This is a genomic window from Streptomyces sp. CNZ301 (assembly GCF_004217425.1).
Window position 1 is genome coordinate 286,983 of the sequence record NZ_SHLG01000002.1, and the last position, 56,007, is coordinate 342,989.

At 71.4% G+C, this 56,007-nt stretch carries 52 protein-coding genes and 1 pseudogene (2 of these 53 running past the window's edge); 25 read left to right on the forward strand and 28 right to left on the reverse strand.

Going from position 1 to position 56,007, the window contains the following annotated elements; translation table 11 throughout:
* On the reverse strand, positions 1–757 hold the 5' portion of the coding sequence (locus tag EV375_RS25430; RefSeq protein ID WP_130302283.1) for an LLM class F420-dependent oxidoreductase. 68 nt of this gene lie to the left of the window's left edge; only the first 757 of its 825 coding nucleotides appear in the window; its start codon is at positions 755–757; its stop codon lies beyond the left edge, outside the window.
* 310 nt (positions 758–1,067) lie between these two features.
* Between EV375_RS25430 and EV375_RS25435 the strand changes: the two genes are divergently transcribed.
* The 5 genes from EV375_RS25435 (at position 1,068) to EV375_RS25455 (ending at position 4,732) form a co-directional block, all read left to right on the forward strand.
* A complete protein-coding gene (locus EV375_RS25435) occupies positions 1,068–1,673 on the forward strand; it encodes a DNA polymerase ligase N-terminal domain-containing protein (protein WP_486588869.1) in 606 nt (201 codons plus the stop codon).
* Positions 1,674–1,844: 171 nt separating this feature from the next.
* The gene (locus EV375_RS25440) at positions 1,845–2,396 is read left to right on the forward strand and encodes a methylated-DNA--[protein]-cysteine S-methyltransferase (RefSeq protein WP_130302285.1); all 552 of its coding nucleotides are present in this window, start codon (positions 1,845–1,847) and stop codon (positions 2,394–2,396) included.
* A gap of 65 nt (positions 2,397–2,461) precedes the next feature.
* Entirely contained in the window at positions 2,462–2,980 is a 519-nt protein-coding gene (locus tag EV375_RS25445; protein ID WP_130302286.1) for a sigma-70 family RNA polymerase sigma factor, read from the forward strand.
* Positions 2,977–3,672, forward strand: coding sequence for a methylated-DNA--[protein]-cysteine S-methyltransferase (locus EV375_RS25450; protein WP_130302287.1), 696 nt, complete (start codon positions 2,977–2,979; stop codon positions 3,670–3,672). Before EV375_RS25445 ends, EV375_RS25450 begins: the two co-directional genes overlap by 4 nt.
* 223 nt (positions 3,673–3,895) lie before the next feature.
* Positions 3,896–4,732 (forward strand): SDR family oxidoreductase, encoded by an 837-nt coding sequence (locus tag EV375_RS25455; RefSeq protein WP_130302288.1) that lies wholly within the window; start codon positions 3,896–3,898, stop codon positions 4,730–4,732.
* 12 nt (positions 4,733–4,744) lie between these two features.
* Here the strand turns inward: EV375_RS25455 and paaK are convergent, their stop codons facing one another.
* The 3 genes from paaK to EV375_RS25470 all read right to left on the reverse strand — a co-directional run bounded on the left by paaK (position 4,745) and on the right by EV375_RS25470 (position 7,424).
* Entirely contained in the window at positions 4,745–6,097 is a 1,353-nt protein-coding gene (gene paaK, locus EV375_RS25460) for a phenylacetate--CoA ligase PaaK (RefSeq protein ID WP_130302289.1), read from the reverse strand.
* Positions 6,094–6,513 carry a hydroxyphenylacetyl-CoA thioesterase PaaI gene (paaI, locus tag EV375_RS25465; RefSeq protein ID WP_130302873.1) on the reverse strand — a complete coding sequence of 140 codons (420 nt, stop codon included), beginning with the start codon at positions 6,511–6,513 and terminating at the stop codon, positions 6,094–6,096. Before paaI ends, paaK begins: the two co-directional genes overlap by 4 nt.
* 152 nt (positions 6,514–6,665) lie before the next feature.
* Positions 6,666–7,424, reverse strand: a complete 759-nt coding sequence (locus tag EV375_RS25470) for a haloacid dehalogenase type II (RefSeq protein WP_130302290.1) — start codon at positions 7,422–7,424, stop codon at positions 6,666–6,668.
* A 307-nt stretch (positions 7,425–7,731) separates the two neighbouring features.
* On the opposite strand from EV375_RS25470, the gene EV375_RS25475 reads away from it, so the two are divergent.
* The gene (locus EV375_RS25475; protein ID WP_130302291.1) at positions 7,732–8,088 is read left to right on the forward strand and encodes a PRC-barrel domain-containing protein; all 357 of its coding nucleotides are present in this window, start codon (positions 7,732–7,734) and stop codon (positions 8,086–8,088) included.
* Positions 8,089–8,296: 208 nt separating this feature from the next.
* Positions 8,297–8,698, forward strand: coding sequence for an RNA-binding S4 domain-containing protein (locus tag EV375_RS25480; RefSeq protein ID WP_130302292.1), 402 nt, complete (start codon positions 8,297–8,299; stop codon positions 8,696–8,698).
* A 103-nt stretch (positions 8,699–8,801) separates the two neighbouring features.
* On the opposite strand, the gene EV375_RS25485 is transcribed toward EV375_RS25480, so the two are convergent.
* Positions 8,802–9,710, reverse strand: coding sequence for a 2-dehydropantoate 2-reductase (locus tag EV375_RS25485; protein ID WP_130302293.1), 909 nt, complete (start codon positions 9,708–9,710; stop codon positions 8,802–8,804).
* A gap of 145 nt (positions 9,711–9,855) precedes the next feature.
* Between EV375_RS25485 and EV375_RS25490 the strand changes: the two genes are divergently transcribed.
* Positions 9,856–11,379, forward strand: coding sequence for a hypothetical protein (locus EV375_RS25490; RefSeq protein ID WP_130302294.1), 1,524 nt, complete (start codon positions 9,856–9,858; stop codon positions 11,377–11,379).
* A gap of 6 nt (positions 11,380–11,385) precedes the next feature.
* Here EV375_RS25490 and EV375_RS25495 read toward each other — a convergent pair whose 3' ends face one another.
* From EV375_RS25495 to EV375_RS25510, 4 genes are all read right to left on the reverse strand, one after another.
* Positions 11,386–13,425, reverse strand: coding sequence for a CocE/NonD family hydrolase (locus EV375_RS25495; protein ID WP_130302295.1), 2,040 nt, complete (start codon positions 13,423–13,425; stop codon positions 11,386–11,388).
* Between the two features lie 72 nt (positions 13,426–13,497).
* Positions 13,498–14,787 (reverse strand): ATP-grasp domain-containing protein, encoded by a 1,290-nt coding sequence (locus EV375_RS25500; protein ID WP_486588803.1) that lies wholly within the window; start codon positions 14,785–14,787, stop codon positions 13,498–13,500.
* A 318-nt stretch (positions 14,788–15,105) separates the two neighbouring features.
* Positions 15,106–15,309, reverse strand: a complete 204-nt coding sequence (locus EV375_RS25505; protein WP_055487459.1) for a cold-shock protein — start codon at positions 15,307–15,309, stop codon at positions 15,106–15,108.
* A gap of 193 nt (positions 15,310–15,502) precedes the next feature.
* The gene (locus EV375_RS25510) at positions 15,503–16,498 is read right to left on the reverse strand and encodes a multicopper oxidase domain-containing protein (RefSeq protein WP_130302296.1); all 996 of its coding nucleotides are present in this window, start codon (positions 16,496–16,498) and stop codon (positions 15,503–15,505) included.
* Positions 16,499–16,722: 224 nt separating this feature from the next.
* On the opposite strand from EV375_RS25510, the gene EV375_RS25515 reads away from it, so the two are divergent.
* The 3 genes from EV375_RS25515 to EV375_RS25525 all read left to right on the forward strand — a co-directional run bounded on the left by EV375_RS25515 (position 16,723) and on the right by EV375_RS25525 (position 22,176).
* The gene (locus EV375_RS25515; protein ID WP_130302297.1) at positions 16,723–19,254 is read left to right on the forward strand and encodes a ThuA domain-containing protein; all 2,532 of its coding nucleotides are present in this window, start codon (positions 16,723–16,725) and stop codon (positions 19,252–19,254) included.
* 89 nt (positions 19,255–19,343) lie between these two features.
* Entirely contained in the window at positions 19,344–21,500 is a 2,157-nt protein-coding gene (locus EV375_RS25520; RefSeq protein ID WP_486588870.1) for an OmpL47-type beta-barrel domain-containing protein, read from the forward strand.
* A gap of 295 nt (positions 21,501–21,795) precedes the next feature.
* Positions 21,796–22,176, forward strand: coding sequence for a hypothetical protein (locus tag EV375_RS25525; protein WP_130302299.1), 381 nt, complete (start codon positions 21,796–21,798; stop codon positions 22,174–22,176).
* 63 nt (positions 22,177–22,239) lie between these two features.
* On the opposite strand, the gene EV375_RS25530 is transcribed toward EV375_RS25525, so the two are convergent.
* Entirely contained in the window at positions 22,240–22,608 is a 369-nt protein-coding gene (locus EV375_RS25530; RefSeq protein ID WP_130302300.1) for an MmcQ/YjbR family DNA-binding protein, read from the reverse strand.
* A 251-nt stretch (positions 22,609–22,859) separates the two neighbouring features.
* Here EV375_RS25530 and EV375_RS25535 point away from each other — a divergent pair, with 251 nt between their 5' ends.
* Positions 22,860–24,014, forward strand: a complete 1,155-nt coding sequence (locus EV375_RS25535; protein WP_130302301.1) for an AAA family ATPase — start codon at positions 22,860–22,862, stop codon at positions 24,012–24,014.
* Positions 24,015–24,103: 89 nt separating this feature from the next.
* Here the strand turns inward: EV375_RS25535 and EV375_RS25540 are convergent, their stop codons facing one another.
* The gene (locus EV375_RS25540; protein ID WP_207228460.1) at positions 24,104–24,748 is read right to left on the reverse strand and encodes a nitroreductase family protein; all 645 of its coding nucleotides are present in this window, start codon (positions 24,746–24,748) and stop codon (positions 24,104–24,106) included.
* Positions 24,749–24,934: 186 nt separating this feature from the next.
* On the opposite strand from EV375_RS25540, the gene EV375_RS25545 reads away from it, so the two are divergent.
* The 4 genes from EV375_RS25545 to EV375_RS25560 all read left to right on the forward strand — a co-directional run bounded on the left by EV375_RS25545 (position 24,935) and on the right by EV375_RS25560 (position 29,274).
* The gene (locus tag EV375_RS25545) at positions 24,935–25,627 is read left to right on the forward strand and encodes an FCD domain-containing protein (RefSeq protein ID WP_130302302.1); all 693 of its coding nucleotides are present in this window, start codon (positions 24,935–24,937) and stop codon (positions 25,625–25,627) included.
* On the forward strand, positions 25,627–27,027 hold the full coding sequence (locus EV375_RS25550) for a hypothetical protein (RefSeq protein ID WP_130302303.1): 1,401 nt from the start codon (positions 25,627–25,629) through the stop codon (positions 27,025–27,027). Before EV375_RS25545 ends, EV375_RS25550 begins: the two co-directional genes overlap by 1 nt.
* Positions 27,024–28,892: a GMC family oxidoreductase gene (locus tag EV375_RS25555; protein ID WP_130302304.1), complete on the forward strand. Its 1,869-nt coding sequence runs from the start codon at positions 27,024–27,026 to the stop codon at positions 28,890–28,892. The genes EV375_RS25550 and EV375_RS25555 overlap by 4 nt, the downstream gene beginning before the upstream one ends.
* 85 nt (positions 28,893–28,977) lie before the next feature.
* A complete protein-coding gene (locus tag EV375_RS25560; RefSeq protein ID WP_130302305.1) occupies positions 28,978–29,274 on the forward strand; it encodes a hypothetical protein in 297 nt (98 codons plus the stop codon).
* Between the two features lie 301 nt (positions 29,275–29,575).
* Here the strand turns inward: EV375_RS25560 and EV375_RS25565 are convergent, their stop codons facing one another.
* From EV375_RS25565 to EV375_RS25580, 4 genes and pseudogenes are all read right to left on the reverse strand, one after another.
* Positions 29,576–31,219 (reverse strand): FGGY family carbohydrate kinase, encoded by a 1,644-nt coding sequence (locus tag EV375_RS25565; RefSeq protein ID WP_130302306.1) that lies wholly within the window; start codon positions 31,217–31,219, stop codon positions 29,576–29,578.
* 47 nt (positions 31,220–31,266) lie between these two features.
* On the reverse strand, positions 31,267–31,443 hold the full coding sequence (locus EV375_RS29965) for a family 1 glycosylhydrolase (RefSeq protein WP_486588804.1): 177 nt from the start codon (positions 31,441–31,443) through the stop codon (positions 31,267–31,269).
* Between the two features lie 432 nt (positions 31,444–31,875).
* A pseudogene (locus EV375_RS25575) lies at positions 31,876–32,001 on the reverse strand (hypothetical protein); the annotation flags it as partial.
* Between the two features lie 33 nt (positions 32,002–32,034).
* Positions 32,035–32,616: a TIGR03086 family metal-binding protein gene (locus tag EV375_RS25580; RefSeq protein ID WP_130302876.1), complete on the reverse strand. Its 582-nt coding sequence runs from the start codon at positions 32,614–32,616 to the stop codon at positions 32,035–32,037.
* Between the two features lie 215 nt (positions 32,617–32,831).
* Between EV375_RS25580 and EV375_RS25585 the strand changes: the two genes are divergently transcribed.
* Positions 32,832–33,956 carry an MBL fold metallo-hydrolase gene (locus EV375_RS25585; protein ID WP_130302308.1) on the forward strand — a complete coding sequence of 375 codons (1,125 nt, stop codon included), beginning with the start codon at positions 32,832–32,834 and terminating at the stop codon, positions 33,954–33,956.
* A 34-nt stretch (positions 33,957–33,990) separates the two neighbouring features.
* Here the strand turns inward: EV375_RS25585 and EV375_RS25590 are convergent, their stop codons facing one another.
* Positions 33,991–34,893: a Scr1 family TA system antitoxin-like transcriptional regulator gene (locus tag EV375_RS25590; RefSeq protein WP_130302309.1), complete on the reverse strand. Its 903-nt coding sequence runs from the start codon at positions 34,891–34,893 to the stop codon at positions 33,991–33,993.
* A 355-nt stretch (positions 34,894–35,248) separates the two neighbouring features.
* On the opposite strand from EV375_RS25590, the gene EV375_RS25595 reads away from it, so the two are divergent.
* Complete coding sequence (locus EV375_RS25595; protein ID WP_130302310.1) at positions 35,249–36,529, forward strand: FAD-binding protein; 1,281 nt, start codon at positions 35,249–35,251, stop codon at positions 36,527–36,529.
* Between the two features lie 140 nt (positions 36,530–36,669).
* Positions 36,670–37,359, forward strand: coding sequence for a DUF4230 domain-containing protein (locus EV375_RS25600; RefSeq protein ID WP_207228462.1), 690 nt, complete (start codon positions 36,670–36,672; stop codon positions 37,357–37,359).
* Here the strand turns inward: EV375_RS25600 and EV375_RS29970 are convergent.
* Positions 37,328–37,807 carry a VanZ family protein gene (locus EV375_RS29970; RefSeq protein WP_486588805.1) on the reverse strand — a complete coding sequence of 160 codons (480 nt, stop codon included), beginning with the start codon at positions 37,805–37,807 and terminating at the stop codon, positions 37,328–37,330. The genes EV375_RS25600 and EV375_RS29970 overlap by 32 nt on opposite strands.
* A gap of 28 nt (positions 37,808–37,835) precedes the next feature.
* On the opposite strand from EV375_RS29970, the gene EV375_RS29975 reads away from it, so the two are divergent.
* Positions 37,836–38,147 (forward strand): hypothetical protein, encoded by a 312-nt coding sequence (locus EV375_RS29975; RefSeq protein ID WP_486588806.1) that lies wholly within the window; start codon positions 37,836–37,838, stop codon positions 38,145–38,147.
* 75 nt (positions 38,148–38,222) lie between these two features.
* Here EV375_RS29975 and EV375_RS25610 read toward each other — a convergent pair whose 3' ends face one another.
* The 5 genes from EV375_RS25610 to EV375_RS25630 form a co-directional block, all read right to left on the reverse strand.
* Positions 38,223–39,029, reverse strand: coding sequence for an SAM-dependent methyltransferase (locus EV375_RS25610; RefSeq protein ID WP_130302311.1), 807 nt, complete (start codon positions 39,027–39,029; stop codon positions 38,223–38,225).
* An 89-nt stretch (positions 39,030–39,118) separates the two neighbouring features.
* Complete coding sequence (locus EV375_RS25615; RefSeq protein WP_130302312.1) at positions 39,119–40,279, reverse strand: acyl-CoA dehydrogenase family protein; 1,161 nt, start codon at positions 40,277–40,279, stop codon at positions 39,119–39,121.
* Positions 40,276–41,847, reverse strand: coding sequence for a 3-hydroxyacyl-CoA dehydrogenase (locus EV375_RS25620; RefSeq protein ID WP_130302313.1), 1,572 nt, complete (start codon positions 41,845–41,847; stop codon positions 40,276–40,278). The genes EV375_RS25615 and EV375_RS25620 overlap by 4 nt, the downstream gene beginning before the upstream one ends.
* 93 nt (positions 41,848–41,940) lie before the next feature.
* Positions 41,941–42,705, reverse strand: a complete 765-nt coding sequence (locus EV375_RS25625; protein WP_130302314.1) for a CoA-transferase — start codon at positions 42,703–42,705, stop codon at positions 41,941–41,943.
* Between the two features lie 114 nt (positions 42,706–42,819).
* Positions 42,820–43,767, reverse strand: a complete 948-nt coding sequence (locus EV375_RS25630; protein ID WP_055486677.1) for a CoA transferase subunit A — start codon at positions 43,765–43,767, stop codon at positions 42,820–42,822.
* 203 nt (positions 43,768–43,970) lie between these two features.
* On the opposite strand from EV375_RS25630, the gene EV375_RS25635 reads away from it, so the two are divergent.
* Both EV375_RS25635 and EV375_RS25640 read left to right on the forward strand, forming a co-directional pair.
* Positions 43,971–44,867 carry a LysR family transcriptional regulator gene (locus EV375_RS25635; RefSeq protein ID WP_130302879.1) on the forward strand — a complete coding sequence of 299 codons (897 nt, stop codon included), beginning with the start codon at positions 43,971–43,973 and terminating at the stop codon, positions 44,865–44,867.
* A gap of 222 nt (positions 44,868–45,089) precedes the next feature.
* The gene (locus tag EV375_RS25640) at positions 45,090–46,322 is read left to right on the forward strand and encodes an acetyl-CoA C-acetyltransferase (RefSeq protein WP_130302315.1); all 1,233 of its coding nucleotides are present in this window, start codon (positions 45,090–45,092) and stop codon (positions 46,320–46,322) included.
* Between the two features lie 137 nt (positions 46,323–46,459).
* Here EV375_RS25640 and EV375_RS25645 read toward each other — a convergent pair whose 3' ends face one another.
* Positions 46,460–47,053 (reverse strand): LAETG motif-containing sortase-dependent surface protein, encoded by a 594-nt coding sequence (locus EV375_RS25645; RefSeq protein ID WP_130302316.1) that lies wholly within the window; start codon positions 47,051–47,053, stop codon positions 46,460–46,462.
* A gap of 307 nt (positions 47,054–47,360) precedes the next feature.
* On the opposite strand from EV375_RS25645, the gene EV375_RS25650 reads away from it, so the two are divergent.
* Complete coding sequence (locus tag EV375_RS25650) at positions 47,361–48,713, forward strand: S1 family peptidase (RefSeq protein ID WP_486588807.1); 1,353 nt, start codon at positions 47,361–47,363, stop codon at positions 48,711–48,713.
* 46 nt (positions 48,714–48,759) lie between these two features.
* On the opposite strand, the gene EV375_RS25655 is transcribed toward EV375_RS25650, so the two are convergent.
* From EV375_RS25655 to EV375_RS25665, 3 genes are all read right to left on the reverse strand, one after another.
* The gene (locus EV375_RS25655; RefSeq protein WP_486588808.1) at positions 48,760–50,892 is read right to left on the reverse strand and encodes a neutral/alkaline ceramidase; all 2,133 of its coding nucleotides are present in this window, start codon (positions 50,890–50,892) and stop codon (positions 48,760–48,762) included.
* A gap of 112 nt (positions 50,893–51,004) precedes the next feature.
* The gene (locus EV375_RS25660; RefSeq protein WP_130302881.1) at positions 51,005–52,078 is read right to left on the reverse strand and encodes an LLM class flavin-dependent oxidoreductase; all 1,074 of its coding nucleotides are present in this window, start codon (positions 52,076–52,078) and stop codon (positions 51,005–51,007) included.
* 231 nt (positions 52,079–52,309) lie between these two features.
* Complete coding sequence (locus EV375_RS25665; protein WP_130302318.1) at positions 52,310–52,828, reverse strand: lytic polysaccharide monooxygenase; 519 nt, start codon at positions 52,826–52,828, stop codon at positions 52,310–52,312.
* A gap of 390 nt (positions 52,829–53,218) precedes the next feature.
* Here EV375_RS25665 and trxA point away from each other — a divergent pair, with 390 nt between their 5' ends.
* Positions 53,219–53,626, forward strand: a complete 408-nt coding sequence (trxA, locus tag EV375_RS25670; RefSeq protein WP_130302319.1) for a thioredoxin — start codon at positions 53,219–53,221, stop codon at positions 53,624–53,626.
* On the opposite strand, the gene EV375_RS25675 is transcribed toward trxA, so the two are convergent.
* Complete coding sequence (locus EV375_RS25675) at positions 53,614–54,192, reverse strand: DoxX family protein (protein WP_130302882.1); 579 nt, start codon at positions 54,190–54,192, stop codon at positions 53,614–53,616. The two genes, trxA and EV375_RS25675, sit on opposite strands and share 13 nt — an antisense overlap.
* A gap of 34 nt (positions 54,193–54,226) precedes the next feature.
* On the reverse strand, positions 54,227–55,306 hold the full coding sequence (locus EV375_RS25680) for an ATP-dependent DNA ligase (RefSeq protein WP_130302320.1): 1,080 nt from the start codon (positions 55,304–55,306) through the stop codon (positions 54,227–54,229).
* Between the two features lie 328 nt (positions 55,307–55,634).
* Here EV375_RS25680 and EV375_RS25685 point away from each other — a divergent pair, with 328 nt between their 5' ends.
* On the forward strand, positions 55,635–56,007 hold the 5' portion of the coding sequence (locus EV375_RS25685; protein ID WP_130302321.1) for a GNAT family N-acetyltransferase. It continues 146 nt past the right edge of the window; 373 of the gene's 519 nt are visible here — the first part of the coding sequence; its start codon is at positions 55,635–55,637; its stop codon lies off the right edge, out of view.

Sequence of the window (56,007 nt, forward strand, 5' to 3'; positions counted from 1 at the left end):
TCGGCAGATACAGCAGCATCCGCTCCACGCCCGCGTTGGCGTAACCCTCGACCGTCGCCGGATCGTCCGCCGCGCCGTACACCGTCACCGGGACCTCCCGGCCGGCCTTCGCACGCATCCGCTGGATCTGCGGCCCGAGCTCCTCGGGCGAGACGCGGTTGGCGAGCCACGCGTCCCCCAGGGCGGCGATCCGGCCGAAGGCGCCCTCGCCTCCGCCGACGTAGATGGGCGGGTGCGGCTTCTGCACGGGCTTCGGATACGACCATACGGGGTCGAAGTCGACGAACTCCCCGTGGAATTCGGCCTTTTCGGCCGTCCAAAGCTCACGGATCGCGCGCAGCCGCTCGTCGGCGAGGCGGCCCCGGGTCGACGGGTCGGTCCCGTGGTTCTCCATCTCCTCGCGGTTCCAGCCGACGCCGACGCCGAAGACCGCCCGCCCTCCGGAGACCAGGTCCAGGGACGCCACTTCCTTCGCCGTGATGATCGGGTCCCGCTGCGCAACCAGCGCGATGCCGGTGCCCAGCAGCAGCCGGTCCGTGACCGCCGCCGCCGCGCTCAGCGCGACGAAGGGGTCGAGGGTGCGGTAGTAGATCTCCGGCAGGTCGCCGCCCCCGGGATAGGGCGAGCGGCGCTCCACGGGGATGTGGGTGTGTTCGGCGATGAGCAGCGAGTCGAACCCGCGTTCCTCGACGGCGCGGCCCAGGGCGGCGGGGGCGATTCCCTGATCGGTGATGAAGGTCGATACGCCGAATTTCACGGTGGTTGTTCCCTTCCGTTCGCGTCGCTCGTGCTGCGCGCGTGCCGGTGACTCCTCCGGACGGCGGATGTACCCGCAATCGCGCCGTTCACAACAGCGCTTCCGGCGGCGGCGATCTTCCCGAAGACGCGAACGGGGCCTGTTTCCGCCGTGGCGGGCACCCGTGCGCGGTGTTTGTCCGCAGGAAGGAGCCGCTGTGAGCGAGAAGCCCAGGAAGAACACGAAGGACGCCAGGACCAGGACGAAGGGCGCCGGGACCGGGAAGAACGCGCAGGGCGGCAGGAGCGCAGCGGCGGGGAGGGACGGGAAGATCGGCGGGAGCGGAAGGCCGGACGCGCTCAGGCGCTACCGGGAGAAGCGTCACTTCGCCACGACGGCCGAACCCCGCGGCGCCGAAACCGAACCGTCGGAGGGCCGCGGCGGCTTCGTCGTGCAGATCCACGACGCGAGCACCATGCATTTCGACTTCCGCCTGGAGGTGGAGGGAGTGCTCAAGTCCTGGTCGGTCCCGAAGGGCCCCTCGCCCGACCCGCGTGAGAAGCGCCTGGCGATGCCGACGGAGGATCACCCGCTGGAATACCGGGACTTCGAAGGCGTCGTCCCGGCGGGAGAGTACGGGGCGGGCACCGTCATCATCTGGGACGAGGGCGCCTACCGGCCGCTCTCCGAGAACTTCGCGGAGGCCCTCCGGCACGGTCACGCGACCTTCTGGCTGGAGGGCAGGAAGCTGCGCGGGGGTTACGCGCTCACACGCTTCCGCGGTGGCGGCGGGGACGACGGCCGTGAGGCGTGGCTGCTGGTGAAGGAGACCGACGCACGCGCCGCACACGACGGCGGCACCCCCGATCCGCTCCGGGCGCGCTCGGCGCGTACCAGGCGCACGCTGAAGCAGGTGGCGGCGGAGGAAGGGGCCTGAGCGGACCGGCGGCCGGACCGCAGCCCGAACACGAAACGAGCACCAGCCCGAACATGAACACGAACACGAACACGAGGAATTTTTGCCCTCTCCGTCTCACGTCCGGGGCTCCCGCGACGTCTTCCTCATGTGGACCGGAAGAATCGGCCACGCACGGAAGGGAGCGGGGCAATGACAGCAGAGACACACGCCGGGCACACCGGCGGCACGGCCGGCACCGGGAACATCAGGCACACCGTTGCCGGCTCGCCGCTGGGTCCGCTCACACTCGTCGCCGACGGCGGGGCACTGACCGGCGTCTACTTCGAGAACCATCTGCGCGGCCCGTCCCCCGAGCGGCTGGGACCGCGCGACGCGGAGGGCTTCGACGAGGCGCTGCGGCAGATCGAGGAGTACTTCGCGGGCGAGCGGCAGCGCTTCGACCTTCCGCTCGCGCCGCGCGGCGAGCCCTTCCAGCAGCGGGTGTGGAGCCTGCTGAAGGAGATCCCCTACGGCGAGACGCGCTCGTACGGTGTGCTCGCCCGTGAACTGGGCGACCGGAGGCTCGCACAGGCCGTCGGCGCCGCCAACGGCCGCAATCCGCTCTCCGTGATCGTGCCCTGCCACCGCGTCGTCGGTGCCGACGGCGCCCTGACGGGTTACGCGGGCGGCCTGGAGCGCAAACGGCTGCTGCTGGAGCTGGAGGGGGCGGCGTCGGTCACGCGGACGGCGCGGCTCTTCTGAGGTCTGCCCTTCCGGCCTCCCCGGCAGGAGCCGGGGAGGCCGCGCAACGCCTACGGGGTGTGAGAGTGAGCTTGAGACCTTTCGAGCAGATCGTCACCGAGTACGGGCCCATGGTGCTGCGGGTGTGCCGGGCCGTCGTCGGACCGGTGGACGCGGAGGACGCCTGGTCGGAGACTTTCCTGGCCGCGCTGAAGGCGTATCCGCGGCTGCCGGAGGACGCCCGCGTCGAGGCGTGGCTGGTCACGATCGCCCACCGCAAGGCCATCGACGTGGCGCGGGCCGTCTCACGCCGTCCCATCGCCGTCGCCGAGGTCCCCGAGCCCGGGACGGCTTCCGTCACCGGGGGCGCGGACGAGGCACAGGAGTGGGAGCGCGAGGCGGAGTTGTGGGACGCGCTGAGGGCGCTGCCGCAACGCCAGCGCGCCGCGGTCGCGTACCACTATCTGGCCGGTCTCCCCTACCGGGAGATCGCCGCGATCACCGGCGGCAGCACCGACGCGGCACGCAGGGCCGCGGCCGACGGCATCAAGTCCCTGCGCAGAAGCTTTCCACGCCGTACGGAGGAGAGAGGCGAGAAGCGATGACGACTCCCGCGGACCCCGCGCCGGGCACGAGCGGCGCATTCGACGCGTCCACCGCGTCCGTCGCGTCCGGCACCGCCGCCCCCGGAGACGGCGGCCTCGCGCAGCTGCTCGGCGACGCGGTCGACGCCGGCTCGGCGGCCCATGAGCGCCTCCACTCCCGTCTGGTGGACCGTGCGCAGCGCGGCCGGCTCCTGGACGTCGCCTACGGCACCATGGAGACCCCCGTCGGTTCTCTGCTGCTCGCCGCCACGGAGCAGGGCCTGATCCGCGTCGCGTACGAGGTGCAGGACCACGACGCCGTCCTGGCGGACCTCGCCGAGCGCGTGAGTCCGCGTGTGCTGCGGGCGCCCGGCCGCCTGGCGCAGGCCGTGCGGCAGATCGACGAGTACTTCGACGGGCGGCGCACCCGCTTCGAACTCGCCCTGGACCTGCGGCTGACGAAGGGATTCCGGCGTGAGGTGATCACGCATCTTCCAGGCATCGGCTACGGCCGCACCGAGAGCTATGCGCAGGTGGCGGCCGCGGCGGGCAGCCCGCGGGCGGTCCGCGCCGTCGGCACCGCGTGCGCGACCAATCCGCTGCCGGTCGTCATCCCCTGTCACCGGGTGGTCCGTTCGGACGGTTCGGCGGGTGGCTACGCCGGCGGGCCGGAGGCCAAGTCGACGCTGCTGAGTCTGGAGGCGGCGGACTGACGGCGCCTCTGCTCCGCGCGGCACCAGGCCGTTCCACCGCCCGTTCCACCGCCCGTTCCCCGCTTCCGTGGATCCCTTCCCCGGTTCGCTTCCGTACGTGTCTGCCAAGTGCCCTGGGCGGCGTGCCGATGCCTCACCGCCCGGCCAGTGGGCACCCTTGAACCACTGGCCACGGCGCCGGAGTCGTACCCGCGTCCCCGCACACCCCAGGAGCAGCATCACCATGGTTCAGGAGCGCACCGGCGGCCCGCACGGGCAGGGCGGGCCCGCCGCCAAGGTCGCCGTCGTCACCGGGTCGGAGTCCGGCATCGGCAGGGCCACCGCCCTCGCGCTGGCGCGGGACGGCTTCGACATCGGCGTCACCTGGTTCGCGGACGAGGCGGACGCGCAGCGCACGGCCGAGGAGGTGCGCGGCCACGGGCGGCGTGCTCAGGTGCGTCACCTCGACCTGACGCGGCTGCCGGGGCCGGAGGCCGTGATCGACGAATTCGCGGACGCCCTGGGCGGTTTGGACGTGCTCGTCAACGCAGCCGGGGACAATCGGGCCGCTCCCTTCACCGAGATGGCCTTCGAGGACTTCCGCCATGTGATGCAGGTGGACCTGGAGGGTCCGTTCCTGCTGAGCCAGCGGGCCGCGCGCCGCATGATCGGTCAGGGAAGGGGCGGCCGCATCATCAACATCACGTCGGTGCACGAGCACACGCCTCTGCCGTCGTCGGCCGCGTACAACACCGCCAAGCACGGTCTGGGCGGGCTGACGAAGTCGATGGCTCTGGAACTCGCCGAGCACGGCGTCACCGTGAACGCCGTCGCCCCGGGACTCGTCGCCACCCGCATGACCGGCCTGGAGGGCGCCGACGTGCACACCGTGCACCGTGCGGCACTGCCGGTGGCACGTCCGGGCGACCCGCGCGAGATCGCCTCCCTCGTCGCGTGGCTGGCCTCCGACGCGGCCGCCTATGCCACGGGGCAGTCGTATCCCGTCGACGGCGGATTCCTCATCGCCAATCCGCAGTTCACGACCAGCAACCTCGGCGCCGACGAAGGCTCACGGGAGTGAGCCTTCGCCCGCTCAGCCCCGCGAGCGTTCGTCGACGACCCGGCGGATCTTGCCGACCGAGCGCTCCAGTGTCTCCGGCTCGACGGTCTCGACGTCGACGCTCAGCCCGATCCCGTCCTTGACGGCCCTGGCGACGGACCGTGCCGCCTCCTCGCACCGTTCCGGCGCTGTTCCGGGCCGGGACTCGACGCGCACCGTCATGTGGTCGAGGCGCCCGCGGGTGCTCAGCCGCAGCTGGAAGTGCGGTGCGAGCCCCTCGGTGCGCAGCAGGATCTCCTCGACCTGGCTGGGGAAGATGTTGACGCCGCGGAGAATGATCATGTCGTCGCAGCGACGGGTGACCTTCTCCATCCTGCGGAAGGCGGGGCGTGCGGTGCCGGGCAGCAGCCGGGTCAGGTCCCGGGTGCGGTAGCGGATGACCGGCATGGCCTCCTTGTTGAGGGAGGTGAAGACCAACTCCCCTTCCTCGCCGGCTCCTTGGAGCACGTCGGTGACGGGGTCGACGATCTCCGGGAAGAACTGGTCCTCCCAGATGTGCAGTCCGTCCTTGGTCTCCACGCACTCCTGCGCGACGCCGGGGCCGATCACCTCGGACAGCCCGTATATGTCGACGGCGTGGATGCCCAGGCGCTCCTCGATCTCGGCGCGCATCTCCTCCGTCCACGGCTCGGCACCGAAGATGCCCGTCCTGAGCGAGGTGCTGCGCGGATCGACGCCCTGGCGCTCGAACTCGTCCAGCAGCGTGAGCATGTAGGACGGGGTGATCATGATGATCTCGGGTTCGAAGTCCTGGATGAGCTGCACCTGCCGGGCGGTCATGCCACCGGAGACGGGGATGACGGTGCAGCCGGCGCGTTCCGCTCCGTAGTGCGCGCCGAGCCCTCCGGTGAACAGGCCGTATCCGTAGGCGACATGGACCTTGTGGCCGGGACGGCCGCCCGCCGCGCGGATGGACCGGGCGACCATGTCCGCCCACATCGAGATGTCGTTCTCGGTGTAACCCACCACGGTGGGACGGCCGGTGGTGCCGCTGGAGGCGTGAATGCGGCGCACGTCCGCCATGGGCACGGCGAACATGCCGAACGGGTACGTCTCCCGCAGGTCGGCCTTGGTGGTGAACGGGAAGCGGGCGAGGTCCTCCAGGCTGCGGCAGTCCTCGGGGCGCACGCCCGCGGCGTCGAACTTCCTTCTGTACAGCTCGACTTCGTCGTAGGCGGTGTGCAAGGTCCGCTGGAGACGGGCCAGCTGGTACGCGCGCAGCTCGTCCGCGTCCATCCGCTCACCGGGGTCGAGCAGCCGCTCGGGCAGCGCCTCGCCGGGTACGCGCGGCGTGCGGCCGGAAGCCGGGATCTCGCTCGTCGTCATCGGGAGTCCTCCACGCGCCCAACGGTGCGGCTGCGGCCGCGGAATTCGGCTATGACCTCGCCGTCGCGCAGGACGCTCACGTCGTAGATCCCGCTGCGGCCGTATGTGGTGCGCTCCTCGGCGAGCGCCGTGAGCGTATCGCCTTCCCTGGCCGGCCTCACGAAGGAGATGTCGGCGCCGGAGGCCACGGTGACCGGTCCGTGGCTGTTGCAGGCACAGGCGAAGGCCGTGTCGGCGAGGAGGAAGATGTAGCCGCCGTGTGCGATGCCGTGCCCGTTGACCATGGACGCGGTCACCGTCATGCGCAGCTTCGCGGCGCCGTCCGCGGCCTCCATCAGCGTGATGCCAAGGCCCTGTGAGGCCTGGTCCGCGGCGAACATCGTGTGCGCCGCCCCGTCGCTCATGGCTTGCGTCATGCGTTCCACGCTCTCGTACTCGTCCCGCCGACCGACCATTCGGTCACCATCGAGGCGCGGTCCAGTAATCCAGCAACGCCGTCCGGCTGTCAAGGGCCGCGACCTGCACGGCCGTACGCCCAAGGACGCGGTGGGCGGGGCCTGCCGCTGGTCTAACTCTGGCCCTGGCCGCCGGCCCGTTCCGCCAGCGACGCGGCGAGCTCCTCCAGGTCCTCGGCGGCCCACTTGGGCCGCGACATCGTCTCCGGGTAGTGGACGGCGCCGCGCCGCAGCCAGGCACCGGCCAGCCCGGCGCGCTGCGCCCCGTCGACGTCCCACGGATGCACGGCTATGAGCAGCGCCTCGCCAGGCCGCACGCCCGCCCTGCGCACTGCGTACCGGTACGCGTCGGGCGCCGGCTTCCAGCAGCGCGGGCCGCTCACGCTCAGCAGCGCGTCGAACTGGTCGCGCACCCCGGCGCGCTTGAGCAGGCCGTCGGTCATTTCGGGCGAACCGTTGGTCATCGTCACCAGCCGGAAGCCCGCTCGGCGCAACTCGTGGACACCGGCCGGGACATCGGGGTGCACGGGGAGCCGACCCATGCCCTCGAGGATGTGCCGGGCAGCCTCGTCGGCCTCGTCCGGGCCGCGGGCGTCCAACTCGGCGAGGAGCGTGCGCAGTCCGTCCCGGCCGATGTCGGCGAAGTCCGCGTACGCCCCCGCGGCCGTCAGCGCGAAGCCGTCACGCAGCACCCCGGCGAACCACGTCCGCATGAGGTCCGCGGGGGCGCCGACCTCCTCGAAGCGGTCCCGCAGCGGCGTCATGTCGCTGAGCGTCTCGTTGACGTCGAAGATGATCGCCTTGAGCTGATGGCCGGACGGCGGCGGGGGTACCGAGTCCGGCTCGTGGGGCTCGGGTTGTTCCGGGGGCATGTTCCGCAAGATACCCGCAGGCCCGCCAACTGCGGGGCGCCACGGGTGAATCGTGTGTGACGGGCACGCGCCGGTCGGACCTCCCGGTGCGTCTGCGGCGGAGCCGGGCCTTTCAGGACGGGACCAACTCGCCCGGCGTGACGGGTTCGTCGCGAACGCGCACCCCGCACGGCCTCGCGGGCAGCGGCGCGACCTGCGCCTTCCGGACGGAGAGTCATCGTGGCAAACCCGGCCGCATACGGCACGCTTGGTAACGGACCGGTACGCGGACGCGTCGGCCGGCCGATGGCGCGAAGGGATGCGGGAGATGTTCGAGGCAGGAGACATCCGCGAGTGGCGGGACCATGACGTGGTCGACCCCGGCGGCAGCAAGATCGGCAAGCTCGAGGCCGTGTACGTCGACACCCGCACCGATCAGCCCTTCTTCGCCACTCTCACCACGGGCATGCCCACGCGGCGCAGGCTGGTTTTCGTGCCGCTGACCGGGGCGACGGTGGGCCCGGAGTACGTACGGGTCGCCTACGACAAGAACGATGTGCGCTCCGCCCCCTCGATCGAGACGGACGGCGAGCTGCCGGCGGAGGACGAGGCCGCCGTGTTCGAACACTACGAGCTGAAGTACGAGACGGGCGCGTCCGGCGAGCGCCGCCTCGCACGCCGCTGACCCCACTGCCCCTCCCGGCAAGGTTCGCCCCGTCGCGACGCCCGGCACGCGCTCCCCCAGCCCTCGGCCCGGGGGTGCCCCCACGCGGTGTCGGCCGAAAGCCCTGGTAGGTCCGCTGCGAGGACTTCCGGCCGCCTTGCGGTCACACGCACCGACCGCCGCTCCTTGACGGGCATACCTTCCCGGTCGCAGCACTAGAGTCGGGACCATGGCTGAAGACCCAGGGACCGTGCGGGTCGATGTGTGGATCTGGTCGGTACGGCTCACCAAGACCCGCTCGACGGCCGCGTCCGCCTGCCGCGCCGGCCATGTCCGCGTGAACGGCGAACGCGTCAAGCCCGCCCATCCACTGCGCCCGGGCGACCGGGTGCGGGTGCGGAACGCGGGGCGTGAACGGGTCGTGGTGGTCTCCCGCATCATCCGCAAGCGGGTCGGCGCCCCGGTGGCCGTGGAGTGCTACACCGACCACAGCCCGCCCCCGCCGCCGCGTGAGGCGGTCGCGCCGGCCGGGCGCCGGGACCGCGGAGCGGGGCGGCCGACGAAGCGCGACCGCCGCGAGATGGAGCGGCTGCGCGGGATGGACGGCGGTCCGCGCGGCGGCACCTCTTGAGCCGCCGGACTCCCCGGTCCGCCCCGGCACTGCCCTCCGGCCGGCCGGTACGACGCCGGTGACAGCCCGCCGGTGACGACGCGTCCCGGGGCGCGGGCCCCGTTCAGGCCTCGCGCAGCTCGCGGTCCGCGGCACGCAGCATCGTCAGCAGCAGCCGGTTGCGCGGCACGGCGAGCCCGTGGCGGTCGGCGCCGCGCACCACCGCGCCGGTGAGGTGTTCGTGCTCCAGGGGGCGCCCCGCGAGCCGGTCGTAGAAGGTGGAGGTCCCGCCGTCGGGCCCCACCGCGAGGTTCCCTCGCAGCGCCCTGCGTACGTCCTTCTCGTCCACCAGCGCGCCCTCCGCCTGCGCGACCGCGAGCGCTTCGAGGAGGATCTCTTCCGCCTGCCGGAGCATCTCCGGGTCCTCGAGTATGTGCATGCGCTGCTTGAGCAGCGCGGTCAGCGGGTTGGCGGCGACGTTGGTGAACAGCTTGCGCCATGACGCGGTGCGGAAGTCCGCGACGGTGCGGACCGTGAGCCGGCTGCCTGCGAGCAGCGCCTCGAAGCGCTCGCCCGACGGGCCGTCGGGGACGTGCAGTTCGCTGGAGAAGTGGTGCACGATCCGGCCGGGCGCGACGCGCTCGACGGCCATGAAGGCGAGCGTCGGCATGGCCTCGGCGCCGTCCGGCAGCAGCGGCACGACGCGCTCTGCATGGTCGATGCCGTTCTGGATGACGGCGACGACCGTCTCCGGCCCGCACAGGGCGCGCCGCCAGCCGGCGGCGCCCTCGGTGTCCTGGGCCTTGGTGGTCAGGAACACCCAGTCGTGAGGCGCCACTTCCTCCGGCTCGGTGACGAAGCGCAGCGATGGGCGCAGCACTTCACCCTCCGTGCTCACCGTGAGCTCGTCGAGCGGGCTCCGTAGGCAGAGAGTGACGTCGTGACCGGCCTCCCGGGCGAAAGCGGCGGTGAGGCCGCCGACGGCGCCGCCGCCGATCACCGCTATGCGTGCGGACGGTACTGAAGGGCTCATGCGGGCGATCGTATGCGCCCGCCGGTGAGCGACCTGGCCGGGGCCGCCATTACCGCGAAACCGACATAACGGGTGTTACGCATAGATCTCGCCCACAGATCTTCAGCCGGTTTCACAGGTTCCACAAGCGGGACGAGGTTCGGCCATGTACGTGCTGCCTGCAGCTCCGAGCACACCGGTCACCGACCGTCTCAGACGGCTCCCCGATTACGGGTCGGGCCCCTCCGGCCGGCCGCTGCTGCGTCTCGGGGCGGTCGCGGCGCTCTACACCCTGCTGCAGATCCTGCTCGTGCTGCCGGGCACGGGCCTCGGATGGGACGAGTCGGTCTACGTCAGCCAGGTCGACAAGCCGGACCCCGCCGCCTACTTCAGCGCTCCCCGCGCCCGCGGCATCTCCTATCTGGTGGCGCCCATCGTCTCCTTCACCTCGTCCACGACCGTGCTGCGCGTGTGCCTCGCGGTGCTGTCCGGTGCGGCGCTGCTCGTCGCGCTGTGGGTGTGGCGACGGCTGCTGCCGCTGCCGGTGCTCACCTGGGGAGGCGCGCTCTTCGCCGGGCTGTGGGTCTCCCTCTACTACGGACCGCAGGCCATGCCGAACCTGTGGTGCGCCTTCGGTTCGCTCGCGGCCGCGGGATGCTTCCTGCGCTGCGCACGCGGCGAGGCGGACCGCCTCGTTCTCGCCGGGCTCGGAGTCTCCGTCGGCGTGGTCTCGCTGATGCGTCCGCCCGACGCCGCCTGGCTGGTGCTCGCACTCGGCGCAGCCGCCCTGGCGGTTCGCGACTGGCGGCGCCCGGTGATCTTCGCGGCGCTGGCCGCAGGTGCGCTGGCGGGGGCCGCGCCCTGGATCGTCGAGGCGTTCACGTCGTACGGCGGCCTCCTCGCCCGGCTGCACAGGGGAAGCGAGATCCAGGGCGGCATGGGCTGGAACATCGCGATCGGCGATCACGTGCGGGCCCTCCAGGGCCGGATGCTGTGCCGCCCGTGCGACATGGCCTGGGAGGAGCCGCAGACCGCGGTCTGGTGGTTCGCGCTGCCGCTGCTCGCCGGCGCCGGCATCGCAGCGGCTGTGCGGGCGGGCAGGAAGGACGCGGCCGTGCTGGCCACGGTGACGTCCGTGGTTCTCGCCGTTCCCTACCTCTTCCTCATGGGGTACGCCGCGCCCCGTTTCCTGCTGCCGTCCTACGCGCTGCTCGCGCTCCCCGTCGCCGAGTGCGTGCGGCGGGCCTTCTCACAGGGCCCGAACGGACGGCGCCCGCTGCTGCTGATCCTCGTTCCGGCGCTGCTGCTGGGCGGCCATTTCGGAGTGCAGTACCAGGTGCTGGGCTCGGTGCTGGAGCGCAACTTCACGATGACGGGCCGCCTGACGGAGGCCGCGGAGACGATGCACCGGCTCGGCCTGCGGGCCCCGTGCACGGTCACGGGGCCGCTGGCCGTGCCGATGGCCCACTACGCGGGGTGCGCCTCACGCCAGTCCACCGGCCACGACGTGAACATCACCGGCGAGGGCCTGCGGCGGCTGGCCCTGCGGAACGAACCGATGGCCGTGACCACCCGGAACCACCGCCCGCCGCCCAGCTGGGCCCGGGACTGGCCCTCCCGGGAGCTGAAGCGGCTGCCCGGCTACCGCGTCTATGTGACACCGCACGGCGGGCGGGCGGCACAGCGCTAGACGGCTCTAGAGATGATCGCGGAGCACCCGTTCGTTCCAGGTGCGGGAGAAGACCCGCTCGTCGCCCTCGTAGCCGTCGAGCGTGGCGTCCAGCAGGAACTCCGTCTCCGTCGAACGCAGCACCGTGCGGGTCTCCGTGCGGACCCTCCACTCGTCACGCTGGAACGTCATCGTCCACGCGGACTCGCCCCGCACCGAACCGAAGTCGTCGGCCACGGAGGAGTACCGCTCGTACGCCCGGCGGCTGACGTCGAGATCGATGTCCTCGAAGTGCAGCGTCCCGGCGTCCTTGACGATCTCGAGCGCCGACTCGTAGTTCACCAGGTCGCGGTGGACCTCCCAGCGTGAGTCGACGGTGCCGGTCTGGGTGGTCTCCAGCGGCGGAGTGCCCTCCGGCTCCTCGAAGGGCCGGGTGCGCATCTCGCCCTCTTCGGTGGGCGGACGCACCGGCAGCGTGAGGGTGCTGCCGCCCGCGTACACGCTCAGCGTCACCGGCTTCGGCGGTGGCCACGCCAGCGGCCAGTACGACGTGGAGAGGGACAGGCGAATGCGGTGCCCCGGCGGGAACGCCGCCCCGACACCGTTGAGCTCGATCATGGCCCGGTAGCGCCGCCCCGGTTCGAGCAACTCGGGTTCGGAGGCGATGACCTCGCCCTCGCCGCCCCTGCGCGTGAGGTTGAGCAGCCCGTAGGTGACGCGGGTCGCGGGTCCTTCCGGTGCGACGTCCGAGATCCGGGCGGCCACCATCGCCACCGGCTCGCTGACCGAGAACTCGATCTCCACGGACGGCGATCCGAGGATCTCCACGCGTTCGGTGAGGGCCTCGGTGTCGAAGACGAGCGACCCCCCGTCCTCCTCACGCTGGTCGTAGGGCAGGTCCGGAGGCGCGTTGTAGGAGGCCCACTTCCCGGCGAACTGGCCGACGGACAGCGGGGAGCGGACCGTCAGCTCCTCATCCTCGACGCTCTCCCCCGGCTCCCCGATGCGGTGCCTGCTCAGCGGGTACACCACCGGGCTGATCTCCGGGGAGGGCCAGCTCGGCTCACCGACCCAGCGGCCCGGGCGCTCCTCGTAGGAGGTGGAGGGCGGGACGCTCTCCTGCATCCACGTACGGAGCATGGGGCCGTCCATGACGCCGTTGTCGACGCCCTTGAGCCAGTGGTCCCACCAGCGCACGACCTCCTGGAGGTACCCGATGGCCGGGCCGGGCTCCCCCAGGTGCGGGAACTTGTGCGACCACGGCCCGATGAGGCCCTTGCGGGGGACGTCGAGGTTGCCCAGGAGCCGTGTGACCGCGTTCGAGTAGCCGTCGGCCCACCCGCTGGAGGCGAGCACCGGGCACTGCACGTCCTCGTAGTTCTCCGACACCGAAGCGTGCCGCCAGTAGTCGTCCCGGCGCTGGTGGCGCAGCCACTCCAGCGCCCAGGGACGGGTGTTCTCCAGGCGTTCCCGCCACATGCCGCGCCAGCGCTCACCGACCAGCGCCGGGTCCGGCGGGCAGGTGGCGTGGGCGAACATGGTGCCGGCCTCCGCCAGGTTGTCGGAGAGCAGGCAGCCGCCCATGTAGTGCATGTCGTCGGCGTAGCGGTCGTCCGTGAAGGACGCGATGACGAGGGCGCGCAGGCTCGGCGGACGGCGTGCGGCGACCTGGAGGGCGCTGAAGGCCCCCCAGGAGATGCCCATCATGCCGGTGCTCCCGTCGCACCAGGGCTGCGCGGCGATCCATTCCAGGACGTCCTCGGCGTCCGTCTGCTCCAGCTCCAGGTACTCGTCCTCCAGGACGCCCTCGGACTCGCCGGTGCCGCGCACGTCGACGCGTACGCAGGCGTAGCCGTGACCGGCGATGTACGGATGGTGCATGGAGTCGCGGACGGCCGTCAGATCACGCTTGCGGTACGGGATGTACTCCAGGACCGCGGGCACCGGGTCCTCCTCTGCGGTGGCCGGCCGCCAGATGCGGGCGGCCAGGCGCGTGCCGTCGGAGACCGGGATCCACAGGTGCTCCACTTCCTCGGTCTTGTGCGGCAGGTTGCTCACGAAACGCATGGCCACGCTCCTTCCCTGAACGGCGGAGGGCTCACAGGTGCCGGCTTCCAGTCACGTGTGTCCGGCCGCCGGTCACTGGGCGTCCGCCGGTTCCTCGACGCGGAAGGGCAGCGCCGCCAGGCAGCGGTTGTACTTGTCGATCATGTCCTCCTCGCTGTCGGCACCGACGAAGACGTGCGCGAGTTCGTAGCTGTAGCTGTCCTGTTCGGGAGCGTCGGAGAGCAGTTCGTTCTCCTCGGGCACCACGTCGATCTTCACGCCGGGGATCTCGCGCTCGACCTCGGCGATCTCCTCCTGCGTGGGGACGCGCCGCACCACGCCGTCGGTGAACCAGCGGTGGTACCACTTCGCGGCGACGGCGTAAGTGCCGTGCCCGGGCAGGAGGCTGGGCTCCCGGCCGAGGGCCAGGCTGAGCATGCAGTCGTGGTTGGGTACTCCGTCGACGTATTCGAAGAGCTCGGCGTGGGACTGGGAGTGCCGCGGGTTGATCTCCAGCAGATTGATCTCGTCCGTCTGTGCGTCGTAGAAGAACTCGATGCTGAACGTCGCGTTGTTCATGCCTATCTGCCCGATGACACGCTTCGCGACGTCCTTGAGCCTGCGCTGGACGGGCTCGGGCATCTGCGAGGGGTACTGGTGGCGCAGGAAGCTGGAGCTGTCCGGGTAGTCGATCGAGTCCAGGGCGCCGTAGACGGTGATCTCGCCGTCGCGGACGTAGCCTTCGACGGCGCACTGCACACCGGTGAGCGACTCCTCGGCGAGGCAGGCCTGGCCGCCGGCCTCGGCGATCTCCCGCGGCAGCTCGATCTGTTCGAGGATGTACTCGAAGGGCCGCCCGATGCGTGAGATGCCGTTCCGGATCTCCTCCACGGCCTTCGCGAACTCCTCCTCGTTCCTGACACCGAAGGCGAGTTCGGAGGAGTAGGACTTGACGGGCTTGAGCCACACCGGGAAGCGCATGTGCTCCGGCAGGCTCGGGTTCTCGTCGTCGAGGTCGACCAGACCGAAGCGGGGGTGCTCGCTGATGACCTTCTGCTGCTCCAGCCGGCTCCAGTACTTGTGCTCGCACTTGACGATGGACTCCAGGCTGGTTCCGCGGAGTCCGTACTCGCGGTTGAGGAGCGCCACGAGCGTGCTGACGGGGAAGTCCCAGTAGCCGACGATCGCGTCCACGCTGCCGTCGAAGTCCTCGAGCGTCTTGCGGGCCTTCGCCAGCAGGTCCGGGACGGACACCTCGCCCTCCTGGAGCTCGCCGGGCTCCAGCAGGGGGTGGAACGCGTACTCCTCGGCATGCGGCACCTGGCGCAGGACCTCGTGGTTCGCCTCGTCCATCCCCAGGACGAAAATGTTCTTCCGGCTCACGTCTTTCTCCTCCTCGTCCTTCCGTGCGGAGTGGCCGAGGTACCCGTGGCCCGTGCATCCAATCGGCCGCAGACGTGATCCTGATCTCTCTGCCGTTTCCCCGCCCTGCTCACAGCGCCGGTGCCCGGACGCGGGCACGCCCGCGCCGGCCGCGAACCAGTGCGTCTGCCGGCCCCGGACCGGCCGAACCGGCGCTGCGCCGACCGGAGTTGGGAGGCACCCGGGCAGCCGGGCACGGGGAGGGCCGGCGGGGGGTCGCGGACATGCCACGGGGCCCGTACCTGCGAGCAGGTACGGGCCCCGTGGGCGAAGCCGCGATCAGGCCGGGGTGATGTTCTCCGCCTGCGGGCCCTTCTGGCCCTGGGTGACGTCGAAGGTCACCTTCTGGCCCTCGTGGAGCTCACGGTAGCCCTGGCTGTTGATGTTCGAGTAGTGGGCGAAAACGTCGTTGCCGCCGCCCTCCTGCTCGATGAAGCCGAAGCCCTTCTCGGAGTTGAACCACTTCACGGTGCCGGATGCCATGCCGATCTCCTTCTGAGGCAAATCTGGTGCCCCGCACCTCGCGGGGTACCGTCGCCGCCCTGACCCCATCCAGAAACACCGGAAAACAAAAATGCGCCTGAAGGTCACAACCGTCAGGCGCACACGTAATGGGTACCAAAACTGCAACTTCTGCAACCTAGCACACCTCTGGCCCCGGGGGGGCGCCGGGCGGTCAGTGGTGGCCGTCGTGGCCCGGAACCGTGCCGTCCGGCTTGGCCACGAGCAGCAGCCCGGCCATGCCCATGTCCGAATGGCTCTGCACGTGGCAGTGGTACATCCACGCGCCGGCGCCCGCTTCCTCGCCCGCGATGACCTGGAAGCCGAACGAGTCGGCCGGGCCGGTGATCTTGTTGTCGATGATCCTGCTGGGGTCGCCGGGCCCCTCCAGCAGGCCCGTCCGGTTGTCGGCCCAGCGGTGCCCGTGCACGTGGAACGTGTGGTAGTACTCACCGTGCGTGATCATGATGATCTCGACGCGGTCGCCCACGGTCACCTTGAAGTCGGGCCCCTTGGCCTGGTTGTTGATCGTCATGTCGTTGAAGACGATGGTGATCTGCTTCTCGGGCAGGATGTCGCCTTCCCTGCGCACGACGAGCGGGCCGTAGAGGCCGGCGCGGATGCCGCCGGTGCCGTGCTCGGTGCCGACGATGTGGTCGTGGTAGTGCCAGTAGCCCGCGCTGCCGGGGCGATAGGTGCCGTCCTTGCGCTTGCCGGGTGCGTGGGTGCGCCAGGTGTAGGTGCGCGTCCCGCCCGGTTCGACGACGCTGTCGTTCATCTTGGTGCCGTCGTTGGCCCGGTCGTAGTCGACGCCGTGCGGGTGGAGGCTGACCGTGGTGTCGGTGGTGTTCTCGAACTCGATGTGGAGCGTGTCCCCTTCGGTCAGTTCGATGAGCGGGCCGGGGACCGTCGCCTTGCCCTTCTCCAGGCCGTAGCCGATCTGATCGTCCGCCAGCTTCTGCGCGTAGAGCTTCATGTGGCGCACCTCGCCGCCGGGCCCGGCGCGCCGGACGCCCGCCGCGGCCTGCGGGGCGGCGGGTGCGGCGGAGGGCGCCGAGGCCGACGCGGGCGGCGCGAGGACCGCGGGGCCGAGCGCCGCCGCCGCGGAACCGGCGAGAAGGCGTCTGCTGAAGCTGCGACGGGCGAGGCTGCTGCCGGACGTCTCGGACATCGGTCTCCCTTCGGCGGCCGGAGGGGCCGCCACTGCCTGCGTGCCTGAACTGCCCCTGCGCGCCTGGACATTGGAGTGAAGCCGACAAGGACCGTAGCGCCGTCGGCCTCGTTTATCCATATCCAGGACAAAGTTCGTTGAATCGTGGTCATAGCTATTGGCGTTCCACCGAAAGAAGTCTAACTTCTTCCCCGTTTCTGTGACTTAAGAGGGGTGGATCAGTCATGCGGCTCGAACCGCATCAAAAGCCCTTGCAGTTGAGAGGGTTGCGCAGGTCACGGCCGGCGTTCCGGCGGATCTCCCGGCGCGGCCGGCTCGCGGCGCTGCTCGCAGGCGCGGTCTCGGCCGCCCTGCTGGGCGGCTCCCCTGCCCTCGCGGGCACGCCGCCGGACCCGTCCGACGCGAAGCTCCAACTCACCTCCCCGCCGGGCGGGGAGGACGTCCGCGTGCTGGTCTTCCACGGCTCCGCCGGAGAGGAGCCGCCCACCGTCGACGCCGGGATCGAGGCCATCGAGCAGATCGGCCGCAGCGGCCCGGCCGCACAGCGCTTCAGGATCACCGCGACGGCGGACCCCTCGGTGTTCACCTCCGAGAAGCTCGGCAAGTACAACGCCGTCGTCTTCCTCACCGGCGGCGGTGACGTGCTCGATCCCGCGCAGGAAGCGGGCCTGGAGAGCTACATGGAGGCCGGCGGCGGCTTCCTCGGCATCCACGGCGCGGCGAAGGCGGAGCCGTACTCCGACTGGTTCGGCGGTCTGGTGGGCGCGCGTCCCGCGGCGGAGGGGACCTCGAAGGTGCAGCGCGCCACGGTGGAGGTCGGCGACCGCCGCAACCCGGCGGCCAAGGACCTTCCCGTGGAGTGGAAGCGCCCCGACAAGTGGCTCAACTGGGAGGAGAATCCCAGCGGTTCGGTGCACACCGTCGCACGTGTGCGCGAGCGCAGCTACGACCCCGGCCAGGGCGCGATGGGCTGGGACCACCCCGTCTCCTGGTGCCGCGACTACGACGGCGGACGTTCCTTCTACACCGGCATGGGCGGCACGGCCGACAGCTTCCAGGAGGCCGACTTACGCACGCATCTGCGCGGTGCGCTGCTGTGGACGACGCGGCTGGCACGGGCCGACTGCCAGGCCACCATCACCTCCAACTACAAGGCGGAGCGGGTCACTTCCCCGAACAAGCCCGGCGAGTCCGACCAGATCGGTGAGCCTCACGGCCTGGCCACGGCGGACGACGGCCGCGTGTTCTACATCGGACGGGGCGGCGGCGACGGCGACGCGCCCGTGGTGACCGACTGGGACGACCCGCAGATCGGCAAGGGCCAGGGCACGGTCCACGTCTACGACCCGGAGACGAAGGAGGTCTCCCTGGTCGGATCACTCACCGTGTTCGGCAACAAGGGCGGCGGCGACGAACTCGTCAAGGTCGAGGAGGGCCTGCTGGGTATCGCGCTCGACCCCGACTTCGCCGACAACGGCTGGATGTATCTGCACTACACGCCGCACTCCCGGCTGGACCGGGACAAGCACATGGCCGAGCGCCGCGTCTCCCGCTTCACCGTGGACGCGAAGACCGGGAAGCTGGCCGAGTCCTCGGAGAAGGTGATGCTCAAGTGGCCCGTGCAGGTGCACAGTTGCTGCCACGCGGGCGGCGGCATGGCCTTCGACTCCAAGCGCAACCTCTACATCGCCACCGGTGACAACAACTCCTCACGCTTCAGCGACGGTTACTCGGGCAACAACCCCGAACCCTCCTTCAAGGGCGTCTCCTTCGCCGACGCCCGCCGCACCGCGGGCAACACCAACAACCTCAACGGCAAGATCCTGCGCATCCACCCCGAGGACGACGGCACCTACACGCTCCCCGAAGGGAACCTCTTCACCGGCGAGGAGACCGACGAGGGCGGCGGCAAGACCCGGGGCGAGATCTATGTGATGGGCGTGCGCAACCCGGCACGCATCTCCATCGACCCCGAGACCGACGTCCTCTACGCCGGCTGGGTCGGACCGGACGCGGGCGAACCCAGCACCACGTGGGGCCCCGCCAAGTACGACACCTTCGCCCGCATCACGCGCGCCGGCAACCAGGGCTGGCCGTACTGCATGGGCAACAAGCAGCCCTACCGGGACCGCAATCTGCCCGATCCGGACAAGCCGCTGGGCTGGTACGACTGCGACCACCTGAAGAACGAATCCCCCAACAACGACGGGCTGGTGAACATCCCGCCCGCGCAGCCGAACAACATCTGGTATTCGCCTCAGGGCGGAGCCCCGGACTATCCGCGCGACGAGAACGGCGTGCCCAGCTACGAGAAGGACGAGCAGAAGCTGCTGCTGCCGTGGCTCAAGGGCGGCGGCCAGGCCACCATGGACGGCCCGGTCTACCGCTTCGACAAGTCCGTCGCGTCCAAGGCCAAATGGCCGGCCTACTGGGACGGCAAGTGGTTCGTCGGCGACTTCTACGACGCCGAACAGCCCCGGCACGCGGTGGTGATGCCCGACGGCGACGAGCCCGGAGCTCTGCCGGTGCACGCCGAGAGCCTTCGCAGGATCATCCCGATCGGTGAGGGCGGCATCCGCAATCTCATGGACTGGAAGTTCGCCCCGGACGGCTCGCTCTACGTCCTCGACTACGGGCGGGGCTTCTTCACCTCCGACGACAAGTCGGCCCTGTGGCACGTCACTTACCAGGGCGGCAAGGCCACTCCCGCGGCCGGCGACGTCGTCGGCAGGAGCGCGAAGGGGGCGTCACGATGATCCCGTCCGCACGCACACGCAGGACGCCGGCGGCCCGCCGCCGGCGTGCCCTCGGCACCGCGGTGACGGCGCTGTTCGCGTCGCTGCTGATGGTGCTGGGCCTGACCTCGGCACCGGCGTACGGGCAGCAGCCGGAGCCCGGCGGCTCCGGCACGGCGGCCGCGCAGCTGCTGAGGTGGACCGCGGGCGACGACATCACCCGCTACACCTCGGCGCCCGAGACGGCGGTCGCGGGCCCGGCGACTATCGAGTTCGAGAACAGCGAGGCGACGGGCAACACCACGTCCATGCCGCACACGCTGACGTTCGTCACCGGGGACCCCGACTACAACGACGACGTGAACGTCAACATCCTCGCCAACCCCTCGGACGCGCAGGGCGGCAAGCACTCCGTCGAAGTCGTCCTGACCCCCGGGACGTACAAGTACCACTGCACCATTCCCGGCCACGGGCAGATGCAGGGAACCCTAGTCGTCACCGACGGCGGCGGGGGCGATGACACCACGCCGCCGGAGACGTCCGCCAAGGTCGAGGGCGACAAGAACGCGGACGGCGCGTACGTGGGCATGGCCACCGTCACCGTGACCGCCTCGGACAGCGGCAGCGGCGTCGCGACGGTCGAGTACGCCCTCGGCGACGGCGGCTACCAGGCCTACACCGACCCGGTGATGGTGCACGAGGCCGGCACGCACACCTTCCGCTACAGAGCCACCGACAAGGAGGGCAACGTCGCGGAGGAGAAGTCGGTGGAGTTCACCGTCGTCGCTCCGCCGACGGACGACACCACACCGCCGGAGACCTCCGCGACGGTCGACGGCGAACAGGACGCCGACGGCGCGTACGTGGGCACGGCCACCGTCACCGTGACCGCGTCGGACGCCGGTTCGGGCGTCAACACGGTCGAATACGCCCTGGACGACGGGGAGTTCCAGCCCTACTCGGCACCCGTGATGGTGCACCAGCCCGGCTCCCACACCGTCCGCTACAAGGCGACGGACAAGGCGGGCAACGCCGCCGCGGCCGAGTCCGTCGAGTTCACCGTCGTCGAGCAGCCCGAGGAGGACACGACTGCGCCGCAGACCACGGCCAGGACGGAGGGAAGGACGAACTCCGACGGCCACTACCTCGGCAGGGCCACGGTGACCCTCACCGCAACGGATGAGGGATCGGGAGTGGAGAAGGTCGAATACTCCCTCGACGGCGGCCCGTTCCTCGCCTACACCGAGCCGGTCGTGGTCGACCGTACCGGTCATCACAGCGTCGCGCACCGGGCGACCGACAAGGCGGGCAACACCTCGCAGGCCGTCGCCGAGTCATTCGACGTCGTGCCGGGCGGCGGTGTGCCCGCCCCCGACTGCCCCGAGTACGACGAGCGGGAGACCGTCTTCGTCGGTGACATCGACACCGGCGTCCCGAACCGGATGACGCGGCAGCGCTGCACCGTCGGCGAACTGATCGAGGACGAGAAGGACTGGTCCTCCCAGGCCCTGTTCCTCAAGCACGTCTCGGAGGTCACCGACGCGCTGCTCAAGGACAAGGTGCTCGACGCGCGGGAGCACAAGCTGATCAACAAGGCCGCGAAGAAGTCGGGCATCGGCAAGCCCGGCCAGCAGACGGGCTACAAGAAGCTGTTCGACGGGACGGAGGAGTCCTTCGCGCGGTGGCAGCACGTCGGCGGCGGAGCGTTCTCCCTCAACGGCGACGGCAGCATGACCAGCAGCACCCAGGCCGAGGGCATGGGCATGCTGTGGTACCCGAAACGGAAGTACGCCGACTACTCGCTGAAGCTGCAGTTCCGCGACGACGCCCCCGGTGACGGCAACGCCAACGCCGGTGTCTTCGCCCGCTTCCCGTACGTCCACGACAACCCGGAGGAGTCACGGCCCGAGTGGGTCGCCATCAAGTTCGGGCACGAGCTGCAGATCCTCGACCGGCCCGACGGCGACATGTACAAGACCGGCTCCGTCTACGGCTTCGACCGCGTGGGACTGGCCGGTGCCGGCGTCACCCCGAAGGGCACCTGGAACGACTACGAGATCAAGGTCGTGGGCCAGCACTATTCGGTCTACCGGAACGGAGAACTCATCAACGAGTTCGACAATGACGGCGGGCAGGTCTTCGAGCCGCCCCGCGACGACGACCCCGGCACGGACGGGCGCAGGTACGCCTCGGGCTACATCGGCCTTCAGGTGCACGGCGTCACGGACGTGATCTCCTACCGGGACGTGCGGATCAAGGAACTCTGACGCGGTTGCCGGGGGCGGACACGCCCCCGGTGAAGAGGTCCCGCCGTGGATCGGCGGGACCTCTTCACGTGGCCCGCTTCCCTCGCGTCGACGGACCCTTCGCGGCTTGTCGTCTTTCATCAAGCGGCCCGTGCCGGTGCGGAGCCCGGACTACGCTGCCGGGCGTGACGCCCCCGCTTCCCGGTCCTGCCACGCCGACGGCCGATTCGAGGACCACGTCGGCTGCCGCGCCGGCGCCGCCGGCGGGTGCCGCCCGCACCGCCGTCACCACCGTCCACGTCACCCCGGAGTCCTCTTGTACACCGCGCTGATCATCGCCGCCTTCGTCCTCTACGCCGCGGCGTTCTGCGCCGTGATGCAGTTGGGCGGACGTGAGGCGAGGAGACCCGGCCGGGGCAGACTCACCGCGATATTCGGCGGCCTCGCCGTCAGCGGGGCGCTCCTCATGACCGCGGACGAAATCGCTGACAGGCCGCCACTCGACGACGACCTGTGGCACACGGTGCTGAACAGGGCACCCGACTACGTGCCGTGGATGATCGTCATCACGGCGTCCATCACGTGCGGCTATCTCTTCTTCGGCCGCGGCAGCGAACCCCGTGATTCCGACGGGCACGTCGCCGGCCCGGGCACCTCCCGGATGCCGGGAGAGGACCCCCGGTCGGCGGAATCCTGAACAGGCCGGGGCCGGACCCGGGCACGGCTCCGCCCTGGTTCCGCGTACCCGAAGCGCCGGGGCTCAGCGGGTGGGCGGGCCCCCTTCGGCATCACCCTCGACGAAGGCGTCCAGCAGCCGGGCCGGAGCTGCCTGCTTCCAGGAGTCGAGAAGGATGTCGCGCATTTCGTCGAGGTCGTCCAGAGCGGCGATGCGCACACGAACCCATGGGGTTCCGGCCTCGTGCGGCGGGACCCAGAACTTCTCCGGCTCCGCCGCGATCAGTTCGGTCCGCTCGTACCTGGGGCAACGCACGGCGAAGGACGTCTCGTCGTCGGGAACCGTGACGAACATCTTGCCGGCGACGCGGAACGTGGGCATGTTCCACGCCTCCTTCTCCGCTGTCTCCGGAAGTGACAGCGCGATGCGGCGGACATCCTCCGAGTCGGGCATGGCACCAATCTACGGCTCCCGGCGGCACGCCCCCTCGCAGCGGGCTCGTCCGCGTCAACGGCGGTGCCGGCAGCGCCCGTCGGCCGCGGCGGTGGCCGACCGCCCGGAAGTGGGTTCTCCCGCGCTCGGGCAGAGGCCGGTCAGCGCGGAGCGGCCCGTGAGGTCTCCGGCGTCACGCGACGGAGGCGGGTGTCGGACCCTCCCCTCACACTGGAAGGCACCGACGAGCCGAGCGCACGGAGAGCCCCCGCATGATCACCACCCTTGCCGTCGAGAACTACCGGTCGCTGAGCCGCCTCATCGTGCCGCTGGAGCGGCTGAACGTCGTCACGGGCGCGAACGGCACAGGGAAGTCCAGCCTGTACCGGGCCCTGCGGCTGCTCGCCGACGCCTCACGGGGAGGGGCGGTCGCGGCCCTGGCGCGCGAGGGCGGCCTGCGCTCCACGTTGTGGGCCGGTTCGGAGAATCCGGCGCAGGGCGCGGGCAGAAGCGGGCCGGTGGGGCTGCGACTCGGCTTCGCCGGGGACGAGTTCGGCTACGCCGTCGACTTCGGGCATCCGATCCCCGCCGATTCGCTGTTCGACCTCGACCCGGAGATCAAGGTCGAATGCACCTGGGCGGGGCCGGTGCTGCGCCCCGCCGCGGTGCTCTCGGAGCGGAAGGGTCCCGCCGTGCGGACGCGCACCGCGGACGGTGACTGGCATCGCTCGGCGGGAGAACTGCGTCCGTACGACAGCATGCTGAGCGAGTTCGCCGACCCGCAGCTCGCACCCGACCTGCTGAGGCTGCGGGAGCGCATCAGGTCCTGGCGGTTCTACGACCACGTGCGCACCGACGCGCAGGCACCCGCCCGTTCCGCACAGATCGGCACCCGCACGCCCGTGCTCGCCCACGACGGCGTGGACCTTGCGGCAGCCCTGCGCACCATCCACGAGACCGGCGACCGCAAGCGGCTGCAGGAAGCCGTGGACGCCGCGTTCCCCGGCAGCCGGCTCTCCGTCTCAAGCCAGGGCGGACGCTTCGAACTGGAGCTGCATCAGCCGGGAATGCTGCGCCCCCTCACCGCCGCCGAGCTGTCCGACGGCACGCTGCGCTATCTGCTGTGGACGGCCGCACTTCTCACGCCGCGGCCTCCCGCGCTCCTCGTCCTCAACGAACCGGAGGCCAGCCTCCACCCCGAACTCCTGCCGCCGCTGGCGGAGTTGATCGTCGCAGCCGCTCAGGACACGCAGGTCGTGGTGGTCACCCACGCGTCGGACCTGGCCGCGCAGCTGGAGCGCGGCCCGGTGCGTCACCGGCTCGACGTGAACTCGATGGAGCTGGTCAAGGACGAGTACGGGCGGACCCGGGTGGCCGGGCGTGAGGGGCTCCTGGACCAGCCGGCGTGGCACTGGCCCAAACGCTGAGGGGCTCGGGTCCCCGGGCGCGGATTCCCCCGGTTTCTGCCGTCACCGCACCCGGTGACCGGGCGGCGTCTTCCCGTGCCGCGCCCCGGTCACCAGCGGTTCTCGTGGAGCACCTCGGACAGCGGCGTTCGCGGTGCCGGCTTGAAGGTGTCGCCGGTGTAGTGGGCGGTGGGGATGAGCGCGGCCTGGCGGACGTTCGCGGGGAGGTTCAGGACGCGGGCCACTTCGTCCTCGTACCGCAGGTGCAGGGTGGTCCATGCCGTGCCGAGACCGCGGGAGCGGGCTGCGAGCATGTAGCTCCAGGCGGCGGGGAGGATCGACCCCCACAGACCGGCCTGGTTGCCCTCGGGCAGTTCCCCTGAGGGCAGTTGGAGACAGGGGATCACCAGTACGGGGACGTCGCCCATGCGGTCGGCCAGGTGGGCCACGCTGTCGTTGACGCGGGCCTGCACGCGGGAGCGCTGCGGGTCGTCCGCGTACAGGCGGCCCGCGGCGTCCGGCGAGTCGAGGTAGGCGCGGCAGGCCTTCCGGTACACGGCGCCGACTTCCCGGCGCACCTCCTGGTCGGTGAGGACCATCCAGTGCCAGCGCTGTGCATTGGATCCGCTGGGCGCCTGCAGGGCCGTCTCCAGGCATTCGCGCACGAGAGCGGGGTCGACGGGCCGCTCCAGGTCCAGCCGCTTGCGGACACTGCGGGTCGTGGTCAGCAGCTCGTGGGGGGTCAGTTCGGGCACGGTGGGCTCCCAGGGGTGCGGGTGCGGGGCTGTTCGGCGACGGGGCCGCAGCCGCGAATCGCTGACGCACGTTAACGACGCCGCACTCGGGGCGTCCAGCGCCCCTCTTTCCGCAGGGCTCTTGCCGGGCGGGACGGTACGTGATTCAGTGGCTCATCCACTGAGTCACTGAGGAAGGTGCCGGGCGTGGAGACTCTGCCCCGCGAGACGATCGTCGACGTACTGGAGAACAAACTCCGCGAGGAGATCCTCACCGGATCCCATCCCGCGGGGAGTTATCTGCCCCCCGAGCGTGAGCTGGCCGACGGCTACGGCGTCACGCGGACCACCCTCAAACACGCCTTCGGGCGCCTCGTGCAGTCCGGTCTGCTGGAGACCCGTCACGGAGTCGGCACGCGGGTACGGGACTTCGTGCGTCTCGGCGGGGCCGACCTGCTGCCGATGCTGGTGCGGCACAGCCCCGACTGGCTGGGTGAGATCTTCGAAGTGCGGCGCAGCATCGGCGCGTTGATCGCCGAGCGGGCGGCGACGAAGGCCACCGCGGCGCAGCGCGAGGAACTGCGCAGGCTGCTTGCAGCCGTCCGGAAGGCCGGGGGCGGCGGCGACGTGCAGCTCGCCGACGTCGAGGTGCACCGCGCGCTCGCCCGCGCCACCGGCAACAGGGTCTACACGCTGCTGACCAACACCCTCTTCAACGCCTACCTGCCGATGCGCACACACCTCGTCGGCCCGTTCCTGGATCCGGACGTGGCGCACGGCCGGCTGGAGCCCGTCGTCTCGGCGGTCGGCGCGGGCGACGCGAAGGCCGCGCGCGAGGCGGCGGACGCGTACCTCGCCACCACCGAGCGCATCATGCTCGACGGTCTCGGGATCGCCTGATGGGCGGCCGGGGCACCACCTTCTCGGAGGTCATGGCCGGTTCCGTCCGACTGGCCGGGGAGAGCGATACGCGGGCGATGCGCCTGGATCTGACCGTACGGTCGGGCGACGTCCTGCTCCCGCACCGCACGACCAACGGTGCGGTGACCGGACGGGTCCGCATCGCCGGCCGGGCCGACGACGCGCAGGCGACGGGCGAGATGGAGATATCGCCGCTCGCCCGGCGCCGCATCCGCTACCGCATCGACTTCACGGCCCAGGGCCGCCGCTACTCCCTCGACGGCTGGAAGTCCATCTCCCTGGCCCGGCCCGTGAAGTCGATGACAGTCCTGCCGTTCTCCCTCTTCGAGGACGGTGAGGAGGCCGGGAAGGGAACGCTGCGCTTCCCCCTCAGCACGCAGCTGCTTCCCTTCCTGGCCGGCTTCCGCTTCCCGCGCTCCGAGGACGCAGCGGCCCAACTCGCGCCCCGCTGGGACGGATCGGCGGGACGGACGGAGGTCTGGTACACGACCGTCACCGACCCCGCCACCCGCAGCGGGCTGTGGCTGCACCACGAACTCGTCGCCCCGGCCGACGGATCGGACGCGTACGCCCACGGCTGGGTCGCCCGCTTCCCCGCCGACGGCGAAGGCCCCGTCGAGCACGCCCGGTTCGGCCCGAAGCCGTGGAAGCGGCAGCCCGGGGCGCGCGGCTTCGCGTCGGAGGGCATCGAGGCCGGCCCCGGGCGGCTGCGCGGCGCAGCGGGCCCGTTCAGCTGGGACCTGGCCGAACACCCGCAGGACGAGCCGCTGTTCACCTTCCCCCGCTGGTCCTGGCGCCGACAGCTGCTTCCTGCGGCGCAGATCGTGCCGGCGCCCCGCGCGTCGTACACGGGGACGTTCGCCTACGACGGCGGGGAGCTGAAACTCGACGGCGCCCCCGGGGCGACCGCCCGCATCTACGGGCACGGCAACGCACGCCGCTGGGCGTGGCTGCACGCGGGGCTCGGCGGCGGCGACGTGCTGGAGATCGTCGCCGCGACGTCGATGCGTCCCGGGCTGCGGCGGCTGCCGCCGCTGGTGTTCCTGCGGCTGCGCAAGGACGGCCGCACATGGCCGCGGCGGGCGGAGCGCACCGCGGTCGGCTGGGCGGGCCTGGGCCGCTTCAAGGCCCGTGTCTCGCTGCCGACCTGGACGGTCACGGGCCGCGCCGGCCTGCGCCGCATCCGCGTGGAGGTCACCCAGCCCGAGGAACGCACCCTCGCCCTCGACTACACCGACCCCGACGGAAGCGGCGCCGTGTGCCGCAACAGCGAGACGGCGGACGCGCGGATCGTCCTGGAGCGCTGGAGGGGACGGTGGCGCACGGAAGCGGAGTGGAGCCTGGAGGGCACGGCGCACGCGGAGGTGGGTGACCGATGAGCGGTCAGGAACCTCTCGCCGGCCTCGTCGCCGCCCTGCTCGCCGACGACGGCAGCAAGGCGTGGCCGGGTGCCGTGCCCGGACGTCTCGGCTCCGTGCTCGGCACGATGCCCGCGCCCGCACGTGCCGGTGTCCGGGCGGCGGCCGCCGCCGTCGACGCCTACGCCGCGGTCCGCACCGGCCGCCGCCTGCGCGGACTCACCCCGGACGAGCGGGAGACGGTGCTGGCCTCGCTGGCGTCCCGCCGCTCGCTGCTGCCGGTGCTGGACGCGGTGAAGGTGCCGGTGATGCTCGCCGCCGGCACGGAGCGCATGATCCACGAGGAGCCCGCTCCCACGCCCGTGTCCGCGCCGGAGGACCCGCCGCTGGACTGTGTGCCGTCGGTGGAATGGCCCGACAGGTCGACGGCCGACGCCGTGGTCGTCGGTTCCGGCGCGGGAGGCGCCATCGCGGCCCGCACGCTGGCCCAGGCGGGCATGCGTGTCCTCGTGCTGGAGGAGGGGCGCCGGCACACCACGGCCGAGTTCGGGCGGCGCACGCCGCTCGACCGGTTCGGGGAGCTCTACCGGGACGGTGGCGGCACCGTCGCCCTCGGCAACCCGCCGGTGGTGCTGCCCGTGGGGCGGGCCGTCGGCGGCACCACCGTCGTCAACTCCGGTACCTGCTACCGCACTCCGGACCATGTGCTCACCCGCTGGCGCGACGAGTTCGGGCTGGGCATCGCCGACGCGGACTCCTTCGGCGAATGCCTCGACGAGGTCGAACGCACCCTCCAGGTCGCCACCGCACCCCTTGACGTCCTGGGCCGCAACGCCCGCACCGCGCTGCTCGGCGCCGAGCGGCTGGGCTGGCAGGCGGCACCGCTGCGCCGCAACGCCACCGGCTGCAAGGGCTCCTGCCAGTGCGTCGTGGGCTGCCCCACGGGTGCGAAGCAGAGCGTGCAGTTGTCGGTGCTGCCCGACGCGTGTGCCGCCGGAGCCCGAATCGTCACCGGCGCGTATGTGCAGCGCGTCCTCGTGGAGAAGGACCGGCCGGGCGGACCGCGGGCGTGCGGTGTCCTCGTACGCCGCCCGGACGGCAGCGAGTTGGAGATCCTCAGCCCGCTCGTCGTGGTCGCGGCGGGAGCCCTTCACTCTCCGCCGCTGCTGCGACGCTCGGGACTGGGAGGCCACCCGCGCCTCGGCCGCAACCTGGCGATCCATCCGGCCGCGAGCGTGGCGGGGCGTTTCGCGGAGCCCGTCACCGCGTGGCGGGGCGTGCTGCAGAGCGTCGGCGTGGAGGAGCTTCACAGCGACGGCATCCTCATCGAAGCGACCGCCGGGCCGCCCGGCATGGGTTCGTTCGTGCTTCCCGGGGTGGGGCGCGCACTACGCCGGGAGCTGGACGGTGCCGAGTCCCTCGCCACACTGGGCGCCATGATCGCGGATCTGCCCTCCGGCCGCGTCATGGGCGCTCGCCGTACGCTGCTGCGCTACGACTTGGCACGCCGTGACGGGGAGCGGCTCATGCGGGCCGTCGAGGCGATGGGCAGGGTGCTCTTCGCGGCGGGTGCACAGGAGGTCCTCACGGGCATCCCCGCCGCGCCGAAGGCATACTCGCAGGACGAACTGCGGGAAATGCTGCGGGGGTTGTCGGCCAGGCAACTGCATCTGTCGGCCTTCCACCCGACGGGGACGGTGGCACTGGGCGCCGATCCGCAGACCGCTCCGGCCGACGCCGAGGGACGGCTGCGCGGCGTGCAGGGGGTGCTGATCGCGGACGGTTCCGCGCTGCCCAGCTGCCCGGAGGTGAACCCGCAGCTGACGATCATGGCCACGGCCCTGGCGGTCGGCAGGACGGCGGCCGCGGTGGCACAGAGTGCCTAATCCACCCCGAACGTGCCTACCGTGGCGGGGAGTTGGCACCATAGGGTGAAGATGTGTGCCGCGCGGTACCGATACGGGGAGAAGGATGAAGAAACGGAAACTGGCGGTTCGTCTCGCCGCACCCTGCGCGCTCGCAGTCGCCGCCGTCGCCATCCCCTCGGCCGGCGGCGGCACCGCCCGGGCCGGAGCGATCTGCGAGGTGGTGCACGACAACGCGCCTCGCTACGCGGCTGACAAGACCGACAGCAAAGTCGTCGGCACCATGCGGGCCGGCGAGAAGGTCGCCGCCGCCGGGCCGTCCCGCCTGTGGAGCGTCTCCCGCGCCGACACCGGCAAACCGCTGGGCCACATGCTCCAGACGGACCTCAACTGCGGCGGCTGAGGACCGGCGGAACCCCGGGGCGTGCGGGCGGCCGGATGCCCCGGGGCCCGGAAAAGCATACGACCGCGGCGAGTTGAGCGGTGCCGCTGCGGGTGAGGGGAGCACGGGGACGCCGGTCCCCTCCGCGGCGGGCGGGCCGACGGCGGCGGCGATCGCACTCATGAGCGCGTTGCCTTTCCTTCGTCGGGGTCGGGGTCGGGGTCGGGGGCTGGGACGGGGAACAGTGGTCGGGTGCGGGTCAGGGGCTGCGGGGCGTGGGGTCCATCGGGGGCGCGTGCGTTCGCCTGCGGCCCCGCTCCCCTCAGGTCTCTGCGGCTTGCTGTTCGTGCCGGTCTTCTGGCTGCGCGTGCGGCAGTCCGGGCTTCCCGGGACGTGCGTTCCGCCGCGTGACCCGGGGCAGGAACCGGTCCCGGTAGGCGTCGCGGTGAGCCGCCGCCGCCTGGCCGTCGGCCCGTACGGCGGTGGTCGCGGGGCGGACGGAGGCCGGGTCGATGCCGATGGCGGCGCCGCCCCATGCCGCCGCTCCCAGGGCGGGCGCCTCCGGTTCGGTGCAGATCTCGGTGGTCCACGGGGTGACGGCAGCCTTCAGCGCCGTCCAGGTGCGCTGGCGTGTGGAACCGCCCAGAAGGGTCACGGCGTGCGGCTGCGACCCGGTCAACTCGGCCTGTACGTCGGCCATCCAGCGTGCCTGGTACGCGGCTCCCTCCAGCAGGGCGAGCGCGAGGTCGGCGGGGCCGTGGCACGCGGCCATGCCGTGCACGGCGAGGCGTGCGGCCGGGTCGGGGTGCGGCGCGCTGCGTCCTTGAAGGTAGGGCTCGACGGTGATGCCGCTGGGCAGAGCCGGCCCGTGACCGTTCACGCGGTGGCCGCAGCGTTCGACGAGTCGGGCGAACTCCGCGTAGCGGGCGGCCGGTTGGGCCTGTCCGGCACCCGCTCCCGGCCCGGGCAGGAAGCGGTCGCAGAACCACTCGACGAGCGCTCCCGAACTCGCCATTCCCGCAAGGGTGATCCAGTGTTCGCCGTCCGCGTGCCGTCCCCAGGACATGCCTTCGGCCGCCGCGGCGGCCCGGTCCGGAGGTGCCGCGGAGACGGTGAGCACCGCTTCGGCGGTGCCCATGGAGTCGGCGGCCAGACCCGCGCGGCGTGCACCCGCGACCCACGCGCCGACGAGGTGATCGTGCCCCGCGACGACGACGTGCGTGCCTGCGCGCAGCCCCAGGCGTCGTGCCGTGGCCCGGGGGACGGGGCCGAGGGGGCGGCCCGGTGGATGGACGTGCGGCATGTGTGCGGGGGTCAGTCCGGCCTCGGCGAGGAGTTCCGCGCTCCACCGGCCCAGCGCGGCGCCGTCGGTTCCGGGTTCCCAGGCCATGCTGCGCTGGGCGAACGTCGCGTCGGTGCCGACGCGTCCGGTCAGTGCGCGCGCCACGAGGTCGGCGGCGCCCGCCCACTGCCGCATGCGGTTCAGCACTTCCGGGTGGTGTTCGCGCAGCCAGCACCAGCGGGCGAGGGGGACCTTGGCGCTGGGCAGCACTCCGGTGCGTGCGTGCAGTTCCGCTGCGCCGCACCTGCGGCGCAGCGTCTCGGCGTGCGGGGCGGGCGCGGGGTCGTTCCACGCGAGGACGGGGCCGAGAGGTGCCCCGTGCCGGTCGAGCGGTACGCCTGTCTCGGCCATGCCGGTCAGTCCGACGGTGTGGGGCGCGCGGCCCGCGGCTCGTACGCAGTCGGTGAGCGCGTCGAGGGCGGCGCCGGTCAACTCGTCGGCGTCGTGGGAGTGTTGGTCGGCATTGCGGGGTGTGGCGCGGTGCGCGCGCGCCACCACGGTGCCGTCGGGGGTGCAGATCAGGGCCTTGCAGTGGGTGCTGCCGATGTCGATGCCGGCGAGGAGCGGTGTGCCGGCGCGGGGGTGGGGGGCGGTTCCGTTGCGGGGACTCGATTGGCTTGTCATGTCACCTCCTCCCGGTCCATACCCGTCGCCGGTCCGCTCTCCACGGGTCAGGGCGAGAGCGTGGGGGCGCGTGCGACGCGCGCGTACCAGTGGCCGCTGTCCTTGACGGTGCGGCGCTGCGTGTTCCGGTCGAGGTGAACGAGTCCGAAGCGCGGCCGGTATCCCCTGGCGCGCCGGTCCGCTCCGAAGTCGTCGATGCGGCGCTGCCCGGTCCCGGGGACCATTGCCTTGTCCGTTCTCCGTCCGAGGTCGGGGCACGGACCTCCTGCTGGGCCGGGGTGGACCTTCCACGGCCACGGCCCGTGGTCCGGGTCCGTCTCCCGCACTCCGCGGGCGCCGACGACGCGGCGTGGAGCAGTTGATGCCCATGACCTCGCTGCGCGCCGATAGTCGCCGTCGCCGCCGGGGACAAGGTCCAGCCCCTGCGACCCGGCACCGGTGCTCGCGCATGTCCGCGGCGTTGCCTCGGCCGCGCACGGCATCGGGGAACCGGCGGTCGACGGAGCCGTCGGAGACGTGGGCGGCGGCACGGTCGGCCGCCTCCAGGGTGTGCGGGACGAGGCTGCGCGCAACGCCGGCCCGCAGGGCGGAGCCCTCTGGCGCGCGGGTGGGTCCATGCGCCGGCAGCCGCTGGTGGATCACCCGCACCGACACGGTCAGGTCCTTCTCCCCGGTGCATGGAGGCCGAGTTGACGTCCGAGGGGCCCGGCGGTCCACGGCTCGTCGACGATCACCCAGTCGCCTACGCGGCCGCCGAGCGCTTCGAAGCAGACGGCGGCGTGGTCGGCGAAGGTCCGCGGTGCGCCGGCGCAGCGTCAACGAGCAGCCGGGCTCCAGTCCGGGCGGCGGCCGCTCAGAGCGACGGCGCGGTCCAGGAGAGGCGCGTGGCCGGGCACCTCGACGACGGGCCCGAAGATCGTGCCCCGCATCTCCTGGGCCTCCGCCTGCGAGAGCATGCCGATCGACGCCTTCAGACTCTCCGGGTCACCGTGGTAGTCCTGCCCCGTGGCACGCGCCAGGTCCCAGCCGTGCAGGAGCACTTCGTTGAGTGCGACCACTCCGGCGAGGGCGCCGGGCAGGGTGACGCCGCCGGCCTGGGTCTCCCCCTCCCAGGCGGACTCGCTGCGCCACGCGGCGGCGAGTCCGTCGAGCCGGGCGGGCAGCCGGCTGCGCCAGTCCTCCGGCAGCGGCGGCGGGCCGTCGCCGGGGTCCTGGCCGGTCGCCTCGCCCAGCTTCTTCGCCGCGGCGTCGGTGAAGGCCACGCTCAGCCCGAGCAGGTGGCTCAGCAGGTCCGCCACGGAGTAGTCCTCGCACGGCGTCGGCGCCGCGAGCCGGTCGTCGCCGACTCCGTCGAGCAGTGCCTTCACCTCACGCGTCTGCGGTCCCAGATCGAGCATCGTCGTCACCTGCGCGCCCCTTCCTCCGGGCCGTCGGGCCCCGGTCCCGCCCCGGGACGCGGAAGCCCGGGCGTCCGTGGGGGCCGGCGGTTCATCCGCCGGTCGATGTAATGACCGGACGGGGCCGGGGAACTCATCGCCGGGGAACAAACCGGACGAGGACCGGCGTTGTTGTGGCACACACGGCGGCCGGCATCGGCAGAACGGGAGACTCCATGAGCGGCGTGCTCGGCTTCGACCCCCTCTCCTTCGGGGCGGAGCCCTCGGGCGAGCGGCTGGCCCGCATCGAGCGGTCGCCGAATTACGACACGCAGGCCGGCGCGTTCCGCAACCCCCTGCCCGCGGGACGGACGCCCAGAGCCGTGCGCAGCCGGCGTGAGATGCTGCGGGCCCTGCTCAGCCGCGAGGGGCGCAGACCCACCGGCCCCGTCCCCCTCTCCCGTCCCGACCTGACCTCGCCGCCCGCCTCCGGGCTGCGGCTGACGTGGCTCGGGCACGCCACGGTCCTCGCGGAGATCGACGGAAGGCGTGTGCTGTTCGACCCGGTGTGGGGCAATCGCTGCTCGCCGTTCCCGTTCATCGGGCCGAAGCGGCTGCACCCGGCTCCCTTGCCGCTCGCCGCGCTGGGCCGGCTCGACGCCGTCGTCGTCTCGCACGACCACTACGACCATCTCGACCTGCCCACCATCCGCCGACTCATCGCGTGCGGCGTGCCGTTCGCCGTGCCGCTGGGTGTCGGGGCGCACCTGGAGAGATGGGGCATGACGCCGGACCGGTTCACCGAGCTGGACTGGGAGGAGTCGGCAGAGATCGCCGGGCTGCGACTGACGGCCACCCCCGCCCGCCACTTCTGCGGCCGGGGCCTGCGCAACCAGCAGCGCACCCTGTGGGCGTCCTGGACGGTGACGGGCCCCGAGCACCGGATCTTCCACAGCGGCGACACGGGCTATTTCCCCGGCTTCGCCGCGATCGGCGAGCAGCACGGGCCGTTCGACGCGACGATGATCCAGGTCGGCGCGTACAGCGAGTTCTGGCCCGACATCCACATGACGCCCGAGGAAGGGCTGCGCGCCCATCTCGATCTCACCCGCAACGCGGGGGCGTTGCTGCCGATCCACTGGGGCACGTTCAACCTCGCCCCGCACCCCTGGGCGGAGCCCGTCGAGCGGCTGGTGGCCGCCGCGGAGCGGGCCGGTGTGCGGGCCGCGCTGCCGGTGCCGGGCGCCGGCTTCGAACCGTCCGCGCCCGTGCTGCCGACCACCCCCTGGTGGCAGGGCATCGCGGGCGAGCGGCGCACCGCGGCGTCGGGGCCCATGGGGGCGCAGCTCGGGCAGTCCTGAGGGGTCCTGCCGAGGCTCGTCCGGCCGTGGCGCGTCAGAGTTCGTCGAGGAGGCCGAGCAGGAAGGTGCGGGTCCGGCGTGCCGGTTCCGCGTCGGTCACCAGGCGGTCGATGACGTGGCGGTAGTGGTCGACCTCGTTCGGCTCCGCCGGGTAGGTGGCGCCGATGAGTTGCTCCAGGTAGATGACGTCGGGCAGCTCACGCTCCGGGAGCCGCAGCAGCGTCACGGGTCCGCCCGCGGCGGCGTGCGCGCCGGCCGCGAACGGCATGACGTGGACCGTGACGTGCGGGAGTTCGCACGCGGCGATGAGGTGTTCCAGCTGACCGCGCATCGTCTCGGTGCCGCCGACGCCGCGGCGCAGCGCGGCTTCGTCGAGGACGGCCCACAGGTGCGGGGGCCGGGTGCTGTGGAGGATGCGCTGGCGCAGCATGCGCAGTTCGACGCGGCGCGCGATCTGCGGCTCGGGGGCGCCCTGGTGTCCGAGTTCGATGACGGCGCGTGCGTACTCGGGTGTCTGGAGCAGCCCGGGGACGAACTGGACCTCGTAGGTTCGGATGACGCCGGCCGCCTGTTCCAGGCCGAGGAAGGTCTGGAACCAGTCGGGCACGACGTCCCGGTAGGCGTGCCACCAGCCCGGGGAGTTCGTCTGCGCCGCGAGGGCCCGCAGGGTGGCGTGTTCCGTCTCGTCGGTGATTCCGTAGATGGTGAGCAGGTCGGTCACGTCCCGCTCCTGGAAACCGCAGCGGCCACGCTCCAGTTGGGCGATGCTCACGTCGGAGGCCTTGATGGCCTCCCCGGCCTCCTTGCGGGAGATGTACTGTGCCTCCCGCAGTTTCCGCAGCCGCTCCCCCAGCACCAGCCGGGGCACTGCCGGCCCCGGTGGCCGGTCCGGGATGCGGCGGTCGGGCAGGCCGCCCGGAATCTCGGTGATGCGCATGCCTCAGCTCCCCGGGCTGTGGACGCATGGGTCTCGCCATGGCGAGCATGTGTCCGCTCTGGTCTCCTCCTCGCGCTGCGCGAGGGGTACGTTCCACGGCACTGTCCGTCCTCATTCCCGCACATGCCCCTGTCCAGTCCCCGCCACGAAGTCACCCGGAGCGGGACTGTTGCGCAAGTTGCACGAGGGAAGGAATGTACGTGGTGTGGCGTGGATCGGCCAATCCCGGAGGCCGAAAATATTCCCTCAGGGGCGGCACTTCCCGCAACCAGCCGATTCCGGTCACGCGCAGGCGTGTTGACGCCCCCGCGCGACCGGAACCGGACGACAGCGACCCTCGACCCTGGAGCCCCGCGTGCCCACTCCCGCGTCCGGCAGCCCCGCACACAACTGGGCGGGCAACACCGTCTTCACCGCCCGCCGGGTCCGTCGCCCGCAGTCCGTCGAGGAGTTGCAGCACATCGTCGCCTCCTCGCACCGCGTGCGGGCGCTGGGCAGCGGCCACTCCTTCAACCGCGTCGCGGACACCTCCGGCGACCTCGTGCGGCTCGACGGCCTGCCGCCCGCGGTCGACGTCGACGAGGCGTCCTCGACCGTCACCGTCGGCGCCGGAATGCGGTACGGCGAAGTCGCCGGCGTCCTGCACGAGGCCGGTCACGCCCTCGCCAACCTCGCCTCGCTGCCGCACATTTCGGTCGCGGGATGCTGCGCGACCGCGACGCACGGCTCGGGCGACTCGGAGAAGTGCCTTGCGGCGGCGGTGACATCGGTCGAGATCGTCGGCCCGGACGGTGAACTGTCGCTGCTGAGCCGCCAGGACGAACCGCGGCGCTTCCCCGGCGCGGTCGTCGCCCTGGGCGCGTTGGGCATCGTCACCCGGCTGACGCTCCGCGTGGAGCCGTCCTTCGACGTCTCCCAGCACATCTACACGGGCGTGTCCCTCACGGAGTTGGCCGCGCGGTTCGACGAGATCTTCGGATGCGCCTACAGCGTCAGCGCGTTCACCGACTACCTCAGCGGTGAGGCGCGGGTGTGGGTCAAGCGCCGCACGACGGAACGCGACGGCGGCGTGCGGCCCCCGGGCTGGGAGGGAGAGACCCCGGCGGACGCCGCACACCACCCGATCCCCGGCATCCCCGCGACGCACTGCACCGAGCAACTGGGCGTGCCTGGCCCGTGGTTCGAGCGGCTGCCGCACTTCCGGCCCGACTTCACGCCCAGCAACGGCGAAGAGCTCCAGTCGGAGCTGCTGCTGCCCCGCGCCGCCACGCAGGAGGCGCTGGCCGCGCTGCGCGCGCTCGGGGACCGTGTCGCACCGGTGCTGCAGATCTCCGAGATGCGCACCGTGGCGGCGGACGACCTGTGGCTGAGCCCCGCATGGGAGCGTGACTGCGTGGCCTTCCACTTCACCTGGGTCAAGGACACGGAGGCGGTGCTGCCGGTGGTCGCGGCCGTCGAGGAGAAGCTGCTGCCGCTGGGGGCCCGGCCGCACTGGGGCAAGCTGACCGCCATGGAGCCGGAGCGGATCGCGGCGTTGTACGAACGGGCCGGCGACTTCAGGCGGTTGGTACTGGAGCGCGACCCGGAGCGCGTCTTCGCGAACGCCTTCGTGGACCGGGTCTTCGCACTGGGCTGACGCCGGGCCGAGGGGCGGCCGCGGCTGCCCGTCGCCCGGCGCCGCGGGCGGGCCCCGCGCAGTGGCGACCATGAACCGGCGGAAGCCGGGGCAACCGGAGGGTGTCCGTGCGTCCAACGGTTGTCCGAAGGGACGGTCACATGTCACCCGTGCAGCGTTCAGGCGATCCCCGCAGGCGTCCGTCGTGGTGGGTCATGCTCTTCATGGCGTTGATCCTTCTTCTCCTGCTCCTCCTGCTTGCGGGGGTGCTGAACCTCCTGCCGAAGGCGACGAATCCGTTCGGGACGGAGACCAGGGACCGCACCGGGCCCGTTCTGCTCAAGTCCATCCAGGACATGAGCCGTTACGAGGCGGCGTCGGGCAGCTTCCAGGTCGTCGTCGATCTGGACAAGGACGCGAAGTTCCTGCCGGACGCGGTGCGCGGCAACCGCACCCTCTTCGTCGGCAAGGGCGACGTCGGCGCCTTCGTCGACCTGGGGGACGTCGGCGAGGACCAGGTGAAGGTCAGCCGTGACCGTACGGAAGCCACGGTGAAGCTCCCCCACGCCCGCCTGGAGAAGCCCGCGCTGGACGCGGAGCGTTCCTACGCGGTGACGAAGCAGCGCGGTCTGCTCGACAGGCTCGCCGATGTCTTCTCCGACAACCCGAACGACGAGCGCGAGGTGCACAAGCTCGCCGTGCGCCACATCGGTGAGGCCGCGAAGAAGAGCGACCTCACCGACCGGGCCGAGAAGAACACCCGGAACATGCTGCGGGAACTGCTGGTCTCGCTGGGCTACGAGAAGGTCTCGGTCCAGTTCACGGACGACCGCGGGAAGCGCGGCCGCTGACGGCGAACCGGTGCCACCAGTGGGGCCGCCGCGGATGCACCGCGCGTCCGAGGCGGCGCCCGATGATCAGGTAACCGATCACGGCACCGCTGCTGTTGAGGATGACGTCGTCGATGTCGAAGGCGCGGCCCTGGACGAGGGCTCCCTGCACCAGCTCCACCGCCAGCATGACCACCGCCGTCGTCAGCATCACGCGCACGAGGCCGCGGGTGCGGGGCACCAGGGCCGGCAGGAGCGCACCGAAGGGCATGCCGAGCACGATGTTCCCGCCCAGCTGCTTGATGGTGTCGCGCAGAGCGGGCTGCGTGAGGTAGTTGCGGATCGAGTCACCGGGACGCAGATTGTTGTGCGTGAGCGACTCGGACGCGGCCGAAGGGCCCAGCGTCAGCTTGGAGAGCACGACCGCGAAGCCGACCATCGCCACGAACGCGACCGCGAGGATCAGCACGCGCCACACGAGGGACAGCTGATGCTGGGTGAGCGCGGTCCGGCGGGCGGTCCCGTTGCGGGCCGCCGCCTTCCCGGGGGCGCTCTTCGAGGGCTTCTTCGGACTGGCCGCCGATGACCGCTTCGCCGTACTTTTCGGCTTCGTCGCACTTTTCGACTTCGTGGTGCTTTTCGACGTCTTCTTCGCTGTGCTTTTCGTTCCGCTCGTCGTCCTTCCAGGCGCCTTCCCGGGCGTCTTCTTCGTCGCCGTGCCGCCGCTGTTCCCCTTCGCGGACGACTTCGCCTTTCTCCTCATCTCAGTCAGGAAGTTCTCCATCTGCTTGCACCCCCGGAGGGCCTAGGTACTGTCTGGCCAGCAGTTACCCCCGGCAGGGCGAAGCATGCGCCGCCGCGTTCCGGCCGCGCGCCCGGCGCGGTCAGGGCTTTCGCGCGACCCCTCCGTAGACGGGGAACTCCGCGTCGGTGATGTCCGGCTGGGACTCGCCGTCGTCGGGGCGCCACCGGTGGGCGACGACCACGCCCGGCTCGACGAGCTCGAGCCCTTCGAAGAAGCGGTTCACCTCGGAGCTGGAGCGGATCTGGCCCTCCGCGACGGACGACTGGTACGCCTCGGCGACACGAGTGAGCAGATCCGGGTCGAAGTCGGCGGTGGCGTGCGAGACGACCAGGTAACTGCCGGACGGCAGCGCGTCCATCAGCTTGCGGACGATGTCGTACGCGCCCCGCTCGTCGGTGATGAAGTGCAGCAGTGCGATCAGCGACAGCGCGACGGGACGGCCGAAGTCGAGGGTCTCCCGCAGTTCGGGGGCCTCGAGGATGGCCTCGGGTTCGGTGAAGTCCGCGTGCACATAGGCGGTGCGGCCCTCGGCGGTGCCGCTCAGCAGTCCCTGTGCGTACCGGAGCACGATCGGGTCGTTGTCGACGTAGACGACCCGGGTTTCGGGCGCGACCGCCTGGGCGACCTGATGGAGGTTGGGTTCGGTCGGTATTCCCGAGCCGATGTCGAGAAACTGCCGTATGCCCGCCTCCCGCGCGAGCCAGCGGGTGGCCCGGTGCATGAACTCACGGTTGAGCCGGGCGCCGAGCAGCACCCCGGGCCACACGTCCACGACCCGGTCACCGGCGGCGATGTCCGCCTCGTAGTGGCTCTTGCCGTTCAGCCAGTAGTCGTAGACGCGGGCCGGGTGCGGCCTGCTGGTGTCGATCTCGTCTTTCGCGGTCACTGCTCTCCCCTACGCGCGCGGTCGCCGGCGACACACCTTCTCATCGATGGCTCTCCCCGACAGCTACCGAACCGGCCGCAACTCGCATCTCACGTCATCGCGTTCACACCTGTCAGGCTCCGGCCGATGATCAGCTTCTGGACCTGGCTGGTGCCTTCGTAGAGCGTGAGAACTCGCGCGTCCCGCAGGTACTTGCCGACGGGGTACTCGTCTATGAAGCCGTAACCGCCGAAGGTCTGCAGGCAATTGTTGCTGACCCGCACGGCGGCCTCGCTCGCGTGGTATTTGGCGATGGACGCGTCCGTCGCGTACTCCTTCGGCGGCACGCCCGCGTCGGCCATCCTCGCCACCTGGTGCGTGAGCAGCCGGGACGCCCGTATGTCCACCTCGGAGTCCGCCAGCAGCTCCTGCACCAGCTGGAACGAGGCCACGCTCCTGCCGAACTGCTCGCGCTGCGCTGCGTATCCGACGGCGGCGTCGAGCGCCGCCTGGGCCAGGCCTACGGCTCCGGCGGCCACCGAGACGCGGCCGCGGGAGAGCGCGCCGAGCGCGATGCCCAGGCCGCGGTCGACGGGCCCCAGACGCGCCGAGTCCGCAACCCGCACGCCCTCGAAGGCGAGTTCGGCCGTCGCCTGGCCGCGCAGCCCGAGCTTGCCGTGGATCTCCGTGGCGGTCAGGCCGGGACTGGCCGTGGGCACGAGGAACGCGGTGATGCCTCTCTCGCTGGTGCGGGCGAAGGTCAGCGCGACGTCGGCGACGGTGCCGTTGGTGATGAACATCTTGCCGCCGTCGATGATCCAGTCGTCGCCGTCGGGCGTGGCCCGTGTGGTCAGCGAGCCGGCGTCGGAGCCGGTTCCCGGCTCGGTCAGGGCGAAGCAGCCCAGGGCGTCACCGCTGACCAGCCGCGGTATCCACTCCTCGCACTGGGACTCGGTGCCGTGCGCGGCGATCGTCTTCGTCACCAGGCCGAGGGAGACCGAGACGATGCCCCGCACCGACGAGTCGCCGCGCCCCAGCTCCTCGGTCGCCAGGACGTAGGAGAGCATGTCCGCCTCGACACCGCCGTAGCGCTCGGGAATCGTCAGGCCGAGGAAGCCGAGTTCGCCCAGGCGCTTGGGGATGGCCGGATCGACGCGCTCGGCGCGGTCCCATTCGCGGGCATGCGGTGCGATCTCGCGGTCGGCGAAGTCCGCCGCCATGGCCCTGATGTCACGCTGCGTCTCGGTGAGGCCGAAGTCCCTCCTCGTCATGGGGAGTTCTCCTGGGTGTGCTGGGTGAGCGGGACGTCGGGGGCCGTCAGCGGCAGCCCGAGCTGAGCCCGCTCCCTGACCCAGCGCGTCGGCCTGTACCGGGGATCGCCGGTGGTGGCCAGAAGTGCGCGCTGAAGCGCGAACATCCGGGCGGCACCGATGCGTTCGCCCCACGCCAGCGGACCGTACGGGTAGCCGAGGCCCGCGGTGACGGCCAGGTCGATATCCGCGGGCGCCGCGATGTGGCGTTCGGCGATGGAGGCGGCCACCGAGACGACGGAGGCCAGCAGGCGCTGCGCGACGGAACCCGCGGTGTCCCGCACGACGGTGACCTGTGTGCCGTCGGCGGCGAGCGCGGCGGCCGCGTCCCGGACCGCTTCGGGTGCGGTGGCCGGCGTCACGGCGAGCACGCGACGTGCGGTGCCGAGCGAGAGCGGGTCGATACCGAGGGTGCGGGCGGCGGGCAGGCCGTGCTCGGCGACGGCATCGGCGACCGTCCCGCCCCAGGTGGGCACGAGCAGCAGCGGCTCGGCAGCGGGGCCACCGCCCTCTGTGCCGGCCGCGCCCTCGCTCCGCCTCGCCTCGGCGCTGCCGAGCAGTGCCCGTACCGCGTCGGCGTCCGGCCCCTCGCCCGCGACCTCCACCGCGCGTGAGGCGTCGCCGCCCGCGGGGGGCGGCGTGGGGGCGGCGGCGTCGCCGGGGGCGGCGGGCCCGTACGGGTAGAAGCCGCGGCCGGTCTTGCGGCCGTGCAGTCCGGCGGTGACCCGGTTCGCGGTGAGGTACGAGGGCCGCAGCCGGTCGGAGTGGCGGAATCCGCGCCAGATCGTGTCGATGACGGAGGCCGTGACGTCGAGCCCGGTGAGGTCCATGAGTTCGAACGGGCCCATGCGCAGGCCCAGCACGTCCCGGGCGACCGCGTCGAGGTCCGCGGGCGGTGCGACGGACTCCTCCAGCAGCGCCAGCGCCTCGGTGACCAGCCCGCGCCCGGCGTGGTTGACGAGGAAGCCGGGAGTGTCCGCCACGGTCACCGCCCGGTGCCCACAGCCCTCGACGAACTCGGTGAGGAATCCGGGGACGTCCTCGCGGGTGGCCGCGCCGGGCACGACCTCCGCGATCTTCATCAGCGGCACGGGGTTGAAGAAGTGCAGCCCGCCCAGGCGGGAGGGGTCGGCGAGCCGAGCGCCGATCTCCGTGACGGACAGCGAGGAGGTGTTGGTCGCGAAGACGGTGGCCTCCGGCAGCACCTTCGCGAGCTCCGTGAAGACGGCGGCCTTCGTCTCCAGGTCCTCCCGCACGGCCTCCACGACGAGGGCGGGCGCGGTCTCGTCGCTCCCGGGTGCCGTGAAGGGCGAGGAGAGCGGCACCAGGCGCTCGCGGGCGGCGTCCGCGTCGTCCTGGCTCATCCGGCCCTTCTTCACGGCGCGCTCCAGCATGCCGGTCACGAATGCGACGGCTTCGGTGACCGACTCCTCGCGCGCGTCGGCGAGTTCGACGGTGTGCCCGGCCGTGGCGGCCCACTGTGCGATGCCGCGGCCCATGACGCCCGTACCGACGATTCTGATGCGCATGCCTTCTCCGTCTCCGCTCCCCCGGACCGCTGCCGCCGCCCGGCCCGTCCCGGCCGGACGGCACCCGCCCGTTGCCGTCCCCTCGTCGTCCCGTCAGCGCAGATACACGCGCTCGGGGTCCACATCTTCGCGCAGCAGGGCCAGTTCGTCCGCCGAGGGCGGCTCGATGACGCTGAGGTCGCCGGCGGTCCTCAGGTTCCAGCCGGTGTTGGCCTTCACGTCCTCGGCCGTCACACCCGGGTGCAGGGCGGCCAGCTTCAGCTCCTCGCCCACGCCTTCGCGCGCGAGGATGCCCAACTCCGTGATGACGCGCGTGACTCCGGAACCCAGCGGGCGGATGCCGTCGGCGAGCGCCCGGTCCGGGCCGGGCGAGGTGCAGAAGTCGAGCTCGGTGAAGGAGCGCGGATCGTGGCGGCGCATGACGACGAACACCTCGCCGGAGCTGGCCATGACCTCGTTCGCGCCGCCCGATCCGGGCAGCCGGGCCTTGGGGTGGTGCCAGTCCCCGATGACGGAGGAGTTGAGGTTGCCCCACTTGTCGATCTGGGCGGCGCCGAGGAAGCCGACGTCGATGTGGCCGCCCTGGAGGACCGACCCGAAGAGCGTGGGCATCGGAATGACCGCCTCGGCTCCGGTGATGAGCACGGCGTCGGCGATGGTCTCGGGCAGGTGCGAAGGGTGCGCGCCGCACACCCCGGACTCGTAGACGATCTCCAGTCCGGGCGCGACGGTGAGATGGGCGAGGGAGGCGGCCAGCGTGGGCAGCCCGATTCCGGCGAACACCGTGCGCCTGCCCGCCAGTTCGCGGGAGGCGACGACGGACAGCAGCTCGGAGGAGGTCACGGTGTCGGTGGTCATCTGCGGCTCACTTCCGTGTGCGGAGGTGCGGGATACGGGTCGGGGAGTACGGTGGCCCCGGGCGCGTGGCGGGGCCGGGTGCCGGTGCGGAACGGGACGGCGGACGGGCGGGGCTCACAGCCTGCGGCCGTAGTTCACCGGCAGGCTCATCGCCTCTCCGACGGCGAGGCCCTCCCAGAACTCCTCGCCGAGCTTGGCGACGTACTCGGCGTGGTCCGCGGTCCCGTGCACCCACTCCTCCAGCCAGGCGGTCAGCCGCTCCTTGTCCTTGCTGATCGCCGACCAGGAGCGGTAGAAGGCGTTGTCGCGGTCGTAGTAGCCCTGGGCGAAGGACGGGTGAGCACCGCGCGGGCAGACGACGACGGCGTCCACCGCGTGCGACGGGATGACGGTGCGGTTCGGGTCGGAGCGCACGACCTCGTCCTCGACGACCTCCTCCACGACGACGACCGCCTTGCGCGCCGCGTACACGGCCTCGGCCTGGACGCCGGTCAGACCCCAGATCTGGGTGTTCCCGGAGCGGTCGGCGCGCTGCGCGTGCACGATCGTCACGTCCGGGTTGACGGGCGGCACGACGTAGATCTGCTCGCTCTCGCCGTCCGGGCCCGGGTAGGGCGAAGTGACCTTGCGCAGGGCCGGGTTGACGCTCGGCAGGTCACTGCCGCCGTAGCTGCGCAACGGGTAGAAGGGCAGCCTCTGGGCGCCGGCGATGTAGCGGCAGATCATGCCGTAGTGGCTGTACTCCTCGAAGGCGAGCGGCTCGGGGTCGGCCCTCTCCACGCGGCGGCGCAGCTCGCCCAGCGAGCCGGCGGAGGAGTTGCCGACGAAGGAGGAGACCAGCCGCGAGACGCACCCGGCGGCCAGCATCTGGTCGACGACGATGTCGGCGGTCATGCGGATCACGGTCAGGTCGCGGCGGCCCTGGCGGATGATCTCGTGCCCGGCCGCGGTCGGTATGAGATGCGTGAAGCCTTCGAGGGAGACGGTGTCGCCGTCCCTGACATGGGCTGCGACGGCCTCCCGCATCGTCATCGTCTTGTCCACGGCGGTCTCCACGGCCATCTCCACATCTCCTCGGTGCGGTTCGGTACGCATCGGTGCGCCTCGGTGCCGTTGTCACGGCATTGATCACGACATTGATCACGACATTGGTCACGGCAGGCCCGGGAGACCACGTTCCCACCCGGCATTGATTGGCGTCCAATACCGAATTAAGGTCAGTTTGAGACGTGAAACTGATAACTGGCCGACGGGAGCGTACCGACGTGGAACTGCGCTACCTCTCCTCCTTCGTCGCCGTCGCCGAGGAGCTGCACTTCGGCCGTGCCGCCAAGCGGCTCCAGATGGCCCAGCCGCCCCTGAGCCAGCAGATCCGGCAGCTGGAGAAGGAGCTGGGGGTCCAGCTCTTCGAACGCAGCACGCGCTCGGTGCGGCTGACGAGCGCCGGCGAGGCGTTCCTCAAGCCCGTCCGCACGGTCCTGGAGGACATCGACATCGCGACGCGGGTGGCCAAGGCCGCCGGGCGCGGCGAGTACGGGCGCGTCCGGGTCGGTTTCGCCGGTGCCTCCAGCCACACCGCACTGCCCCGCCTCACCCGTGCCGTACGGGCGGCGCACCCCGGCATCGAGCTCGTCATGCAGGGCCAGACGTACGCGAACAGGGCGGTGGCTCGGGTCGCCGACGGAACGCTGGATCTGGGCTTCGTGCGGCTCCCGGTGAACCGGCCAGGAGTCGAGCACCGGGTGATCGCCGAGGAGGAGCTGGTGTGCGCACTGCCCTCGGACCACCCCCTCGCCCGCCACGAGCGGATCACCGTGGGCGACCTGGCCGAGGAGCCGTTCGTCAGCTTTCCCGCCCGCACCGGCTCCAGCCTGCGCGACGTCACGCTGGAGACGTGCGAACACAGCGGCTTCCACCCGCGGATCGTGCAGGAGGCCCCCGACTCGTACACGATCCTCGCCCTCGTGGCGATGGGAGTCGGCGTGACGCTGACGCTCACCTCCTGCATGCACATCCAGCAGACCGGCCTCGTCTACCGTCCGCTGGCCGGACCGCCCGTGGTGCTCCAGGCGGCCCTGGCCTGGCGTACGGACAACCCGTCGGCGGCGCTGCGCAGCGTTCTGGAGGTCGCGGCCGACGCGCTGCCGCCTCCGGGGTCGTGAACGCGGCGGGATGCGGCAGCGATTGGGCACGGCAGCGATTGAGTGCGCCCGCGTATCAGTGCGAGGCGAATCGGATATTGGACCGGAAAAGTGCGCGGTGGAAGGGTCGTGGGCAAGCCTCGATCCCGACGTGCGCCCCCTCCTGTCCCTGTCCCTGCCCTCTTCTCCGCCCGTCCCCGCCCGTGACCGCGACCAGCCAGAACCAGTCAGGAAGGCCTCTCCATGTCAGCCCCCGCTCCGGCTCGCACCGACGTCGTCATCTGCCACCCCCTTCGCACGCCGATCGGGCGCTTCGGCGGCGCCCTGGCAGGCCGGCGGCCCGCCGCGCTGGCGGCACACGTCATCTCGGAGATCGTCGCTCGCAGCGGCATCGACGGCTCGCAGGTCGACGAGGTGATCCTCGGCCACGCCTATCCGAGCGCCGAGGCCCCGGCCATCGGCCGTGTCGCCGCGCTGGACGCCGGGCTGCCGGAGTCGGTCACCGGCAGCCAGATCGACCGGCGCTGCGGTTCGGGGCTCCAGGCGGTCCTCGACGCCGCGATGCAGATACAGGCCGGCTTCAGCGAGGTCGTGATCGCGGGCGGCGTCGACGTGATGAGCGCCGCCCCCTACTACACCCACGAAGGGCGCTGGGGCATCAGGGGCCCCGGGCTCCAGCTGCACGACGCTCTCGCCCGCGGGCGGGTCACCGCGGGCGGCGAGCACCACCCCGTACCCGGCGGCATGATCGAGACGGCGGAGAATCTGCGCCGCGAGTACGGCGTCTCCCGCGAGGACCAGGACGCCCTCGCCCTTCGTTCGCAGCAGCGTGCCGCCCGCGCCATGGAGGAGGGCTGGTTCGCCGAGGAGATCGTGCCGGTGACGGTGCGGGGACGTGAGGGCGAGAGCACGGTGTCCGTCGACGAGCATCCGCGGCCGGACACCACGGCGGACCAACTGGCCGCGCTGCGCCCGGTGATGGGAAAGACGGACCCCGAGGCCACGGTCACGGCCGGGAACGCCAGCGGCCAGAACGACGCCGCCGCCGCGTGCCTGGTCACCACGGCCGCGACGGCCGAACGCCTCGGCCTGACGCCGATGCTGCGGCTGATCTCCTTCGCCCGCGCGGGAGTTCCTGCGAAGACGATGGGAATCGGGCCGGTGGGTGCGACCACGGAGGCCCTGGAGCGTGCCGGACTGTCGGCGAGCGACCTGGACCTGATCGAGCTCAACGAGGCCTTCGCCGCTCAAGTCCTCGCCTGCACCCGCGAGTTGGGCTGGACGGACAAGGACCACGAGGAGCGCATCAACGTGTGCGGCTCGGGCATCTCGCTCGGCCACCCGGTCGGTGCAACCGGCGCCCGGATCCTCACGACGCTGGCGCACCACATGCAGCGCACGCAGGCGCGCTACGGACTGGAGACCATGTGCATCGGCGGCGGGCAGGGCCTCGCCGCGGTCTTCGAGCGCTGTTGACCGGCCCGCCGGCCAGGGCTGTCGCCCGGCAGGTCGCGGGCTGACCCGCGCGGACCACCGCTCGCACAACCAGGGCCCGGCAGCCTCCACTTGGCTGCCGGGCCCGTCGGGCTTGCCGAAGTATGCGCGGGGCGGGCTCAGTCCTGCGCGGAGCGGCGCTTGCGGGAGACCACGACCAGGCCTGCGCCCGCGGCCAGGACGACACCGGCCGCGCCGGCGATCATCGGGGTGGCGCTGGAGGCACCGGTCTCGGCGAGGTCGTCGCCTCCGCCGTTGGGAGCGGTGCTGGGCTTCTCTGAGGGCGCCGGGGCCTCGCTGCTGGACTCGCTCGGCGAGGGCTCGGGCGAGGACTCGCTCGGCGTGGGCGAGGGGGACTCCTCGCACACGGGCGACGTCTTGTGCTCGTCGCGGTCGAACTTGTCGTCGTCACCGGCGTCGATGACCAGGTGGACATCGAGGGGGGAGGTGTGCTTGGGGAGGTTCACCTTCTTGTCGAAGGTGCGGCCGAACTTCTCGTCCACCAGGGTCTCGTCACCCGCGGTGATCTTGATGGTGTTCTCGGCCTTGTCGCTGTAGTTCTCCAGGTGGATGCTCGTGGTGTAGCAGTCCACCTCCCAGCCCGGCACGTGGGCCGACGCGGGGGAGGCGACGAACATCCCGGTACCGACGAGCGCGGCGGCACCCGTGGCGACGGCGGCGGCGCGGTGCCATCTGTGGCGTATAGCGGTCATGGTCTCCCTCTGAAGATGAAGAAGTGGTGCAAAGAGCGGATGTCGTGCGAGGACAGAACGGTACTCCCCGGTACATCACTGGTCGCGCCCGCCCCCGGCTGGCCAAAAGGCTCTGAAAAAGGGGCAGTTCAGACGTGGTGGCGTGTGATGAGCAGCCATCCCCCGTACGGTCCGGCGGCTGCCCGCCCGTTCCCCGCTGGAACCCGCTGAGGCTACCGCCTCAAAGGCAACGGCGAGGGAAACTCACGGACATTGAGCGGTCTCAACTACGAAACGGGCGGAGCGAGTACCTGTGGAGGACCATGGCGTGCCACTGCGCCGAGCCGGCGAGGCGCCGGTCCACCACCCCAGGGAGGACAGTGAGTTGAGCCATCGACGCAAGGACAAGAAACGGGCGTATGTGATAGCCGGCGCGGGCACAGCGGCACTTGCGACGGCGGCGATCATGCTTCCGTACGCGAACGCGGGCCAGGAAGCCCCCGGTCCACGCACGATGAGCGCGAAGGCCGCCGCCGCGATGGGCACGAAGCTGGCGGACGAGAACGGGTCGAGCACCGCGGGCTGGTTCATCGACAGCAAGGCCAAACGACTCGTCATGAACGTCACCGACGAGGAGACCGCCCAGCGCGTCCAGGAGAGCGGCGCCGAGGCGAGAATCGTCCAGAACTCCAAGGCGGAGCTGCAGAAGGTCAGCGACACCCTCGCGAACGGCGCTTCGGTGCCGGGCTCGGCCTGGTCGATCGACCCCCGCACCAACAAGGTCTCCGTTCTCGCCGACAGCACGGTCGACGACGATGAGTGGGCCTCGCTGAACGAGACCGCCGCCGGCATGGACGGCATGATGTCGGTGAAGCGGACCGCCGGTAAGTTCCAGAAGTTCACGGGCAACGGCGGAGCCGGCCAGGGCGACGCCGGCGACCAGGGCCCCGGTAACGGCGCGGGCCAGGGCGAGGAGGGCGCCGGCAACGGCAACGGAGCAGGCCAGGGCGACGACGGCGCGGGCGCCGGCGAAGGCGGCGACGCGGCTGCCGAAGGTGTGCTCGGCGGCGACGCCATCTTCGCCGAGGGCACCCGCTGTTCGCTCGGCTTCAACGTGCAGGTCGACGGAGCGCCCGCCTTCCTGACCGCGGGCCACTGCGGCAACGCCGCTCAGAACTGGACCTCCGACGAGGCCGGTGCCCAGGCACTCGGCTCGATCACGGACTCGCAGTTCCCGGAGACCGACTTCGCGATCGCCACGCTCGACGACGCCCAGGCCGAGGCGCCCAGCGCCGTGAACCTCGACCCGCTGGGTGAGGGCCAGGGCGGAACGCAGGAGATCACCGGCGCGGCCGAGGCCGCCGTGGGCATGCAGGTGCAGCGCAGCGGCAGCACGACCGGCCTCAGCGACGGCGAGGTCACCGGCCTGGACGCCACCGTCGACTACGGCGGGGGCGACGTCGTCAACGGCATGATCCAGACGAACGTCTGCGCCGAACCCGGCGACAGCGGCGGCGCGATGTTCTCCGAGGACCAGGCCGTGGGCCTGACCTCGGGCGGCAGCGGCGACTGCACGCAGGGCGGCGAGACCTTCTTCCAGCCGGTCACCGACGCGCTGGAGGCCACCGGCGCGACGATCGGCGACGGCGGCGGGGAGGCCGAGCAGCAGCAGCTGCAGTAAGCACTGCCCGGCCGCCCCACGGGCGGCCCGTCAGCCGCTCACGGTGTCAGCCCGTCACGGTAAACGGGGAACTGGCCCCTGAGATGGCTTTCGGGTCGCCCGCGACCGGTTTGGCGTCGCCCTCGTAGGTGATCCGGTACTCGCCGGAGGCCGTCCCCTCGGGGATGTCCCAGGTGACGGTCACCTTCGAGGCGGCGACCCCGTAACGCTCCCAGCGGAAGGTCGTCGACCAGTCCCCGTCGTCCGCGACGGTGCGCCACTCGCCGTCCTTCCGCGCTTCCACGCGCAGATAGGTCCCGCCCCGGTGCAGCACGTTGCCGGGGTGGGCGCCCGCGAAGACGACCGTGACCCGCTCCCCCGCCCGGTAGTTGGCGCGCGGAGCCGTGAGCACGTCGCCGAACTCGCGTGCCAGCGGCGGCGCATCCAGCACGATCGGCGGCTGCAGGGAGATCGTCTTCCCGGAGATGTCCGGTGCGACGGGCCCGAGCGGCAGGCTCTTCCCGTCCCGCATGGCGCGTGCGAGCTGCGCCGCCGTCTGCTCGACGGCGGGCAGCTGCCAGCGCCCGAAGAGGGTGCTGCCGCCCTCGTACTGCTGCGAGTCGTACTCGTCGGGCGTGGTCAGGTAGTGGAAGTAGGAGTTGGCGTAGCCCGCGACGAGGACGTCCTTCACCTCCGCCCCGACGGTCTCCGCGACCGTGCGGCGCAGCCGCAGCCCGGCGCACACGGTCACCTCGCCGGGAACGCCGATGAGATACAGCTGCCCGATGCGCACCAGCTGCACCGGAACCTGTTCCTGCACCCACGGGTAGATGCGGTTCATCTCCCCGACGGGGGCGACGATTCCCTTCGGTGCCTGCGCTTCGCGCAGCTCGGGTGAGGCCTCGTAGATGACGGAGTCCGAGATCGCGTCCCAGAGGGGGTTCTCGCCCTCTTCGAAGCCGGGGAACGCCGGGCCGTCCTCGAGGCTTCCGGCCGCCATCGACGCGCCGATGGCGGGCTTGGCGGTCTTGTGCTGCTTGCCGTCTCCGGTGAACTCCGGCTCGACCGTCACGTCCGAGAGATCGATGTAGACGAGCCTGGAGTCCACTCCGCCCGTCATCTTCGTTCCCCGCTGGTCGAGTTGGCCCGCGGCGGACTTGTACTGGCGCAGTCCGCACTCGCGGGTGCTCTCGAAGTCGGCCGGCGTCGTCGGCGGTTTCAGGTCGAGGTTCGGGGACATGTCGCCGGCGTTGGTCTGCGCGAAGGCGGAGACGAACTCGGGTGCGGTGCCGCCGAGATAGTCGGCTCCCCCGACCTCCCGCTCCCAGTGGTGGGCGGCGTAGCCCTTGTTGTCGGCGCTGATCACCTTGTTGTCGCCGGACATGCTGGTGCAGTGCACGGCGAACCAGTTGACCGCCCCGACGGCCCGCCCCTCGCGCTCGACGCGCAGCAGCGTGCTCTGCGGGTCGATGCCGTCCGGGAAGTGGCCGCGCAGCCCGGAGGGGTTGCGTTCGAAGGCCTCGCGTGACCTGTTGACGCTGGTGCCCGTCAACTCCGCATGCGTGAGGGTGAGTTCGGCGGGCGCTGCGTCTTCGTGGGCGCGGGTCGCTGCCTCGACGATGCCGTCCGTCATCGCCTCGAAGGTCTTCTTGTGGAAGCCCAGCGTGGTGAGGTCGTAGAGCAGGTGGTGCGAGGAGCCGCCCGGTCCGCAGTGCGTGTGGGTGGCGGTGAGCATGACGTTGCGGTGCGTGTAGAGGTCGCCGTACTTCTCCCCGAGCCTGCTCAGCACGGCCTGGTGCACGCTCTCGAAGATCATGGCGGTGTCGACAACGACGAGGAGCACGCGCTCGCGCGTCTCCTGGTCCGCGAAGACGAACGCACGGGCGCGCAGGCGGGTGTGGAGTCCTTCGGCCTGCTGGTCGACGCGACCGTAGCCCATCATGCCGACCTCGGCGATCTCGCCGGTGGCGTCGGCGACGCCCCGGCCCACGAGATAGCCGCTTCCGGCGGCCGAGCTGCCGGTGTTCACGGCGTTTTCGGCCTGCGCGGCCTGGGCGCCCGGCGTGGCACCGGCCAGGCCGAGTCCGGTCAGCGCGGCGCCCGCACGCAGTACGGTGCGGCGGCTGCTGCGGGGCCCCGGAGAGGGAGTGTGCTCCGGCTGCCCTTCGGACGGTGGGGTGTGGGGGTGGGTGCTACTCAACGGGTGCTCCTCTGTAGGGCTACTTCCCGGTAACTGCCCGTTGAGCATGCCACTGTGTAACACACGCCACAATGCGCGTGCGGGGATTGGTCGGAACCAATTCCGGCGGGGTTCAGCCGCGTTGAGCGAGCAGCGACGCGTGAGTGGGGGCGTCCGGCACTCCGGCCGGCCTGCGCGCGGCGAACTCCTTGCGAAGTTCGGGCACCACTTCCTCGCCGAGCATGTCCAGTTGCTCCAGCACGGTCTTCAGCGGAAGGCCCGCGTGGTCCATGAGGAACAGCTGCCGCTGGTAGTCGCCGAAAGCCTCGCGGAAGGTGAGGGTCTTGTCGATGACCTCCTGCGGACTGCCCACGGTCAGCGGCGTCTGGTCGGTGAACTCCTCCAGCGTCGGCCCGTGCCCGTAGACGGGCGCGTTGTCGAAGTAGGGACGGAACTCCCGCACCGCGTCCTGGGAGTTCCTGCGCATGAAGACCTGGCCACCGAGACCCACGATCGCCTGCTCCGGGGTGCCGTGTCCGTGGTGCGCGAAGCGCTCGCGGTAGAGCCCGATGAGCTTCATGTAGTGCTCCTTGGGCCAGAAGATGTTGTTCGCGAAGAAGCCGTCGCCGTAGTACGCGGCCTGCTCGGCGATCTCCGGGCTGCGGATGGAGCCGTGCCAGACGAAAGGCGGCACGCCGTCGAGCGGCCGCGGTGTGGAGGTGAAGCCCTCGAGCGGGGTGCGGAAGCGGCCCGCCCAGTCCACCACGTCCTCCCGCCACAGCCTGTGCAGCAGCGCGTAGTTCTCGATCGCCAGCGGGATGCCCTGCCGGATGTCCTGCCCGAACCACGGATAGACGGGGGCGGTGTTGCCGCGGCCCATCATCAGATCGACGCGGCCGTCGGCCAGGTGCTGGAGCATCGCGTAGTCCTCGGCGATCTTCACCGGGTCGTTGGTGGTGATCAGGGTCGTCGAGGTGGAGAGGATGAGCCGTTCGGTGCGCGCGGCGATGTGGCCGAGCATGGTCGTCGGCGAGGAGGGCACGAAGGGCGGGTTGTGGTGCTCCCCCGTGGCGAAGACGTCGAGGCCCACCTCTTCGGCCTTCAGCGCGATCGCGACCATCGACTTGATCCGCTCGTGCTCGCTCGGCGTGCGGCCGTCGGTGGGATCGGTCGTGACGTCCCCGACGGTGAAGATCCCGAACTGCACCACTCTCACCCTCTCGTCGGCTCCGGCGGAAGCCATTGTTTCAATTAGTTCATTGTTGAACTACACGGTCCCACCAGTCTCCCACGTGCTCTTCGTCCATGGTCGCGCGGAGGCGCCGCCGCGGCGAAGCCGCAGGGCACACGACCGCGGGAGGGCCGGCCGCACACACCAGGGCGCCGCCGGAGGAAACACCTCCGGCGGCGCCGCGGCGGATCGGCCGGCCGGCTCGCCTCAGCCGCCGACGTTCACATCGACGCACGCATAGAAGGCGTTGGCCGTGTCCGCGATGTTCCAGACGGCGAGCACCTTCTGCTCGCCCCTCAGACCGCCGAAGTCGACCTGGTGCGTGACGGTCTCCCCGGGCTGCGCACCGCCGTCGTCGAACTCCGCGATCTTCGAGCCGCCGACGAAGTACTGCCAAGTGCTCGTCGCGTGACGTGCCGTCAGGTGCCACTTGAAGCTCGTCGAGCTCCCGACGGGAGTGACCGCCCAGCCCTTGCTGTCGTCGTCCAGCTCGGCGAACTGCTCGTTGCCGCCGCTGCAACTGGTGAGCCCCTTGGGGCCCTCGACGCTCTGCGGCTCCCACTTGATGGCTCCGCACTCCACCGTGCCCGCGGCGCACTGTGCCTGACGGCTCGGCGGCGAGTCGATGTAGCCGTGCGCACTGGCCGGGGCCGCCGGCAGCGTGAGGACGAGCAGAGGCGCGATCCCGGCCCCGATTCCCGCCGCGAGCTTCCTCTTGACGTTCATGCCAACTCCTTCACGGTCCGGCCGACCGGAAAGCGGCGAGGAGGGGAGGACACAGGGGTGCCGCACACCCTTACGGACGGCCTGGTTGAAAGCGGAGGCGAAGTGAAGGCACGCCCCGTCAGCGGCGAAGGGCAGCCGTGGAGAGTTCTGACGGCTTCGAGCTGGGGGACCCGGTATTCACGCTCGCCATTAGTCTAGACCATAGCGATTGTCTGTCCCCGGTCAAGACCTCGGAAGCCCTTCATGACAGCGCTTGCGGCACATCGGAGCCCGACAAGCGGTTTACGCCGCGTGCGACGGTGGGAACGCGGACCGGGACTCCCGGCGTGAGCCGCCGGAGCGGCCGAGGGCCGTCACGGTCCGACACCGTCCTCAACAGCAGGAGAGCACATGAGCACCACGGAGCTCACCAAGGACAACTTCGACGAGGTCGTCGCGGACGACGGCTTCGTACTGATCGACTTCTGGGCGGACTGGTGCGGTCCGTGCCGCCAGTTCGAGCCGGTCTACGAAGCTGCCGCCGAGCGTCACTCGGATCTGACGTTCGCGAAGGTGGACACCGAGACCGAACAGGAACTGGCCGCGGCGTTCGAGGTCCAGTCGATCCCCACACTCGCGATCGTGAGGGACCGCATCGTCGTCTTCTCGCAGCCGGGAGCGCTCCCCGAGTCCGCGCTCGAGGACCTGATCGGCCAGGCCAGGAACCTGGACATGGAAGAGGTCCGCCAGTCCGCCGCCGTGCCGGAGGAGCCGTCCGGCGAGGAGGGCCGGACGGACGCTCAGGATCAGCCCGGCTGAGCGGTCTCGGCCTCCTGTTCCTGCTGGACCCGCAGCCGTCGGGAGACGACACACGCCGCGGCCGCCGCGGCGGCGGCGAACGTCACACCCAGCATCCAGGGCTTGTTGAGCCGGTGGACCAGCAGGTGGTCCAGGGAGAACCGGCCGGGACCCGCGAGGGCGACGGCCGACCCGGCCAGCGCCAGATGGACCGGATACTCCATCCCGCCCCGGTCGTTGAAGAACCCCGCCGGCGCATGGACGGAAGCGGCCCCCGACATCGCGGCCGCCACCGCCGCGCCCGCTCCGGGTGTCGCGAGCCCCAGGGCGAGCAGCGTTCCGCCTCCGGCCTCACCGAGGCCGGAGGCGAGCGCATGGGCACGTCCCGGCCGGAAGCCGATCTGCTCCATGGACTTGCCGGTCCCTTCCAGGCCGTAGCCCCCGAACCAGCCGAAGAGCTTCTGCGTGCCGTGGGCGAAGAGCACTCCTCCGGTGCCGAGGCGCAGCGCGAGGAGTCCCAGGTCGTGGCGGATGCTGTGGGTCCTGTGAACGCGGTGACTGCGCAGGCGGTGTCTGCCGTGGCACATCGTGTGGCCCATGGCGTCGTCCCTTCTCACGTGCTCAGGTGGGGGTCTGCGGGGACTCGGTCAGCATGCGGGACAGGTCGTAACTGACGGGCTCTTCGAGTTGGGCGTAGGTGCAGCCCCGCGGCTCGCGGTCGGGACGCCAGCGACGGAACTGCGTGGTGTGCCGGAAGCGGTCCCCCTCCATGTGGTCGTAGGCCACTTCGCAGACGCGCTCCGGACGCAGCGGTACCCACGACAGGTCCTTCGTGCCCGTCCAGCGGCTCGGCGCACCCGGCATGCGGCTTTGCGTGTGGGCCTCCTCGCTCTGCCAGCGCGCCCACGGGTGCTCCGCGGGGTCGGTCATCCGCAGCGGTTCCAGTTCGGCCATGAGCTCGCGACGCCGCTTCATGGTGAACGAGGCGCACACGCCGACGTGTTGGAGCGTGCCGGAGTCGTCGTACAGGCCGAGCAGCAGCGAACCGACCCCCTCGCCGCTCTTGTGCGGGCGCAGCCCCGCGAGCACGCACTCCGCCGTGCGCTCGTGCTTGATCTTCACCATGAGCCGTTCGTCCGGCCGGTACGGCAGGTCGGGCGCCTTGGCCACGAGTCCGTCGAGCCCGGCACCCTCGAACTGGTCGAACCACTGCCTGGCCAGGTCGATGTCGGTCGTCGCGGGCGCCACGAAGACCGGGTCGCGCGCCGGGCCGAGCGCGCGCTGGAGGACCGTGCGGCGCTCCTCCAGGGGCGTCTCCATCAGCGAGTCGTCGTCGAGCGCGAGGATGTCGAATGCGACGAACGACGCCGGGGTCTGCTCCGCGAGCATCCGCACCCGGGAGGCCGCCGGGTGGATGCGCTGCCCGAGGGCGTCGAAGTCGAGCCTGTCGTTGCGGGCGACGACGATCTCCCCGTCCACGACGCAGCGTTCCGGGAGGTTCGCGAGCAGCGCCGTGACCAGTTCGGGGAAGTAGCGCTTGAGGGACTTGCCGGTACGGCTGCCGATCTCGGTCTCCTCGCCGTCGCGGAAGACGATGGCGCGGAATCCGTCCCACTTGGCCTCGTACTGCATGCCCGCCGGGATCTTCGAGGCGAGCTTGGCGAGCATCGGCTTGACGGGCGGCATCACCGGCAGGTCCATGCCCAGCACTGTATTCCCGCGCGGGCGCGCCCGCCCGTTCTCCTCGGGCAGTTGTACGAGCCGTCCCGGGGCCGGCTTCGGATCGGCGGAGGCCGACTACGCTGGGCCCGTTCGTGCCCGTCCGGGACCGACAGGCGAAGAGGTGAGGCCGCATGACCGCGTCGGAGGCCTCTGTATCCGGCACGCGGCTGTCCGCCACACGGACTCTCACGTCGCGTGCCGTGGCCTGACCCCCGTCCCGGACGCATTCCGGGCACCTTCGCCGGAAGCGTGAGCCCGCGAACCGGCAGCCCGCACGAACACCATCCTGAACGGATCTTCACCCACCATGACCACTCGCCGTACCTGGACCACCCGTGCCGAGACCTGCGCCGACACCCCGGCCATCCGGGAGATACTCCTCGCCGCCTTCCCCACCGCCGAGGAGGCCCGCCTCGTGGAGGCGCTGCGCGCCGACGAGAGCGCCTGGATCGAGGGCCTGTCCGTCGTCGTCGACGACGAGGACGGCCGGCCCGCCGGCCACGCGCTGCTCACGCGGTGCCACATCGACGCCGAACCCGCGCTGTGCCTGGCGCCCGTGGCCGTGCGGCCCGAGCTGCAGCGCACGGGGGCCGGCTCCGCCGCCGTGCGCAGCGTGCTGCGGGCCGCGGCGGACATGGGCGAACGCTGGGTCGTCGTCCTGGGCCACCCGGACTACTACC

Bases quoted from the DNA above. Each gene is read 5' to 3' on its own strand.
- EV375_RS25440 (WP_130302285.1), top strand. From the start codon at position 1,845: ATGACAGCAGAGACACACGCCGGGCACACCGGCGGCACGGCCGGCACC.
- EV375_RS25450 (WP_130302287.1), top strand. From the start codon at position 2,977: ATGACGACTCCCGCGGACCCCGCGCCGGGCACGAGCGGCGCATTCGAC.
- EV375_RS25455 (WP_130302288.1), top strand. From the start codon at position 3,896: ATGGTTCAGGAGCGCACCGGCGGCCCGCACGGGCAGGGCGGGCCCGCC.
- paaK (WP_130302289.1), bottom strand. From the start codon at position 6,097: ATGACGACGAGCGAGATCCCGGCTTCCGGCCGCACGCCGCGCGTACCC.
- paaI (WP_130302873.1), bottom strand. From the start codon at position 6,513: ATGACGCAAGCCATGAGCGACGGGGCGGCGCACACGATGTTCGCCGCG.
- EV375_RS25470 (WP_130302290.1), bottom strand. From the start codon at position 7,424: ATGCCCCCGGAACAACCCGAGCCCCACGAGCCGGACTCGGTACCCCCG.
- EV375_RS25475 (WP_130302291.1), top strand. From the start codon at position 7,732: ATGTTCGAGGCAGGAGACATCCGCGAGTGGCGGGACCATGACGTGGTC.
- EV375_RS25480 (WP_130302292.1), top strand. From the start codon at position 8,297: ATGGCTGAAGACCCAGGGACCGTGCGGGTCGATGTGTGGATCTGGTCG.
- EV375_RS25485 (WP_130302293.1), bottom strand. From the start codon at position 9,710: ATGAGCCCTTCAGTACCGTCCGCACGCATAGCGGTGATCGGCGGCGGC.
- EV375_RS25490 (WP_130302294.1), top strand. From the start codon at position 9,856: ATGTACGTGCTGCCTGCAGCTCCGAGCACACCGGTCACCGACCGTCTC.
- EV375_RS25495 (WP_130302295.1), bottom strand. From the start codon at position 13,425: ATGCGTTTCGTGAGCAACCTGCCGCACAAGACCGAGGAAGTGGAGCAC.
- EV375_RS25505 (WP_055487459.1), bottom strand. From the start codon at position 15,309: ATGGCATCCGGCACCGTGAAGTGGTTCAACTCCGAGAAGGGCTTCGGC.
- EV375_RS25510 (WP_130302296.1), bottom strand. From the start codon at position 16,498: ATGTCCGAGACGTCCGGCAGCAGCCTCGCCCGTCGCAGCTTCAGCAGA.
- EV375_RS25515 (WP_130302297.1), top strand. From the start codon at position 16,723: ATGCGGCTCGAACCGCATCAAAAGCCCTTGCAGTTGAGAGGGTTGCGC.
- EV375_RS25520 (WP_486588870.1), top strand. From the start codon at position 19,344: ATGGTGCTGGGCCTGACCTCGGCACCGGCGTACGGGCAGCAGCCGGAG.
- EV375_RS25530 (WP_130302300.1), bottom strand. From the start codon at position 22,608: ATGCCCGACTCGGAGGATGTCCGCCGCATCGCGCTGTCACTTCCGGAG.
- EV375_RS25535 (WP_130302301.1), top strand. From the start codon at position 22,860: ATGATCACCACCCTTGCCGTCGAGAACTACCGGTCGCTGAGCCGCCTC.
- EV375_RS25550 (WP_130302303.1), top strand. From the start codon at position 25,627: ATGGGCGGCCGGGGCACCACCTTCTCGGAGGTCATGGCCGGTTCCGTC.
- EV375_RS25555 (WP_130302304.1), top strand. From the start codon at position 27,024: ATGAGCGGTCAGGAACCTCTCGCCGGCCTCGTCGCCGCCCTGCTCGCC.
- EV375_RS25560 (WP_130302305.1), top strand. From the start codon at position 28,978: ATGAAGAAACGGAAACTGGCGGTTCGTCTCGCCGCACCCTGCGCGCTC.
- EV375_RS25565 (WP_130302306.1), bottom strand. From the start codon at position 31,219: ATGACAAGCCAATCGAGTCCCCGCAACGGAACCGCCCCCCACCCCCGC.
- EV375_RS29965 (WP_486588804.1), bottom strand. From the start codon at position 31,443: ATGGTCCCCGGGACCGGGCAGCGCCGCATCGACGACTTCGGAGCGGAC.
- EV375_RS25580 (WP_130302876.1), bottom strand. From the start codon at position 32,616: ATGCTCGATCTGGGACCGCAGACGCGTGAGGTGAAGGCACTGCTCGAC.
- EV375_RS25585 (WP_130302308.1), top strand. From the start codon at position 32,832: ATGAGCGGCGTGCTCGGCTTCGACCCCCTCTCCTTCGGGGCGGAGCCC.
- EV375_RS25590 (WP_130302309.1), bottom strand. From the start codon at position 34,893: ATGCGCATCACCGAGATTCCGGGCGGCCTGCCCGACCGCCGCATCCCG.
- EV375_RS25600 (WP_207228462.1), top strand. From the start codon at position 36,670: ATGTCACCCGTGCAGCGTTCAGGCGATCCCCGCAGGCGTCCGTCGTGG.
- EV375_RS25615 (WP_130302312.1), bottom strand. From the start codon at position 40,279: ATGACGAGGAGGGACTTCGGCCTCACCGAGACGCAGCGTGACATCAGG.
- EV375_RS25620 (WP_130302313.1), bottom strand. From the start codon at position 41,847: ATGCGCATCAGAATCGTCGGTACGGGCGTCATGGGCCGCGGCATCGCA.
- EV375_RS25625 (WP_130302314.1), bottom strand. From the start codon at position 42,705: ATGACCACCGACACCGTGACCTCCTCCGAGCTGCTGTCCGTCGTCGCC.
- EV375_RS25630 (WP_055486677.1), bottom strand. From the start codon at position 43,767: ATGGCCGTGGAGACCGCCGTGGACAAGACGATGACGATGCGGGAGGCC.
- EV375_RS25640 (WP_130302315.1), top strand. From the start codon at position 45,090: ATGTCAGCCCCCGCTCCGGCTCGCACCGACGTCGTCATCTGCCACCCC.
- EV375_RS25645 (WP_130302316.1), bottom strand. From the start codon at position 47,053: ATGACCGCTATACGCCACAGATGGCACCGCGCCGCCGCCGTCGCCACG.
- EV375_RS25665 (WP_130302318.1), bottom strand. From the start codon at position 52,828: ATGAACGTCAAGAGGAAGCTCGCGGCGGGAATCGGGGCCGGGATCGCG.
- trxA (WP_130302319.1), top strand. From the start codon at position 53,219: ATGAGCACCACGGAGCTCACCAAGGACAACTTCGACGAGGTCGTCGCG.
- EV375_RS25675 (WP_130302882.1), bottom strand. From the start codon at position 54,192: ATGTGCCACGGCAGACACCGCCTGCGCAGTCACCGCGTTCACAGGACC.
- EV375_RS25680 (WP_130302320.1), bottom strand. From the start codon at position 55,306: ATGGACCTGCCGGTGATGCCGCCCGTCAAGCCGATGCTCGCCAAGCTC.